The organism is Paractinoplanes hotanensis (assembly GCF_023717965.1).
Classification (GTDB): domain Bacteria; phylum Actinomycetota; class Actinomycetes; order Mycobacteriales; family Micromonosporaceae; genus Actinoplanes; species Actinoplanes polyasparticus.
In genome coordinates, this window is record NZ_JAMQOL010000002.1 from 1 (window position 1) to 55,097 (window position 55,097).

The following is a 55,097-nucleotide window of genomic DNA, read 5'->3' on the forward strand; positions in this document are numbered from 1 at the left end:
GCAAGCCGTACTACCGGACGCCATCCCGCATGGGTCACGAGCCGACATCGGCGCCGCGGAAGAACGAGCCCGCATCGGCGGCGCGGAAGAACGGGACGCGGCGTTGATGCCGGCACCGATGCCGGCCGCGGTCCGCCGGCGGTCCGAGGCGCCGATGATCGGCCGGGCCGGCGAGATGCGTGCCGTGCTCGGCCTGATAGACGAGGCCGTGTCCAGCCGGCGACCCCGGCTCATCACCATCACCGGCGTGGCGGGAATCGGCAAGACACGTCTCGTTCAGGAGGTCGTCGCGCACGTCGGGGCGTCGCCCCGGCCCGGCGGGCTGCGGGTGTTGCGCGGGCGGTGCCTGGCGGCCGGGGACGGCATCACGTTCTGGGCGCTCGGGGAGATTCTGCGCGAGGCCTGCGGCATTCCGCTGGGCGACCCGGATGCGCCGCAGCGGTTGCGGTCGCGGCTGGGGCGCGTACTCGGAGGGCAGCGACTCACACCGGCCGAGCTCGACACGACTGTCTTCGCGCTGGCCACCACCGCGGCGATTCGGGTGCCGGACAATCCGCTCGACCAGGCCGACCCGCGTGACGTGGCCGACGAGCTGGGCCGCGCCTGGCCCCGGCTGGCGTCCGCGTTCGCCGCCCGGGGCCCGCTGATGCTGGTCGTCGAGGATCTGCACTGGGCCGGCGGTCCGCTCGTCGGCATGTTGTCGCGCCTGGTCACCCGCTCGACCGGGCCGGTCGTGCTGCTCACCACGGCCCGCCCCGAGTTCCTCGAGGGCCGCCCGGATCTGCCCGGCGTCTCGATGGTGTCGCTGCAGCCGCTCACCGCCGACGACAGCCGTACGCTGCTGGCCACCCATCCCCACGCGCGCCGCCTGCCCCCGCACAGCCGGGTCCGGATCCTCGCCCGCGCCGAAGGCAACCCGTACTTCCTGGACCAGCTGGCCGCCCACGTCACCGAAACCGCGACCACAGGACTGCCCGATTCGTTGCACGCTCTCCTCGCGGCGCGCGTCGATGCGTTGCCCCCGGCCGAGAAGCGGCTTCTGCAGGCCGCCGCCGTGATGGGCCGGGTCTTCTGGGCCGCGCCGCTGCGCGAACGTCTCGGGGCCGACCAGCCCGATCTGCTGGCGGCGCTGGAGAACCGGGCGCTCATCCGGGCTCGCCCGGCGGCACTGGTCACCGGCCAGGACGAGTACGCGTTCCAGCACGCCCTGCTGCGGGACGTCGCGTACGCCAGCCTGCCCGTCGCGCAACGGGCGGCCGGCCACGCCGCGGTCGCCGCCTGGCTCGAGGAGGTCTCGCGCGAGCGCATCGGCGAGGTCATCGAACTGGTCGCCGTCCACTACGCGGCGGCCGCGGACGGGCCCGGCGCCGGCGAGTGGACGCGCGGCAAGGCGTTCCGGTCTCTGCTCACGGCCGGGATCGGGGCACGCCGCCGGTACGCCGTTCCGCGCGCCCTCGACCTGCACCGGGCGGCCCTGCGGTACGCGTCGAACCCGGCCGAGCGGGCCGGCGCGCTCGAGGCGATCGGGGACGACCACGAGACCGCGTACGACGGCGACGAGGCCGTCCGGGCCTGGCGCGAGGCCATCACGGCACTGCGCGACGCGCCCGGCCACGGCGACCGGCGGGCCGGGCTGTGCCTCAAGACCGCCCAGATGCTCATCGCCCGCTGGGGTGGTTTCCGCGTGCCCGCCGACCCGGAGCTCGCCGACCGCGTCGTCGACGAGGGTCTGGCCGCCGTCACCGACCCGCCCACGAAGGCGCAACTGCTCTCGCTGCGCGCGCTGTGCGGCGGGCGCTGGGCCTGGACGGGTCGCACCGACCCCGTACCGGTCACCGGCCGCCGGCGGGCCGCCACCGACGCCGCCGCCCTGGCCGACCGCCTCGGCTCGCCCACGCTGCGCGGCCAGGCCCTGCTGGGCAACGCCGCCGTCCACTTCCTCGAGGGCCGCTACGAGGACGCGGTGACCGCCGTGCTCGACGAGGTGGCCCTGGTCGAGCAGGAGGGCCGCGACCGCGACCGGGCGCTCGGCCACACCATCGCCAGCCTCGTCGTCGGCGCCGTCCGCGGCGACTACGAGCAGGCCCTGGAACACGCCCACCGCTCGTACGAGTGGGCTCGCGGCCTTTCTCCCCACGACCGCCTGCACGGCACCGCAGCCGTGCTCCTCTGCCTGGAACAGCTGGGCCGGGACGCCGACATCGACCCCTTCCTGGACGAGCATCTGCGTCTACGCCAGGGCCCGGTAGCCGCGATGGCCTGCCCCTACATCCGCAGCGGTCCGCTCGTCGGCGCGCTGGCCCTGGCCCGCCGGGGCGACCTCCACGAGTCGGGGAAGGCCGCCGCCACGGTGGAGCCCGACCTGGCCCACCCTGGCAACGCCGAAGTCCTTCGCGCCCGGCTCGCCCTGCACCGCGGCGACGTCACGACCGCCCGCGCGCTGGCCGAGCGCCTTGTCGCGATGGGCCGCCGCCCCGGTCCCGAGGAGGTCCCGCACGAATCCCTGTTGCTCGTGCAGACCCTCGAGGCCGCCGGCGACCACGACGCCCTGCGCCGCTTCCTGCCGCGAGCCCGGGCCGCCGCCGGCTACCTGGCGCTGCTCACCCCGGCCTGCGAGCGCGCCGAGGCCGCCCTGCAACGACCATGAACGGCATGCGACGTTTCGAGATCGACGGCGAAGTGTTCGAGGTGGTGGCCCGCCCCGGGCATCCCGGCGTGTACGACTACAACTGGACCTCCGGGCGCAACCCGCAGTACGGCTTCACCTCGGCCCGGTCCGACCGCAGTTCATCGACGACCGCCGAGCACGAGGAGGCGATTCGCGGATTCCTCGCCGAGATCGACCCCGAGACCGGCTACCTCGCCGACTGATCCGCCGGCCGGGTGGCCACGGGTCAGCCGGGGCGACGCTCGCCGCCCGCGTCGTTCAGGCCGTCGACGAGCATCTCCGCCTCGTCGGCCGGGATGGCCATCGTGGTGCTGAGCAGCTCGACCGCCTGCTTGCGCTGCCCGGCTTCGACCAGTGCCGCGATGCGGAGCCAGGCGAACGCGTCGGCCATCGCGTCGATCCCGCCGGGCGCCGCCGGCCATCCGTCCGGCGGAGCAGTGGCGTCCTGGGCCGGCCGGTCCTCCGCCGCCGCATCCGGAAATCTCGCGCCGAGTGACGCCGCATCCGCAGCCGACACATCAGAAGTCAGCGCGTCAGAGGGGCCGGGAGCACGGGACGCGGCATCGTGAACGCGGGCCTCGGCGATCTGGGTGGCCGCGTCCCGCCAGCGGGTGTCCGCGTCCGGTGACGCGGCAGCGGCGGCCCGCGCCTCCATCTCGCGTACCTGGGCGCCCAGCAGATCCTGACGGCCACTGCGGCGCCGCAGGACCATCGTGATCACCGCGATGAGAGAAGCCGCGGCGAAGAAACCCACCACCAGCGTAAGCAGGTTCGCGTCGGTGCCACCGGGGCTCACGAGATCAGGCGGCCGTTCACCGGGACCGTGAGCAGCCGGCGGGTGAGGTCGTTCCCGGCGGCCTCCCGTGGGCCCGGGCCGGCGACCACGGCGAGTCGCGTGGCGGCCGGCAACGCCACTGCCGCGATCACTCCGATCTCCCAGCGCATGGGGGCATGGTAATGCTCAAGCCTGCCGGAATCAGCTGCCCGGCCGAGCCGTATCCCCAGGCATCCGCGGTGAGACCTCAGGCCTGGATCCAGTCGAACGTGCGGGAGACGGCGCGCTGCCAGTTGCCGTACTCGGTTTCCCGCTTGGCGTCGTCCATCGTGGGGAGCCACTGCGCGGCCCGGTGCCAGTTCTGGCGCAGGCCCTCCAGGTCGGGCCAGTAGCCGACGGCCAGGCCGGCCCCGTACGCCGCGCCCAGCGAGACTGTCTCGGAGGCCAGCGGACGTACCACCGGCACGTCGAGCACGTCGGCGATGAACTGCATGAGCAGGTTGTCGGCGGTCATCCCGCCGTCGACCCGCAGCGTCTTCAGGGCCAGGCCGGAGTCGGCGTTCATCGCGTCGACGACCTCGCGGGTCTGCCAGGCGCTCGCCTCCAGCACCGCGCGCGCCAGATGGCCCTTCGTGATGTACGAGGTCAGGCCCACGATGACGCCGCGGGCCTCACTGCGCCAGTACGGGGCGTACAGGCCGGAGAACGCGGGCACGATGTAGCACCCGCCGTTGTCCGTGACCGTGCGCGCCAGCGTCTCGATCTCGGGGGCGCTGGTGATCAGTTCGAGCTGGTCGCGGAACCACTGCACCAGCGAGCCCGTGATGGCGATCGAGCCCTCCAGCGCGTACGCCGCGGGCTCGCCCTTGATCTGATAGGCCACCGTGCTGAGCAGGCCGTGCGTCGAGCGCACCAGCTCCGACCCCGTGTTCAACAGCAAGAAACTTCCGGTTCCGTACGTGCATTTGGCCTCGCCCGGGGCGAAGCAGGTCTGCCCGAAGAGGGCAGCCTGCTGATCGCCGAGCGCGGCCCCGATGCGTACGCCGGGAAAGGCCGCCGTGGCCGTGCCGAACACCCCGATCGACGGGCGCACCTCGGGCAACATCGCTCGCGGGATGCCGAAGAACGCCAGCGATTCGGCCGACCAGTCGAGGGTGTGCACGTCGAGCAGCAGCGTCCGGCTGGCGTTGGTGACATCGGTGACGTGCAGCCCGCCGGTCAGGTTCCAGATCAGCCAGGTCTCCATCGTGCCGAACAGCACCTCGCCCCGCTCGGCGCGCTGTTGCAACCCGGGGTGGTGGTCGAGCATCCACCGGATGCGCGGCCCCGAGAAGTACGTCGCCAACGGCAGGGCCGACCGATGGCGTACGCCCTCCGCGCCCGGTTCCGCGTCGAGCTCGGTGACCATCGTGTCGGTGCGGGTGTCCTGCCAGACCACGGCGTGCCCGATCGGGTGGCCGGTCACCCTGTCCCACAACACGGTGGTCTCCCGCTGATTGGCGATGCCGACCGCCGCCACCTGGTCGATCGTGGCTCCCGCGCGGCGCAGCGCCTCGGGACCGAGCCGTTCCACGTTGCGCCAGATCTCGGCCGCGTCGTGCTCGACCCATCCCGGTTTGGGGTAGTACTGCTTGTGCTCCTGCTGGGCGAGGGACACGAGCTGGCCGCGCCGGTCGAAGACGATGCACCTCGTCGAGGTGGTGCCCTGGTCGATGGCGACCACGTAGCGCTCGGTCATGTCATTCCTCTTATCGTCGGGCAGCTCCGAGGTCGCGCGACACCGCACGGGCGGCGTCGCGCACGGTGGCCACCAGCTGGGGCCGGGGGTGGTAGCGACTGTCGCAGATTCGTTCGACGTGGCCGGAGATGCCGATGGCGCCGACCACCAGACCCCCGTACGCCCGGATCGGCGCGGCGATGGACGCCTCACCCGGGGTCAGTTCCTCGATGTCGGAGCTCCACCCGCATTCCCGCACGACCCGCAGGGCCGCGGTGAGCTCGCGCTGGGTGCCGACCGTGCGGCTGGTGAACCGGTCGAGGGAGGCCGGCGGCGTGGCTCCGTACGCCAGCAGGGCCTTGCCCAGAGCGGTGGCGTGCATCGGCAGAAGGTTGCCGACGTCGAGGGTCTGAAACGTGTCGTCGGGCCGGAAGACGTGGTGGACGACCAGCACCTGTCCTTCCAGGACCGTGCCGATGCGCACCGCCTCGCCACTGCGCGACGCCAGCGGGTCGGCCCAGTTGATGGAGCGGGAGCGCAGCTCGTTGACGTCCAGGTAGCCCGTGCCCAGCCGCAGCATCGCCGCCCCGAGCTGGTAGTGCCCGGACGCCTTGTCCTGCTCGACGAAGCCCACCTTGCGCAGCGTCTGCAGGATGCCGTGGGTCGTTCCCTTGGCCAGGTCGAGCGAACGCGCGATCTCACCGAGCGACAGCTGGCCCGCGCCGCCCGCGAGCAGGCGCAGGACGGCCGCAGCCCGCTCGATGGACTGCACTGTTCCCGGCACGTTACGACACTATGACGACCAGTGGCACGGGATCGAGACCACCGTTCGACATTGTCGAATGGCGTTCATTGTTAGTGCCCGTGCGGCTACCTAGCGTCCCTGGCAGGTTAACTTCAGGAGGGGCAGATGGCCGCACGACTGAAGATCCCGGGAGGCATCGTCGCCGAGTTGGCGGCCGAGTTCGCCGGGACCATGATTCTCATCCTGTTCGGTGTCGGGGTGGTGGCCCAGGTGGCCGGCGCCGGCATCGGCGATCACGACAGCATCGCCTGGGCCTGGGGCCTGGGTGTGGTGCTCGGCGTCTACGTCGCCGGGCGCGTCAGCGGGGCGCACCTCAACCCCGCCGTCACCGTCGCGCTCGCGGTCTTCAAGGGCTTCGAGTGGCGCAAAGTCCTCCCGTACAGCCTCGCGCAGTTCCTGGGCGCCTTCGTCGCCGCGCTGATCGTGCGGTGGAACTACACCGAGGTGCTGCACGCCGCGGACCCCGGGCTCACCATCAAGACCCAGGGCGTCTTCTCCACCCTGCCCGGCAACGGGACCCTGCCGGTCGGCGAGTGGGGCGCGTTCCGCGACCAGATCATCGGCACCGCGATCCTGCTGTTCCTGATCCTCGCGGTCACCGACGCGCTGGGCACTCCTCCGCAGGCCAACCTGGCGCCGTTCATCATCGGCCTGATCGTGGTGGGCATCGGCATGGCCTGGGGCACCAACGCCGGCTACGCGATCAACCCGGCCCGCGACTTCGGTCCGCGACTCGCCAGCTTCCTGACGGGCTACGGCGGCGCATTCCGCGACCAGACCGGGTATCTCTATTTCTGGATCCCGATCGTGGCGCCCATCATCGGCGGTGTGCTCGGCGCCGGCCTCTACCAGGGGCTGGTCGGCCGGTTCCTGCCCGGGCTGGGCGCCGGCGGGCCCGAGGAGCCAGGACGGCTGCCCGAGCAGCCCACCCGAGACAACGTGGAGGCACGCAATGGCTGACTTCGTCGGCGCCGTTGACCAGGGCACGACCAGCACCCGATTCATGATCTTCGATCACGGCGGCAACGAGGTGGCCCGCCACCAGCTCGAACACGAACAGATCCTGCCCCAGGCGGGCTGGGTCGAGCACAACCCGGCCGAGATCTGGGAGCGTACGGTCACCGTCGTCCGCACCGCCATGCAGAAGGCCAACCTCGGCGCGAAGGACCTGGCCGCGCTGGGCATCACCAACCAGCGCGAGACCGCGGTGGTGTGGGACCGCCGCAGCGGGCGCCCTTACTACAACGCGATCGTCTGGCAGGACACCCGCACCGACCGCATCGCCTCGGCCCTCGACCGCGACGGCCGCGGCGACGTGATCCGCCGCAAGGCCGGGCTGCCCCCGGCCACGTACTTCAGCGGCGGCAAGATCCAGTGGATCCTGGAGAACGTCGACGGGGTGCGCGAGGCGGCCGAACGCGGCGACGCCATCTTCGGCAACACCGACAGCTGGGTGCTGTGGAACATGACCGGCGGCGTCGACGGGGGCAACCACCTCACCGACGTCACCAACGCCAGCCGCACGATGCTGATGAACCTCGAGACCCTCGACTGGGACGACGAGCTGCTCGGCTTCTTCAACATCCCGCGCCAGATGCTTCCCGAGATCCGGCCCTCGTCCGACCCGAACACGTACGGCGTAGCGCGGTGGCCCGGCACGCTCGGCGGCGAGGTGCCGCTCACCGGCGACCTCGGCGACCAGCAGGCGGCCACGGTCGGGCAGGTCTGCTTCGCCCCCGGCGAGGCCAAGAATACGTACGGCACCGGCAATTTCATGCTGCTCAACACCGGCACCGAGTTGGTCCGGTCGGAGAACGGCCTGCTCACGACGGTCTGCTACAAGTTCGGCGACGCCGCCCCGATCTACGCCCTGGAGGGGTCGATCGCGGTCACCGGCTCGGCCGTGCAGTGGCTGCGCGATCAGCTGCACATCATCAACGACGCCTCGGAGAGCGAGCGACTGGCGTCCGAGGTGCCGGACAGCGGCGGCGTCTACTTCGTGCCGGCGTTCTCCGGGCTGTTCGCGCCGTACTGGCGTTCCGACGCCCGCGGCGCCATCGTCGGGCTGTCCCGGTTCAACACGAGCGCGCACATCGCCCGGGCCACGCTCGAATCGATCTGCTACCAGAGCCGCGACGTGGTCGACGCGATGGCGCAGGACTCGGGCGTGACACTCGATGTCCTCAAGGTGGACGGCGGCATCACGGCGAACAACCTGGCCATGCAGATCCAGGCCGACGTGCTGGGCGTGCCGGTCAGCCAGCCGGTCGTCGCCGAGACCACGGCGCTGGGTGCGGCCTACGCGGCCGGGCTGGCCGTCGGTTTCTGGAAGAACACGGACGAGCTGCGCGAGAACTGGAACGAGGCGAAGCGCTGGCAGCCGCAGTGGTCCGAGGAGCAGCGCTCCCTCGGCTATGCGAAATGGAAGAAAGCAGTCGAGCGCACTCTCAACTGGGTGGACGTGGACTGAATCATGGCAACCGCACTCTCCCCGCAGTATCGGGACTCGGCGCTGGCCGCCCTGGCCGGCGCCGAGCTCGACGTCCTCGTTGTCGGCGGCGGAGTGGTGGGCGCGGGGGCGGCACTCGATGCCGTCACCCGCGGCCTGTCCACCGGCCTGGTCGAGGCGCGCGACCTCGCGTCCGGCACGTCCAGCCGATCCAGCAAGCTGCTGCACGGCGGCCTGCGCTACCTCGAGATGCTCGACTTCGCCCTGGTCAAGGAGGCGCTGCACGAACGCGACCTGATCGTCTCCCGCCTGGCCCCGCACCTCGCGCGGCCCTTGCGGTTCCTCTACCCGCTCAAACACCGCGCGTGGGAAAGGGCCTACGCCGGGGCGGGCGTCACGCTGTACGACACCATGGCGCTGGGCGGCGGCATGCCGCGTCACCGGCAACTGACCCGCACGGCGGCGCTGCGGGCCTGCCCCGCGCTGCGCAAGGACTCGCTGGTCGGCGCCATCCAGTACTACGACGCGCAGGTCGACGACGCCCGGCACACCATGTTCCTGGCCCGTACGGCCGCGTCTTACGGTGCGCACGTGGCGTCCCGCGCGGAAGTTGTCGGTTTCCTGCGCGAAGGTGAGCGAGTCACCGGCGTACGCGTGAAGGACCTGGAAACCGACCGCATCTTCGAGGTACGGGCCCAGCAGGTCATCAATGCGACCGGGGTGTGGACGGACGACACCCAGGCGTTGGTCGGCGAGCGCGGGCAGTTCCATGTGCGCTCCTCGAAGGGCATTCACCTGGTCGTTCCGCGCGACCGCATCCAGTCGACCACGGGGCTGATCCTGCGCACCGAGAAGAGCGTGCTGTTCGTCATCCCGTGGGGGCGGCATTGGATCGTCGGCACCACGGACACGGACTGGTCGTTGGACAAGGCGCACCCGGCGGCCTCCAGCACCGACATCGACTACCTGCTGGAGCACGTCAATACCGTGCTGGCCACGCCTCTTACCCGTACGGACGTACAGGGCGTTTATGCGGGGTTGCGGCCTCTGCTCTCGGGCGAGTCGGAGGCTACGTCGCAGTTGTCGCGCGAGCACATGGTCGGGAGTCCGGTGCCGGGGCTCGTGGTCGTTGCCGGCGGTAAATACACGACGTACCGGGTGATGGCACGCGATGCCGTCGACGCTTGTGTGCACGGTCTGGGTCGTTCTGTGCCCAAGTCGTGCACCGACCGCGTGCCGCTGGTGGGGGCCGAGGGTTACCCCGCCTTGTGGAATCAGCGCCGCATCCTGGCCCAGCAGTCCGGGCTGCACGTGGCCAGGGTCGAACACCTGCTGGGACGTTTCGGTTCCCTGGTCCGCGAAATCATCGACCTGGTGGCGGCTGACCCGGCCCTGGGGGCGCCGCTGGCCGGCGCCGAGGACTATCTGCGAGCCGAGATCGTCTACGCCGCGGCCGACGAGGGTGCTCGGCACTTGGAGGACGTGCTGACCCGCCGTACCCGCATCTCGATCGAGACGTTCGACCGTGGGGTCAACTGCGCTCAGGAGGCTGCGGAGCTTATGGCCGGCGTGCTGGGGTGGACGCCTGAGCAGACTGCTCGCGAAGTTGAGAACTACCGGATTCGTGTGGAGGCTGAGCGGGAGTCTCAGGAGCAGCCTGATGATGAGACCGCTGATGCGACCCGGTTGGGTGCTCCCGATGTCGTTCCTGTGAGCGCTACCGAGGGTGTCTGACTCGCCTGCGGTGGGACGGTTGGGGCCGAGGGTGACCACGCTGGGCTGAAAAGCAGCTACGTCCTGCATGGTCACCCTCGGCCCCAGCTTTGCATGGGAGGCTCGAGCGCCTGCGGCGCTTCGGCGGGCTGGGCTTTCCCGGCTCGTCGACATCGACCTGGGTGCCGCACCGACCCACAGCCTCCATCGGCGATGCTGACCTGTGGATGGTCGACGGCCATCCCGACTTCGTGGACCCGCGCGCGTCCGGCACCGGCGAGACAGCCGACCCAGAACTCGCTCTCCTGGTCGGCGATGGTCCCGCCGCGCTGACCAACCTGGCCGGCCCGATGCCGATGGTGAACCCGCGTCACGTGGCCCTGATCGGCCGCCTCGCTCGTCGCCCTGCTCGGACAGTTGGCGTGAACACGCGGCTTGGATGATGCTCTCCGGTGCATTCCGGGCACGTTCCCGAAGCCTTCACCACAGCTGCGCCCGTCCTCGCCTCAGCCCCACGCGAAGCGCTGTCGGACCGGCCGGTATCGCAACACGGGCGAGAGGCGAATCACCGCCGAACCGAGGAGCGTACCGATAAAGAGCTCGTGCACGAGCGTGCGGACCGAATTCGCCTGTGCGAGGGCTCCGTCAATGACGATCGGCGCCGCACCATGACCGGTATGGACGTACGCGGACGCATGGAGGGCCACCGCCGGGGTATTGAGGCTGCCATGCGCATCGGGAACACGGAAGTTCGTTTCTTCGGCGGCCCGGTCGGTTGCCTCGCGATGATCGTCCTTTCGGTGCTGGCGTCGGTGATATTGACCGTCCTGCTCAACGTGGTGCTGTAGAGCCCGCGTAGTGGTGTCGATGCTGCGCCTTCCGCCAGCCGGAAGCGGCTGTGACCGACGGCTGAGACACCCGCTGGGACCTCGCGGGCCCGGGCGACGCATTGCCCCCTGATTCGGGACGATCCTGCTCTTTGATGCATGAAGATTGTGTGACAGAGCATCTCGGGGCTTGCCGATAGCCCCGTCGCGGGTAACGTCAGTGTCACGGCCCCGGTGGAGGGGCCGCTGCCCCAGACCCGGCATATCGCACGCCATACAGAGGCGGGATCATGCCCATGAGTTCCGACGGCTTCCATCAAGACTCCGGCAATGGTCTGACGGTCACCATCCATTCCTGGCCCGGCGACGGCCGTGCACACGTGCGCCTGGCTGGTGAGATCGACATAGACGTGTCAGTTGTTCTGTCCCGAACCGTCGACTGGCTGGCCACGTCAGCGCCGGTCAGCGTGCTGGTCGACCTTGCCGAGCTCACGTTCGCCTGCGCGACACTCCCCAATTTCCTCGTGCACGTACGCCACGTTCTGCCCGACGGCGCCGAACTGATTCTATGGCGACCCCGACCGCTGACCGAGTGGGTGCTCCAGATCACCGGCATGGCGGCCATCGCGGTCATTCGCGACACGGCCACGGAGTCCTTGTCCATGCACGGCCACCTTGCTTCCTGACCGCCCGCGGCCTGCGCCCCCGGAGCGGTGCGACTGACGACCCTCTTCTGACAGCGCTATCTCGGCCGTGTCCGTGGCGGATGCGCGTGGCCCTCGAGCACGGCAAGGGTCAGGACCAACGCTGTGCTGACATCTGTCGATCGAACTGCATGAGGGGACAGGTCAGCGGTCGCCCAGCCCGGTCCGGCAGCGATGGTCGTGCCGGCGGGCCGGGCGTCGAGCAATGCGTCGATCTGGGCCGGGTCGGCGGTCGTTCTGGTCTGTGACCAGATGATCACCACGGCGGGGCGCAGGCGTCTGGCGGCTGTGGCCAAGGCGTCCGGCGGGACGCGTGCGCCCAGCACGCGACATGAGGCACCCGATTCCTCGAGGGCGGCGACCAGTGCCTCCAGCGGGAAAACCTGGAGTTCTTCGTCGGCGCAGGCCAGGAGTACGGACGGTGGGGACGGGCGGCGCGGCCGCGCCACGCCGGACAACGCCCTCATGGCGTACTGCACATAGAGGTATTCGGATGCGGTGTGCCGGGTGTCGTCGATGCGCGATCCGAGGTATCTCCAGACCGGTTGCACGAGCTGCTCCCAGGTCGACACCACGCCGATGTTGTGAACGGACGTCTGCACGATCTGCTCGATGAGGTCGGTGTCGAGCGCTGTCGCGGCGCGGGCCAGGCGGCGAGCATCCGGATCGAAAAGACTGACCTGACCAGGCTCGGTGCGGCGCGACCCGTGCTGTTCCACGGGCTCGGAGCGACTGGGCTCATCGGCTGGCACTACCACTGGTTGGTTCGAGGTCATGCTGGCTCCCGAGGCACATATGCGCAGAGTGATGTGTCGCCGGGGGCTGGGACGACTGAGTCAGTTGAGTGTAAGCGCCACCGTGGACAGCCGCTTGATCGGCTCGAGAACCGATCGGCCGGGCCGGTGGCTCTTACCCGTGCCGGGACGTGCAAGCTGCCGGAGCGTCCGGCGCCCTGGGGAACAGCAGCGACGTCAACGATCACGCGCCTGAGGACGGGCGATCCGCGGTCCTGCTGAATCGGGCGGCCAGGTGAGCGAACGCCTCGGTCAGGTCGGCCGGCCCGACGACCTCGATGTCGGCGTCGTAGCGGGCGATGGTGGCGGCAAGGCTGGGCCACGACCAGGAGCCGAGGGTGAGGCGGCAGCGGTTCGGGCCGGCCTCCTCGATGAGGCCGTCGCGCGTGTAGAGGGCCACGGTCGCAGCGGGCAGGTGGAGGATCACGGTTCCCTGGCAGGGCCAGTTACCGGATGTGTCGCCGGAGCCGCGGAACGTGCCGATCACGTACGCCACGACGTCGCCGCCCGGTAGGTCGCGTGGGGTGAAGCGGGGGCCGTTGGGGGTTCGTACGATGATGCGGTCGGCGCGGAAGGTGCGCCAGTCCTCGCGGTCGAGATCCCAGGCGATCAGGTACCAGCGGCCGTCCCAGGTGATGACGTGGTGGGGTTCGACCCGGCGTGGAGGCCGGTCGCCATGGTCGGCGCCGTAGTCGAAGCGCAGCACCTCGCGGGCCTGGACTGCGGCGCTGATCGTCAGGAGCATGTCGCCGTCGATGGGGGCTGCGGGGCGGGTGGCGGGGCGTTCGACGGCGGTTACCTGTAGGGCCGCGATGCGGTTGCGGAGGCGGGCCGGCATTACCTGGCGGATGGTGGTCAGCGCGCGGGCTGCTGCCTCGGCCAGGCCGTCGCCTGGGGTGGTGGCGGCCACCTGTAGCGCGACGGTCAGGGCTACGGCCTGTTCGTCGTCGAACAGGAGGGGCGGTAGGTCTGTGCCGGCGCTGAGACGGTAGCCGCCGTCGGGGCCCTTGACGGCGGCGATGGGATAACCGAGTTCGCGGAGGCGGTCGACGTCGCGGCGCACTGTTCGCAGGCTGATCTCGAGGCGGTCTGCCAGCAGGGTGCCGGGCCAGTCGCGGCGGGCCTGTAGCAGCGAGAGCAGCGCCAGCAGGCGAGCGGAGGTCTTCGGCATGAATTGATTCTGCCTGGAGTAGGTGTCACTACCTGGCACCTACTGCTGTGAATCTTGGGTCAGCGCTCAAGCGCACCGAGACCGAGGAGTCAGCACCATGGCGATCACCACCCACACACACCTGAACTTCCGTGGCGACGCCCGCGCGGCGCTGGAGTTCTACCAGTCCGTGTTCGGCGGTCACCTCACCGCCGTTGCCTACAGCGACTTCGGGATGCCGAAGGAGCTGCCGGACGCCGACAAGGTTGTCTTCGGGCAGGTCACCGCGGACAGCGGGTTCAGCATCCTGGCCTACGACATCCCCAGCCACGCCGTCGCCGGCGCCCCGCTGACCGCCACGACCCGCGAGAACGGGCTGACGCTGACCGGTGAGCGGTTCTTCGTCGCCGTCGATGGCGACACCGCTGAGGAGGTCAGCGCGCTGTGGGACAAGCTCTCCGACGGCGCTGAGATCGTCGAGAAGTTCGGGCCGTCGCCGTTCTCCCCCGGGTTCGGCATGCTCACCGACCGCTTCGGTGTCACCTGGATTCTTCAGGTCAACGCTGCCCACGCCGGCTGACCCGCATCGCTCGGGGCGGCCATCCCCGGCCGCCCCGGCACCTCATGAAGGAGAAGCATGCGTACGCAACCTCTGGGCCGCACCGGCATTCAGGTCAGCCCCTACTGCCTGGGCACCATGATGTTCGGGCCGTACGGCAATCCCGACCCTGACGACTGCGTCAGGATCATCCACAGGGCGCTGGACGGTGGCATCAACTTCATCGACACGGCCGACGTCTACGGCGGTGAGGGCGAAACCGAACGCATCGTCGGCCGGGCGTTGAAGGGGCGCCGCGACAACGTCGTGCTCGCCACCAAGTTCAACGGCCCCATGGGCTCCGACCCCAATCAGCGTGGCAGCTCCCGCCGGTACGTCGTCACCGCGTGCGAGAACTCATTGCGACGGCTCGGTGTCGACCACATCGACCTTTACCAGGTCCACCATCCCGACCCGGGCACCGACATCGAGGAGACCCTCGGCGCCCTCACCGACCTGATCCGGGCCGGCAAGGTACGCGCGATCGGCCACTCCAGCCTGCCCGCCGACGAGATCGTCGAAGCCCAGTGGGTCGCCGAGCGGCGTGGCCTGGCCCGGTTCCGCACCGAGCAACCGCCGTACTCGATCCTCAACCGCGGCATCGAACGCGACGTCCTGCCGGTCTGCGAACGCTACGGACTGGGCACCCTCGTGTGGAGTCCGCTGGCCATGGGTCTGCTCACCGGCCGCTACCGCAAGGGCAGCCCGGAACAACCGTCCGCTGCCCGCATGCACTACGTGCCTCTGCACATGACCGACGAGAGCAAGCTCGCCGCTGTCGAGCAGCTCGTGCCGATCGCCGAACGGGCCGGACTGTCACTGACCCATCTCGCCCTGGCCTTCGTCATCAGCCATCCCGCGGTCACCTCGGCCATCATCGGCCCGCGCACCATGGTCCATCTCGACGACCTGCTCGCCGGGGCCGGCACCGTCCTCAGCGACGACATCCTCGACGCGATCGACGGAGTCGTCCCGCCCGGAGTGGACCTGAGTCCCCTCGATGTCTCGTACGTGCCGCCCGCCCTGACGCAGCCCGAGCTGCGGCGCCGTGCGCCGGATGACCGCGCCGTGGCGGACTGACTATCGTGCCGGGCATGACGGACGCGCAGGACCTGATCGAGCGATTCAACGCTGCCTGGGCAGTCGGCGACCTGGCCGCGGTGGCCGAATTCCTTGCCGACGACGTGACGTACAGCCCGGACCCGTGGGACGGCCCGGCGCGCGCCATCCACGGCCGGACTGCGGTCACCGAAGCCTTCGCCGACCATCTGGGGCCCGGTCCGGTGCTCGGGCCGGCGTGGGCGGCCGGCGACCGGGTGGTCTGCGAGTGGCGGTGGGAACCGGCCGAGGACGGGTCGGTGCTTCACGGGTTGGACCTCTACCGGGTCCACAACGGCCGGATCGCCGCCAAGGACGTGTACGGCAAGATCACGACTGGTCCCGAAGAGGTCTGAGGGCGCGGGCACGGTTCTTCTCTACGACGCTGATGGCTGGGACGCACCGCAACGACCCGAGGATGGGGTCACCCACGTGACCCCGCCCCTGCCCGAGTGGCTGTGGACCTGGGCCGAGGGCGGAGACGTGTGGGACGAGGTCCTGAGTCGTCAGTAACCGCGTTCGCGCTCGACCAGGTCTCGGGTCGCGGGCGCGACCTCGGCGGCCAGGGTCTCGGCGAGTTTGTGGTCGTCGCCGCCGACGATGAAGCCGCTGATGCCGTGGGTGATGGCCAGGTCGGCGAACTGTTCGGCCCACTGGGTGGGGCCACCGTCGAGGCGCATGAAGTTGAGCAGGCGGCGGATGTCGGTGGGGGCACGGCCAGCTGCGAGTGCGGCCTCGTCGATGCGGGCGTTCATGTCGGGCAGTGAGTCGGCGCCCTTCGGCAGGTAGTCCATGGACGGCAGCCAGCCGTTGCCGAGGCGGCCGGTCAGGGCGAGCATCTTGGGCTTGTAGGCGCCGATCCAGATGCCGATGTCGTGGGCGGGGCTCGGGCCTCGCTTGGCGCCGGCCACGTTGTAGTACGTGCCCTGGTGGTTCACCCGGTCGCGGGTGGTGGTGTCCCACAGGTCGCGGATGATCGGAATCGCCTCGGCCAGGGCCTCGAGGCTCTGGCCGGGAGTCAGGCGGCGACCGCCCATGGCGGCCACGCCATCCGGGAAGGCGCCCGCGCCCAGGCCAAGCTCGATGCGGCCGCCGCTCAGGATGTCCAGGGACGCTGCGGCGCGGGCCAGGACGGCGGGTGGGCGCAGCGGCAGGTTCAGGACGTTGCCGGTGATGCGGATGCGGTCGGTTTTCGCGGCCACGTAGGCCATCAGGGTCCAGGTGTCCACGAAGGACGGCTGGTACGGGTGGTCCTGGAACGTGACCAGGTCGAGGCCGGCCCGGTCGGCGGTCACCGCCAGGGCGACCGCTTCGGGGCCGGTGGGGGTCACGAACGTACCGAACAGCAGGTCGTGCCCGTAGTCGGTCATTTCTGCACCTCGGGGTCGATGTTGAAGTTGTCGCGGAACAGGTTGGTCGCGTCGTACCGGCGCTTGAGGGTGCGTAGCCGGGCCAGCGTCGCCGGCGGGAAGGCGTCGTTCAGGCGTTCGGGGCGCAGGTCGGTCTCGAAGCTGAGGTAGAGGCCGTCGAAGTGGTGGGACAGGCGGTCCCACGCCCGGTCGAGCCCCTGCTGGGATTGGCCGAGCGCGGTCACCGAGAACTCCGGCGTGCGGTGGGCGAACGCCGTCGCGTCGGATGCGGTGTCGGCAATGGCCCCGCCCATGTGGCGCAGCTGGAAGAAGAAGACCTCACCAGAATCGAGCAGTTCCACCGCGTCGCGGGCGAAGGCGTCGGTCAGCACCGGCAGGAAGCCCGAGCGGGCGATCGGCTCGCCCCGGCCGTGGTGACCGCCGGGACCGACGTCGGCCGCCTGGGCCATCACGTCGGCGTAGCGGGTGACGACCACCTGCTGCTGGGCGAGCAGGCCGGTCTCGGCGAACGGTGTGAGCCGCTCGACGATCGTGTCGGCGTCGCCCGAGTCGACCAGGCCGTACAGCTGCACGACCGACTGGCCCTGCCGCGGCGGTCCGGTGAGGAAGAAGACCGTGGTGTCGCGGGGCGCGGTGCGGGCCACCTCGCCGTACTGCTTGAGCGACTGCTCGAGGTCGGGGCTGACCAGGGTGAGCTGGGCCCAGCCGACCTCACCCACGGGCGACGCCTCGAACTCGAAGGCGGTCGCCACGCCGAAGTTGGCGCCGGCCCCGCGTACGGCCCAGAAAAGGTCGTGATTCTCGTCGCCGCTCGCCCGCACCGGGGTGCCGTCGGCCAGCACCAGCTCGACCGCCCGCACGTTGTCGATGGTGAGGCCGTGCTCGCGGGAGAGAAGCCCGATGCCGCCCGCGGTGGCCAGGCCGCCGACGCCCACGCCGCCGTAGTCGCCCGAGCTGATCGCCCAGTCGTACTTGTCGAGGACGGCGTTGACCTGCTTCCACGTCGCGCCCGGCCCCACCCGGATCAGCCGTTTCGGCTCGTCGATCACCTGAACGTCGTTCATCGCGCCGACGTCGATGACCAGCCCGCCGTCATTGGTGGAGCGGCCGCTGATCCCATGGCCGCCACTGCGCACGCCGAACGGCAAGTGCCGGTGCCGGCCCGCGAAGGCCAGTGCGTCGGCCACCTCCGCCGCCGTGCGCGGTCGAAGCACCAAACCGGGCGAGCCGCCGCGCATGTAGGTCGACTTGCGCCCGCGATAGCGCGGGTCGCCCGGCGCGATCGCCACGTCGGCCAGCGAGGCCGGAATGCTGTCGTAGTCGATGCCCTCGCGCCGCTGGATCTGCGCGGCGAGCCGCGGACCAGCCAAGATCTCGAGGCTTTCGTACGCCTTCTCGCGCATCTCGGATGAGGCGGAGAGCACTGGCCCGGGCAGCCCGATGCGGACGCCCTCCGTGCGCCCGGCCAGCCACACCGCGGTCGTCCACGGGTCAAGACCACCGTCGTCGCTCTCGTGCAGAACCACTGTGCCGCCGGCCCGCTCGGCCAGCGCCGCGAACCCGTCGGGGTCGGCCTGCGCCGCCGCGAGGTCCAGCGCGATCCCCTCGGTCATGCGATCCTCCGCACTTTCCATCGTCGTCTGAAGAGATAGTATTCCGAAAAGACGATCTGACCAAAAGATAGGATGGCCGGGTGAGCGAGACGACAGCGAACCTCGGGGCGACAGCGGACCTCGGGGCGGCCCTGGGCACGCTGCTGCGGTCGTACACCGAGATGGTCGGTCCGAAGCTCGACGGCTTCCCGCACGGCGCCCGCGGCTACCAGACGCTGGCCGAGGTCGTCGAGGGCCGCCCGCCGAGCCAGGCCGTCCTGGCCGCCAAGCTCGGCATCGACCGCACGATGATGACCTACCTGATCGACGACCTGGTCGAGGCCGGCCTGGTGGAACGGCAGCCCAACCCCCACGACCGCCGCCAGCGGCAGATCGTCGCGACCGCCCGCGGCCTCGAGGCGATCGCCACCCTGTGCGGCCAGGTCGCGGAGGCCGAGGAGGCCGCGCTGAGCACGCTCGACCAACACGAGCGGTACGTCTTCCGCCGCCTGCTGAACAAGGCCGCCGGCAATGGCCCCCTGCACACCGCCGAGGCGTGCGCCATCGTCACCGAGGCCCTCGAAGTCTGACGGCTCGTCCGCGGCGCGCCGCGAGGGGAATTCGGCGGCCGTGAACCGATTGACAATTCATCGCGGCCCGCCCGGGGCTGGTGTCGGCGAGCGACAGGCGACGGAGGCTCAGCGCCCGGCTGGCCCCGCCATGGCCTTGGACAGCAGGTCGTACAGACGGAGGCTCAGCGCCCGGCTGGCCCCGCCATGGCCTTGCTCAGCAGGTCGTGCAGGGTGAGTTGCTCGTCGCGGGTCAGGCCGGCGATCGGGGTGCGGGTGGTCGCCGCCTCGACCAGCCGCCGCCGGGCGTCGCGGCCTGAGTCCGACAGCTCGAGCACCTTGGTGCGCCGGTCATGCGGCGCCGGAGCACGGGTCACGAACGACAGCTGCTCGAGCCGATCGGCCAGGAACGTCACGGTTGACGGGTCGCACCGCAGCCGGGCTGCCATCTCGCGCATGGTCGGCGGGGACGCGTCCGGATCGAGCTGCCACAACGCGTCGGCCAGGGCATGGGTGACGCCCAGCTCGGCCATCACATCGCGGATGCCGTCGTCGGTGGCGCCGTCCATGGCGTGCACCAGGCGTAGCAACCGGTAGGTCAGCGACTCGTCGTCCATCGGCTCACCATACTTGGACTCTCCAATACTTGACGAATCCAAGCTTCTCTCGGCACGATGTTGATGCTTGGACACTCCAAGCATTGATCGGACGGAGAATCGCATGACCGTGCGCGACCGGGCGCGCCGCCGGGTGCTGACGACGGCGCTCCGGCTCATCGACAACCGGGCGGCTCTGCGCCGCGCCGCGACGATCGGGCCGCACGAGACGAAGGCGAATCAGGGCCCGGGCCCGTACTACGTGCCCGGGTCGCCGCATCGCCGCGACGTGCGCGAGGACCGCGACGGCGCGCCGCTGACGCTGGCTGTCCGCACGGTGACGGCGGGCATGTTCACGCCCCTGACCGGCGCGCTGATCGAGATCTGGCACTGCGACGCGGACGGCGTCTACTCCGGGTATCAGCGCTACGGCGCCGACAAGTTCCCCGCCCTGGTGTCGCTGACCCTGCGCCGGTTCCGGCCGAGCGACGACGCCATGTTCCTGCGGGGCGCCCAGATCACCGACGACGACGGGTGCGTCGAGTTCCGCACGATCGTGCCGGGCTGGTACACCCCGCGCACGCTGCACATCCACGTCCGGGTCAGCCTCGGCGGCCGGACGCTGCTCACTACCGAGCTCTACTTCCCGGACGACTTCGCCGAGCTGATTCAGGGCCGGCCGCCGTACGCGGGCCGTGGCCGCAGCCCGTTCGTCAACACCAACGACATCGAGATCCGCCTGGCCCAGGGGTCCCCCGGCAGCTGGCTCACCGTCAGCTCCACGCCGGACGGCCACCGGGCCGAAATCACCCTGCAGGTCCGCCCGTGAGAACCGCTGTCGTCACCGGCGCGGCGGGCGGGCTCGGACGCGCCCTGGTGACCCAGCTGCTGGACGCCGGCTTCGAGGTCGTGGCCGTGACCCGCCGCGAAACCACGACCGACGGGGTCCACGCGCTGCACGCCGACCTGCTCGTGCGCGACGAGATCGACGCCCTGGCGGCCCGGGTGCGGGACACCGTTCCCCACGTCGACGTCCTCATCAACAACGCCGGGGCGGCTTTCCCGCACTATGCGGAGACGCCCGACGGTGTCGAGCGCACCCACGCGCTCAACCACCTGGCGCCTTTCCAGCTCACCCACCGGTTGCTGGCAAACGGTTCTCTGGCGCCCGGCGCGCGCATCGTCACGATCGCCAGCGACCTGGTCACCCGCGGGCGCCTCGACGCCGGGCGCCCCGACGTCACCGGCACCTCCTGGCGTACGAACTTCTCGCAGCTCACCGTGTACGGCACGGCGAAACTCACCGCCGTGCTCGCCACCTCGGCCCTGGCCGACCGGCTGCCGGAGGGGATGACCACCTACAGCGCGAACCCCGGCGTGATCAGAACCGGCTTCAACGCGAAGGCGGGCGGCCTCCTCCGGCTCGTCTCGGCGGTCACCAACCTGTTCGCCGCGGCACCGGAGAAGGCCGCCCGCACGCCCGTCCGGCTCGCCACGGCCGCGACGCCGTCCAGCCCCAGTGGCAGCCTCGTCAGCCACGGCAAGAGCGTGGATGTGGAGTTCGCCCCGGCGGACGAGGTGTACGAGCACACGGCTCGGGCGCTCGGCCTCACTCCGCTCGTTCGCTGACGTACGCGCCCCTCGACGATGAGGGACCCGATCCGGCTCCCACGGAGGAAGCATCACAAGCTTATAGATGTATTTAGATGTTTGGCCCATGTTGTGCGGGTCGGGGGTGCGATCGGATGGCTGTGGTAAACGGCCATATCCACAGAGGAGGTACCGTGCGCACCCCACCCCGTGCGTTGGCGGGAACCGCTGCCGGCTTCTTAGCCGCCGCGATCGTGTTGACCGCTTCATCCGGCGGTAACGCGGCGCCCGCGGCCCCGGCCCAGGCGCCGACCCAGAAGGTGCAGGGCGACGACCACCACGACCACGTCGTCGACAACAGGCAGGGGCGCGTCGCCCCGACAACCGGCCAGCGGGCGGCCGCGGTGGGCACCTCGGCCCGCTGGAACGCTCTCGGCACGCCCGCCACGCTCACCGCCACCGGCGCGGCGCTCGAGACCGGTTTGCCGGCCGAGCCGGTCGCGGCGGCCCGGGCGTACGTGGACAAGAACCTGGACGTTCTGGGGCTCACCGCCCGGGGCGCGCAGGCCCTGGAACACCTGACCACCTCGCCGATCGGGGAGGGCGCGGCGGTCATCTTCCGGCAGAAGTTCGGTGACCTCGTCGCCGGGCGCGACGGCCTGCTCTCGGTGGGCGTGCGCGACGGCAAGGTGTGGTTCGTGAGCTCGTCGCTGGCGCGCGACGCCGTGGCGCCCGAACCGGCCACCCTCACGGCCGAGCAGGCTGTGGCCAGCGCCGCCCGTGAGGCCGGCGTGGCCGACCCGACCGTCATCGCCAACAAGCTGGTAGCCGTGCCCACGCCCAGCGAGGGCGCTCGCGCGGCCTGGCAGGTCACGTTCGGCGCCGAGCTGAGCGGGGCCGAGCCGGTCGCGTACACCTCGTACGTCGACGCCCGCGACGGCGGCATCCTGGTCCGCGAGGACATCGTCGACCACGACAGCGACAACCCGTCGTGGGACGTCTTCCCGAACTCGCCGCCCACCGACTACTCGTCGCGCGACACCCGCAGGACGTGGTGCTGGGCGCCGCAGCGCGGCTGTGACGAGATCGTGGCGAGCAGCGCGTCCCCGCTGGCGTGGGACGTCGACCCGGCCACGAACGAGCCGACGTTCACGACCCGCGGCAACAACGCCATCGCGGTCGAGAACCTGAACTCGAACGACGCGTTCTCGGTCGGCACCGAGACCGCGACTCCGAAGCCGGACCGCGACTACAACTACCCCTGGACCAACCAGTGGTACCGGGAGCGCTGCTCACCGGACGTCTTCACCACGCCGCAGCGCAACGACCTCGACGCGGCCCGGGCCAACCTGTTCGGCATGCACAACCGCATGCACGAGTGGTCGTACCACCTGGGCTTCACCGAGGCGACCTGGAACATGCAGGACGACAACCTGCGGCCGGGCGGACTGGGCGACGACTACGAGCAGGGCAACGCGCAGGCCGGCGGCATCAGCGGCGGCCCGCCCGCGTTCGCGGCCCGCAACAACGCCAACCAGATCACCCCGCCCGACGGCGAGGCGCCGATCACCAACATGTATCTGTGGCAGCCGATCGCGGCCGCCTTCTACGGCGCGTGCGTCGACGGCGACTACGACATGTCGGTGATCGGGCACGAGTACGGCCACGCCATCACCGGCCGCATGATCGCCGGGCCGGACGCGGGTGTGAGCACGCCGCAGGGCATGAGCGAGAGCTGGTCCGACCAGCTGGCGGTGGAATACCTGGCCGAGCACGGCTACGCGCCGAAGGGCGAGCGCGGGTTCACCGTCGGCGAGTACGTCACGACCGACAAGGTCGCCGGCATCCGCAACTACAACATGAGCAACAGCCCGCTGAACTACTCGAGCGTCGACTACGACTTCGTCGGTCTGCAGGTGCACGCGTCCGGTGAGGTGTGGAGCGCGACCAACTACGACATCCGGCAGGCGTTCATCCGCAAGTACGGCGCCGGCACGCCGGCGCTGAACAAGTCGTGCGCCAACGGCAAGACGCCGGTCACCAAGTGCCCGGGCAACCGGCGCTGGGTCCAGCTCGTGTTCGACTCGTTCCTGCTGATGGCCAACAGCCAGAACAGCATGGTCGACGCGCGCGACGCGATGCTCGGAGCCGACCTGGTGCGTTTCAACGGGGCCAACCAGGGCCTGATGTGGAACGCGTTCGCCAAGCGCGGCCTCGGCGAGGGCGCGGTCAGCGTCGGGGCCGGCGACGCCAACCCGACGCCGAGCTTCGCCTCGCCGAACGCGACCGAGGGGACGTACAAGTTCCGCCCGGTCGACGAGAAGGGCAAGCCGGTCGCCGGGGCCAAGCTGTTCGTCGGCGACTACCAGGCCCGCGCGGTGCCGGTGGCCGACACCGACCCCGCCACGCCGCTGACCGACGAGGTCAAGCTGGTGCCGGGAGCGTACGGGTTCATCGCCCAGGCGCCCGGCCACGGTCACACCCGGGTCGGCAAGACCCTGGTGCTGCCCGGGCTGACCCTCCCGCTCTTCGTCCGGATGCCGGCCAACCTTGCCTCCACATCGGCGGGCGCGGTGGCCACGGGCGACGGCATCAACCTGGCCCGGATCACCGACGACGACGAGGCCACCAACTGGGCGTCGCTCGGCAGCGCGGTGGCCGGCAAGCAGGTCACCGTCGACCTGGCCGGTGGGGCTCAGACCGTACGCCGGGTGCAGGTCAGCGCCCAGCTGCGGCCGCCGGTGACCGGGGATCCCGACGCGGGCACCCAGAACAGGTACACGGCGCTGCGGCAGTTCAAGGTGCTCGCCTGCACCGCGACGGCCACGGTCACCTGTTCCGACGCGGCCGAGTTCAAGACGGTCTACACGAGCAAGCCGGACGCCTTCCCGTCGATCGCCCCGCGGCCGCGCGTGAAGGACCTGGTCGTGAAGTCGTTCGACATCCGGGACACCACGGCCACGCACCTGCGCCTCGAGGTCGTGACCAACCAGTGCACCGGCGCTCCCGACTACGCCGGTGAGCAGGACGCCGACCCGCGGGCGAACACGGACTGCGCCACGTCAAGTCCGCAGGCGCTCAACGTCCGGGTGGCGGAGTTCCAGGCGTACGCGAAATAGCCCCACCCCGTACGCGAAGTAGTTTCACCTGAAGTGGGGGGGGCCCCCCCCGGCGCCCCCCCCCCGGGGGGGGGCGGGGGGGGGCCCCGGGGGGGCCCCCCCCCCGCGGGGCCCCCCCGGGCCCACCCCCCCCCCGCCGGCCCCCCCGCCCCCCCCCCCCCCCCCCCCCCACTTCCGTAGTCTCCGGGATGATGGTGGCGCTCGACCTTTACGGTGGGGAACGGCGCGTGTGGATCTCGACAGCGGAGACTGGAACCTTGACGACCGAGGACAGCGATCGACAGGTCGCGCGCTGGAGCGGCGCCGGTCATCCGTTACCGGCGGTTGCGGGCGAACTCGACCCCTTTCGGGGGATGACCGACGATCTGAGCCATTTCATGCTGGTCTACAAGTTCGGGCTGGCCGAGATCGGCACCAAAATCAACATCCTGTCCGAGGAGCTGGCCCACCGCGGCCGGGGCAACCCGATCGAGCACGTGCTGCCCCGGCTGAAGACCCCGGCCAGCATCAGCGCCAAGGCCCGGCGCATCGGCTGTGCGCTGACCGTCGAGGACCTGCGGGCCCGGATCCGCGACATCGCCGGCATCCGCATCGTGTGCAGCTTCGTCTCCGACGTGTACACGGTCGCCGAGATGCTGACCCGGCAGCCCGACATCACCCTGCTCCAGACCAAGGACTACATCACCCAGCCCAAGGCGAACGGCTACCGCAGCCTGCACCTGATCGTCGAGATCCCGGTCTTCCTGTCCGAGCGCGTGGTGCAGGTGCCGGTCGAGATCCAGCTGCGCACCGCGGCCATGGACTTCTGGGCCAGCCTCGAACACAAGATCCATTACAAGTACGACCCCCGCGTGCCCGAGTCGCTGCGGGACGAACTGGCCGCGGCCGCGGAGGACGCCGCCCGCCTCGACAAGCGGATGGAGCGCCTGCACCGCGAGATCCACGGCCCCCGCCGTTAGCCCTCGTTGCGCCGCTCAGCGGGTCAGCGCAGCGGGCGGAACGCCGCGCGGATTTCCGCGGCGAACAGCTCCGGCTCCTCCCAGGCGGCGAAGTGGCCGCCGCGCTCGGCTTCGCCTTTCCCCCGAGTACGGGTGGTGAAGAACTAAGGCAGGATCGCGTCGACGTAGCCGCCGTCGACGCGGAGAGCGCCGCCCGTGGTGGCCGAGGCCAGCGGCGACGACAGGTAGACGACCATGTTGGCGATCTCCTCGGGCTCGATGAGCCGCTGGAGCAGCGACTGCGGCCGGTGCCGGCGCATGAACTCGCGCTGCGCCTCGTCCCACGGCAGGTCCTTGCCGACCAGCGAATGGACGAAGTCCTCGACGCCACCGGTGTGGGTCGGGCCGGCGATGACGCTGTTCACGGTCACGCCGGAGCCGGCCGCCTCCTTGGCGAAGCCGCGGGACACGGCGAGCAACGCCGTCTTCGACATCCCGTAGTGGATCATCTCGGCCGGAGTGACCACGGCCGAGTCGCTGGCGATGTAGAGCACCCGGCCCCAGCCCCGCTCCTGCTGGCCCGGCAGCACCGCGCGGGTGAGCCGAACCGCGGCCAGCACGTTGACCTCGAAGTACCGCCGCCAGTCGTCGTCGGTGATCTCCAGGGCGGGCTGCGCGCCGAAGATCCCCAGGTTGTTGACCAGGATGTCGACCGGCCCGATCGCCTCGAGCGCCGCCGCGGCCCCCTCGGCCGTCGTGACGTCGGCCGGGACCGGCACGTAGTCGCCCTCCCCCAGCTCGGCCCGGGCCCGGTCGACCGACTCCCGCGAGCGGCCGTTGATGCCGACCCGCGCTCCGGCCGACGCCAGCCCGGCCGCGATGGCCCGGCCGATGCCCTGGGTGGATCCGGTCACGAGAGCCGTCTTTCCCGCAAGATCAAGTCGCATGGGTACGAGCTTTCCCCACTCCGGCGCCGGTGACACTCCCGGGGCTCGTTGCGTACGTTCGTACGCAATGAACACCGCACACCGCCGCCTTGCCCTTTTCGTTCTCTTCTTCCTGCCCGGCCTGGGCATCTCCTCCTGGGTTACCCGCACACCGGACATCCGCGACCTGCTCGGAGCCTCGACCGCGCAGATGGGTCTGCTGCTGTTCGGCCTCTCGGCGGGGTCGATGCTGGGCATCCTCGGCTCCGGCCGCGTCGTGTCCCGCTTCGGCACCCGCCCGGGCGCTGGCCGAGGGCGCGGCGAACGACTGGCTGCCGCTCATCATGGTCGACGGCCACGGCCTCGACGCCGCCTGGGGCTCGGCCGTCTACACCGCGTTCGCCGCCGCCATGGCCATCGGCCGCTTCGGCGGCGGCTGGTTCCTCACCCGCTTCGGCCGAGCCACCGTCCTCGGTGCCAGCGCCGTGCTCGGCGGCATCGGCCTGCTGCTCATCATCGCCGTCGACAACCAGATCGTGGCCGGCGCCGCAGTCCTGTTGTGGGGCGTCGGCGCCGCGCTCGGCTTCCCGGTAGCCCTCTCAGCAGCCGGCGATTCCGGCCCCGACCCCACCGCGAGGGTCTCCCTGGTAGCCACCGCCGGCTACGTGGCGTTCCTGGTCGGGCCGCCCGCCCTGGGCTTCCTCGGCGAGCACTACGGCCTGCGCAACGCGATGATCGTCGTCCTCGCCCTGCTCGCCCTGGCCGCCGCCTGCGCCCCCGCCCTCAACCGCCGCCCGGCCCCGGAAAGAGAACCCGTCGCACCCTGACCCCCAGCCTTGCGCTTTCCGCCCCTTACCCAACGCCACTACCTCCGCACGAGCGCGCGGACCGACGCCGGTGTGGAGCGTCCGAGCTCAGGCCAGATACTCGCCGCCGCATGCTTCGGCCAATGACGGCCCGAACAAGGCCGCGGGGAAGTGGGCGCCCGGCTTGCCCTCGCCGGCCAGCAGGCGGCGGGCCACCTCGGCCGGGACGGCGCCGGTGAACGACTGGGCCTCGCCGACGCGCAGCCAGCCCTCGCGGACCTCGCCGTCGGCCCACCGCACCCATGCGTGTCCCCACGAGTGTTCGCGAGGCTGGGGGCGAGCCGGAAACTTGACCGCGGCGAGGCGACGGATCGCGAAATCCCGAAGCGGGCCGATGGCCAGCAGGGCGCCCGCGATCGGCAGCAGCACTCGGACCATCAGCGACGACGGCATCTCGCTCGACGCGGACAGCACGGACGGCGCTCCGCTGGCCCGCTGCGCGGCCAACAGCTCACCGAGGGGCATGCCCACGGTGGTGACCCCGGAGCCGTCGGGCAGGGTCAGTTCCTGCGCGTCGCCGGCGAGGCGGGCCGGGGCAAGCCGGCCGTCCCGGTAGCGCCGGCCGCCGTACCGCCGCCCGCCCTCGACGCCGGGCAGCCCCGCGAGCATGGTGCCCGCGAGCGCCGCGCCGACCTTGCCGGCCTCCATCGCCAGCGAGGGCATCATGTCAACCCGCACCTCGACGGGCGCGGGCCGGCCCTCGCACAGCTTCACGACGACACTTTCGGACGCGGTCACTCCGAAACCGGCGCCGGTCACGACAGTCCGCCCGGCGGTCGCTGCCGCATCGTCGAACGCCAGCACCTGGGACACCGCTGCGACGTCGTTGGCGAGGTCGACGTAGTGACTGCCCGGCAGACACGCTCGAATGATCGGCGCGGCGGTCGCTGTGAACGGACCCACCGTATTGATGACTACGGCCGGTCGCTGCCGCCGGATCTGCTCGGCAGCATCTTCCAACGACGCCGCAACGACCGTGCGCCGGGGTCGACCGGCGGTGCCGTTCGCAACCCGGTCGCCTACATGCCCGTCCGCAAGCCGACCGCCCGCATCGGCGTTCGCGATGCGGTCGCCCACAACGGCGTTCGCGATGCGGTTGCCGACAGTATCCACAGAATGGTCGCCCCCAGTCGACGCAACGCGGTCGTCGGCGGCCCGGGCGAGGCGACCCGCGTCCCGGCCCACAAGCACCGGGGTGATGCCCCGTCGTTCCAGCTCGGCAGCGATTGCGCGGCCGCTGCGGCCGGTGCCGCCCAGAATCCAGACCTCGTCTGTCATGATCCGCTCCCTCTGATGACATCGCGTGTCATCACCATAGCCGCGATGACACGCGATGTCATCACTAGGATGGCGGAGTGAGCAGATGGCAGCCGGATGCGCGGGAACGACTGGAACAGGCCGCCATCGAGCTTTTCGTCGAGCAGGGCTTCGCCGAGACGACCGTTCCGCAGATCACGGCACGCGCGGGGCTGACCACCCGCACGTTCTTCCGGCACTACGCCGACAAACGCGAGGTGCTCTTCGCCGGCGAGGAGATCCCCGAGATGGCCGCGCGCATGATGGCCGAGGCCCCCGAAGGCACCGACCCGATGACGCAGATCCTCGAGGGCCTGCGGACGGTCGCCGCCACCCGCTTCGACCCCCGCAAGGACGAGATCCGGATCCGCCGCGACATCGTCCGCTCCGACCCCGGCCTGGTCGAACGCGACCTGCGTAAGCGCGCAGCCCTCAGCGAGGTCATCCGCTCGGCGTTCGTCGCCCGGGGCATCTGGCCGCTACGGGCGGCCCTGCTGGCCGAAACCGCGATGACCCTGCTCTACGTGTCGTTCGACGAGTGGCTCGACAGCGACCACGACCTGTTCGACGTCATCGAGAAGACCCTGGCCGAACTCCGCGAGACGATCGCGTAGGTTCTGTTTCGTAGTCGGGGGTGGGAGCGAGGCGCGGTCCAGATTTCGTTTGGTGGTAGGCCCGTGGAAGCCCGGTTCCAACACCGGGAGCCCGGCTTTCGCGGGACGCCGCCAGACGAGATCTGGGCCTCGGCGCCGCCCCGCCTCAGCTACGAAACAGAACCTGGAACCGGGGCGTCAGCCGTGGCTCCAGTCCGGCTTGCCGCCGGCCGCGGTCGAGGTCACGTCGGGGCCGATCAGCAGGAAGTGCGCCTCGTCGCCCTCGACGCGGGGACAGTGCTCGACGCCCCGGGGGATGACCAGCAGGTCGCCGGGCGTGAGGCGGACGTCGCCGTCGCGGAGCTGGATCGTGAGCTCGCCCGACAGCACGAGGAAGGTCTCGTCCTGGTCGTCGTGGGCGTGCCAGGTCGTGGATCGTGTGCCCTTCGCCACCTTGAGCAGGTTGCCGTTGGCGGTGGCGAGCACGCGCTGGGACCAGAACTCGGTGAGTGCGGCCGCTTCGTCGGCCACCGCGAATTTCGTGAGCATGCGCCGATCCTGGTCCGTGATCGGGCGTGGCGGCACTGGTAGAAATGACCAGTGCCGCAAGGATCCTCACACCGGGTCGTCCTCGTCGTCGACGAGCAGTCCAATCCCTTCGAGGTGGGGTGCGCCTGCGAGATCTTCGGCGGCCCGCTCCGGCCCGACATCGGCTTCCCCCTTTACGACCTGCGGGTGGCCGCTCCGCGCCGGTCGACCCCCATGCGCGACGCCCTGTTCAGCATCGGCACGGTGGGGCGCCTCGACGAGATCGAGCACGCCCATACGGTGATCGTGCCCAACCGCCCGTACGTCGAGACCCCGTCCCGCCCGGCCCTGCTCGCCGCCCTGCGCCGCGCCCACGAGCGCGGCGCCCGCCTGGTGGGCCTCTGCACGGGCGCGTTCACGCTCGCCGAGGCCGGCCTGCTCGACGGGCGCCGGGCGACGGTCCACTGGAATCTGGCCGAGGAGTTCCGGCTGCGCTTTCCCGCGGTCGACCTGGAACCCGACGTGCTCTTCGTCGACGACGGCGACGTGTTGACCTCGGCCGGCAGCGCCGCCGCGCTCGATCTCGGACTGCACATCGTCCGGCGCGACTACGGCGCCGAGATCGCCAACCACGTGAGCCGCCGCCTCGTCTCGCCGCCTACCGCGACGGCGGCCAGCGCCAGTTCGTGGAGCGTCCGATGCCGGCCGCCACCGACGAGACTCTCGCCCCGATGGTGGCCTGGGCCCAGCAACGCCTGGACGAGCCGATCACCGTCGCCGACCTGGCCCGCCGGGCCGGGACGAGCACCGGCAACCTGCACCGCCGCTTCCGGGCCGAGCTCGGCACCACCCCGCTGGCCTGGCTGACCGTCGAGCGCGTCACGCTGGCCTGCCGCCTGATCGAGCAGGGCACCCCCGGCCTCGAATCCGTCGCGCGGCGCTCCGGCCTGGGCACCGGAGCGAACATGCGAGCACTCTTCCAGCGTCACCTCGGCGTCAGCCCGGCCGAATACCGGCGCCGCTTCGCCGACACCCGACGGGCAGCGACGATGTCACCGACCGACGCCAACACCCAGCGCAAGGCCAACACCCCGCGCAAGGCCAACACCCCGCGCAAGGCCAACAACTGACGCGAAGCCGCCGCCCGGGGCGAAGCCGCCGCCCAACGCGACGCCCACGACTGATGCGAGGCCGCCGCCCGAAGCCAAATCGCCACGCCGAGAGAAGCCGCACCCGGAGCGAACGCGCACCCCGAACAAGCGCGCACCCCGAACAAGCGCGCACCCCGAACAAGCGCGCACCCTGAGCAAACGCGCATCCTGAGCAAACGCGCATCCCGAGCAAACGCGCACCCCGAACAAACGCGCACCCGGAGGCGAGGCCGGCTCGGGGCCAACAGGAGGGGCCGGCGTCAGTCGACGGTGAGGACGAGCTTGCCCTTCACGTGGCCGTCGGCGATCAGGCGGTGGGCCTCGGCGGCCTCGGTGAACGGGAACTCGCGGGAGACGTTGACCCGCAGGCGGCCGTTGGCGGCCAGGGCGCCCAGCGTGCTGAGCTCGGCCCCGTCGGGGCGGACGAAGACGTACCGGCCGCCCTGCTCCTTGACCGCGGCGTCGACCACCGAGCAGTGGCGCACCGGGTGGCGCACCAGGGACGGGCTCTGGGTGAGCGCCTCGCCGCCGTGGAAGTCGGCGGCCGCGTCGACCCGGCCGTCGCCGCCGACCAGGTCGGCCAGGCGCTTGGGCAGATCGTCGCCGTACTCGATGGGCTCGGCGCCCAGGCTGCGGATGAAGTCGTGGTTGGCGGGGGACGCCGTGCCGATCACGCGGGCCGCGCCGACCGCGCGCGCGATCTGCACCGCCAGGTGGCCGACTCCCCCGGCCGCGGCGTGCACCAGCACCACGTCGCCGTGGCTGACGCCGATGGCCGACAGGGCCTGGAGCGCGGTCAGCCCGGCGAGCGGCAGGCCGCCCGCCTGCACCAGCGTCATCGAGGCGGGCACGTGGGCGACCGCCCGCTCGTTCACCGCGACCAGTTCGGCGTACGTGCCGGCTTGCACACTTTCTTTGCGGGCGTACGCCATCACCTCGTCGCCGGGCGCGAACCGGGTGACCGCCGGGCCGACCCGGTCGACGATGCCGGCCACGTCCCAGCCGGGGATGAGCGGGAAGTGGTGAGGGTAGGCGCCTTCGAGGTAGCCGGCCCGGATCACGTGGTCGACCGGGTTGACGCCGACCGCCTTCACCCGGATGCGGACCGTGTCGGGCCCGACGGGCGGGTCGGGAAGCTCCCGCAGGGTCATGACGTCGACGTCACCGAACTCGTCCAGCGCGATTGCCCTCATGAGGGGCATTTTGCCCTACGAGGCGGATAAAAAACGCCCGACGTCGCAAGGACGCCGGGCGTTGGTGAGAAGCGTTACTTCGCGAACTTCGCGTACTTGTTGCGGAACTTCTCGATGCGGCCCGCGGTGTCGAGGACCCGGGTGCGGCCCGTCCAGAACGGGTGGCTCGCCGCCGAGATCTGCACATCGATCACCGGGTAGGTGTTCCCGTCGCTCCACTCGACCGTCTTCTCGCTGGTCTCGGTGGACCGGGTGAGGAACGCGTAGTCGGCGTTCCGGTCGCGGTAGACGACGGTGTTGTAGGCGGGGTGGATGCCGTTCTTCATGTCTCTGTCCTCCTGGGGAGTGCGTCGGTCTCAACCACGCCGGCACCCCCGTTATTTCCGTGGTCGCGCCACACCCTGAGGTGCTGGTCACGGCCGCTTTCGGGCCGTGCGCTCCCGCCCCACGAAACCCTCCGGGACGGTTTGACCCCAGGAAGATCGGGCACGCACCGCAGCATGACGACGTTGCGTGCCCTGGTGCTGGGCTGCTCACTGAAATCAGGCTCCGAGGAGTCCAGCAGCGACCTGCTGGGCCGCCAGATCCTGGACGCCCTCGCCGACCACGACGTCGAGGGCGAGCTGATCCGGGTGGCCGACCGGAACATCAAGTTCGGCGTCTCCACGGACGAGGGCGACGGCGACGGCTGGCCCGCGGTACGCGAGAAGATCCTCGCCGCCCAGATCCTGGTGATCGCCACCCCCATCTGGCTGGGCCAGCCCTCCAGCGTCGCGAAAATGGTGCTGGAACGCCTGGACGCCGAGCTCTCCGAGACCGACGCCCGGGGCCGGCCCTCCATGTACGACAAGGTGGCCGTGGTCGGGGTGGTCGGCAACGAGGACGGCGCCCACCACGTGATCGCCGAGGTGTTCCAGGCTCTGAACGACGTCGGCTTCACGATCCCCGCCGCCGGTTCCGCCTATTGGGTGGGCGAGGCCCTGGGCAAGGTCGACTACAAGGACGCGGGGCCCAAGCCCGACACCACCGGCGCCTCCGTCAAGACCCTCGCCGCCACCGCCGCCCACCTGGCCCACGCCCTCGCGGCGACGCCCTACCCGGCCGAGTAGCCGCCTGTGCAGGCGTCGCGAAGCGTCGTAGTCTGCTCGCGTCGCGGCGATCATCACAGGGCGGAGTAGCTATGGGCATCCTGAACCAGCTCGTGGACGCGGTCCGGACCGGGGCGGTGGAGGTGGTGGACCTCACGGCTCCGTTGTCGAGCGAGACGCCGATTCTGCAGCTGCCGCCGCCGTTCGCCAACACGATCACGTTCGGGCTGGAGGAGATCAGCCGGTACGACGACCGGGGGCCCGCCTGGTACTGGAACAACATCCACACCGGGGAGCACACGGGCACGCATTTCGATGCTCCCGTGCACTGGGTCACCGCCCGGGACGGCAAGGACGTGTCGCAGGTTCCGCCGATGGAGCTGGTCGCTCCGGCGGCCGTCATCGACGTGTCGGCGCGGGTCGCCGACGATCACGACTTTCTGCTCGAGATCGCCGACGTGCGCGAGTGGGAGGGCACGCACGGGCCGCTTCCGGCCGGTGGGTGGCTTCTGGTGCGTACGGGGTGGGACGCTCGCTCCGCCAGCCAGTCCGGCTATCTCAACGCGAACGACACCGGCCCGCACACGCCGGGCATCTCGGTCGAGTGTGCGAAGTGGCTGGCCGACGAGGCCCCGGTGATCGGGGTGGGCGTCGAGACCGTCGGCACCGACGCGGGGCAGGCGTTCGCCTTCGACCCGGCGTTCCCCTGTCATTCGTACGTGCTGGGGGCCGGCAAGTACGGCCTCACCCAGCTGCAGAACCTGGCCGTGCTGCCGCCCACCGGCTCGGTCGTCATCGCCGCTCCCCTGCCCATCGTCGGCGGCTCGGGCAGCCCCACCCGGGTGCTGGCCCTGGTCGAGCGGTGACCACGGTCGCCGAGGTGGTCGGGGCCACCCTGGCCGGGCTGGGCGCGACGCACGTGTTCGGGGTGGTCGGCAGCGGCAACTTCCACGTGACCAACGCGCTGGTCGCGCACGGCGTCCGGTTCGTGGCAACCCGCCACGAGGGTGGGGCGGCCACGGCAGCCGACGCCTTCGCCCGGGTGTCGGGGCAGGTCGGCGTGGTCAGCGTGCACCAGGGATGTGGCCTGACGAACGCCATGACCGGTCTCGCCGAGGCGGCCAAGAGCCGCACGCCGCTGGTGGTGCTGGCCGCCGAGCCGGGCGCCTCGGCGTTGCGGTCGAACTTCCGGGTCGATCAGGACGCGCTGGCCGTGGCCGTGGGGGCGTCGAGCGAGCGGGTGCACAGCGCCGCCACCGCCGCCACCGACACCGTACGGGCCTGGCGCCTGGCCCAGGACCAGCGCCGCACCGTCGTCCTCAACCTGCCCCTGGACGTGCAGGCCGCGCCGGCCGAGCCTGCTGCGCTCCCGGCCGCCACCCGCATCACGCCGCCGCGCGCGTCGGACGAGGCCGTCACCGAGTTGGTCGCCCTGCTCGCGGGCGCGCAACGGCCGGTGTTCATCGCGGGCCGCGGCGCGCTCGATGCCAAGGAGACGCTGCAGGAGCTGGCCGCCCGGAGCGGGGCGCTGCTCGCCACCTCGGCCGTGGCGCGCGGGCTGTTCGCCGGTGACCCGTGGAGCCTCGACGTGTCGGGCGGGTTCGCGACGCCGCTGGCCGCCGAGCTGATCGCCGGGGCCGATGTCGTGGTGGCGTGGGGCGCGTCGCTGAATATGTGGACCACCCGCCACGGCGCCCTGCTGGCTGACTCCGCGACGATCGTGCAGGTCGACCTCGATCCGGCCGCGCTGGGCGCCCACCACCGCGTCGATCTCGGCATCACCGGGGACGCGGCCGCCACCGCCCGGGCTGTGCTGGACGTGCCGTCAGCCACCACGGAGGATTCGCGACTCCCCGTCGTGCCGGGTGAGAAGGCCGGTTACCGCACAGCGGACGTGCTGGAGCGGATCGTCGCCGCGGGCCGGTGGCGGGACGTGTCGTACGACGACGACGGCGACGCCACCCACATCGACCCGCGGACGCTCAGCATCGCCCTCGACGACCTGATCCCGCGCGAACGCGTCGTGGCCGTCGACTCCGGCAACTTCATGGGCTATCCGTCGACGTACCTGTCCGTTCCGGATCGCCGCGGGTTCTGCTTCACCCAGGCGTTCCAGTCGATCGGCCTGGGCCTGGCCTCCGCGCTCGGCGCCGCCCTGGCCGCGCCGGACAGGGTGCCGGTGGCGGCCTGCGGCGACGGCGGGTTCCTGATGAGCATCGCCGAGCTCGAGACCGTGCGGCGGCTCGGCCTGGGGCTGCTGATCGTGGTCTACAACGACGCGGCGTACGGGGCGGAGGTGCACCATTTCGGGCCACACGGCCACCCTCTCACGACGGTCGTGTTCCCCGAGACGGACCTGGCGGCGATCGCCCGCGGGTACGGCTGCGCGGCCGTGACCGTGCGGCACCCGGGCGACCTGGCCCCGGTCGCCGAGTGGCTGGCCGGCCCGCGTGCGGTGCCGATGCTGGTCGACGCGAAGGTCGCCGCGGGCCGCCCGTCCTGGTGGCTGGAGGAAGCTTTCCGCGGCCACTGATCGAGAACTGCCTATGCCATAGATCACACCAGGCCCCGGACGCCGTGCGGGACAGCGCGACCACCCCCGGCCGTGATACCTACACATTCACGGTTCTGGATCAGGGCCGTGCATCACGAACGGGGAGATCCATGAAACTTCCGCATGCCCGGCGACGGGCTGCGCTTCTCGGGGCGGCACTGCTGGGCGCCGCCTCGATTTCCGGCGCCGGCGCCGCGTACGCCGTCAACGGCCCGGTGGCCACCGATCCGGCGCTCGCCTTCTCGGTCCAGCTGTCCCTGGGCGACACGGCCAAGGGCTGCTCGGGCGTGCTGGTCAACCGCTGGTGGGTCGCCACCGCGAAGTCGTGCTTCGGCACCGTCACCGCGGGCGCTCCCCCGCTGGCCACCACGGCCACGATCGGGCGCCTCGACCTGACGACGAGCGGCGGCCACGTCCGTACGGTCGACAAGATCGTGCCCCACCCGGAGCGCGACCTCGTGCTGGCCCGGCTGGCCGACGCGGCGCTCGGCGCCACCACCGTGAAGATCGGCACGACGCCGCCCGCGACCGGCGACACACTGGTCGCCGCCGGGTACGGCCGCACCGCCGGCACGTGGGTTCCCGACGCGCTGCACACCGGCGACTTCACCGTCACCGCGGTCGGCGCGGCCACGCTCGACATCGCCGCCGTGGGTGAGTCGACCCTCTGCAAGGGCGACGCCGGGGGCCCGGTCCTGCGGCGTGCCGCGGCCGGTTACGAGCTGGTCGGCCTGCACCACGCGTCGTACCAGGGCGGCTGCCTGAAGGAGACGGAGACCCGCCGTGACGCGGTGGAGACCCGGGTCGACGACCTCGCCTCGTGGTTCGCGGCCAACGCGCCCATTCCGAACGCCCTGCAGGTGTCGGTCACGGACACCCGCATCGGCGTGCTCGCGGGCGACTACAGCACCCGGGTCAAGGAGGGTGGCCTGAGCGCGGGCTGGACCGTGCTGGAGCCCAACGCCAAGGAGATCGTGGTCGCGGCCGACCGCATCGGCGTGCTGACCCACGACGGCGTCGCCTGGGTCAAGGAGGGCGCCACCACCGCCAACTTCGTCCGCGCAGAGGTCAACGTCAAGCAGCTCGCGCTCAGCGGCAACCGCATCGGCGTGGTGACCAACGACGGCGTCGCCAAGGTCAAGGAGGGCGGCCTGTCCGCCGGCTGGATCAACGAGCACAGCAACGTCCAGCAGGTCGCCGTGACCGACAACCGGGTCGGCGTGCTCACCACGGCGGGCGTCGCGAAAGTCAAGGAGGGCGGCCTCAGCGCCGACTGGATCGACCAGCTGACCGGCGTCAGGCAGCTCGCGCTGTCCGGCACCCGGATCGGCGTGGTCACGACGGCCGGCGGCGCGCGGGTGAAGGACGGCGGTCTGAGTGCCCTCTGGACGCCCCAGGCGGCCGCGGGCGTCGCGTCGCTCGTGCTCAACGACGACCGTGTCGGCGTTCTCACCACAGCCAAGGTGGCGCAGGTCAAGGAGGGCGCACTGACCAACGACTTCGTCAACGAGGAGTGGAACGTCCGGCATCTGTCGGTCAGTGGCAGCCGCGTCGGTGTCGTGATGGTCGACGGCCCGGCCAAGGTCAAGCACGGCGGCCTCAGCGCCGCGTGGACGACCGTCTGGTAGCAGTCGTCCCGGGAGGCGCGTGGATCCCGCGCGCCTCCCCGTCAGCGTCGGATGACCGACCCCTCGGGCACGCCCGCCAGCGCCAGGCGGTAGGCGAGCTCGGGCCCCGGGTTGACCAGCAGGACGGCGACGGCGTGGTCCTCGCCGAGGAGGCAGGCCGCGATCAGCGTGCCCACGTTGATCGGGTCGAGGGTGACGACCTCGGTCAGGTCGACGATCAGGCGCGACGGCCGGACCCGCCGCACCGTGCGCACGACCAGCCGGCGGAGCTCGTCCGCGCACTCGGGGCCGAGGCCGCCCCGCAACAGGACGATCACGCTGCCGTCGTCGGCGGTGCGCGCCTCGACCACGCCGGAGGGCGCGGAACCGCCAGTCGTCACCGGCTGTTCACTCACGCGATCACCATAGGACGCTTCCGCGACTCGGGCATCCACCACCCAGCCGATGGCCGCGGCTGGCATCAATGGGGGATCAGAGTTTCCGCGACTCTCCGTAGCGTGACCGGCATGGATATCCACCGGGGATCGGCACTGCTGGCGGCGGTCGCCGTTCTCGCCACGGCGGGTTGCGCACGAGCCGCCACGGGCCACGACGCGGCGGGACTGGGGCCCGGGCGAGAAGTGCGAGTAGGCGTCACAGGGCCCAGCGGTCGATCAGCGTCTCGTGGGCCTCGAGGCGCTGCTGGGTGCGTTGCGGGTCGGTGCCGGCGATCGCGTCGAGCAGGCTGACCGCGAGCACCACGACGGCGGCGTGCGAGTCGAAGATGAGGCCGGTGCCGACCGGGGCCACCAGCAGCACGTCGGTCTCGTCGGCGAACGGCACGAGCGGGCTGTCGGCGACGACCACCGTGGCCAGTCCGAGTTGCCGGGCCAGACGGACGGCGGCGACGGTGGCGGCGGGGTACCGCGGCATGGCGAAGACGAGGATTGCGGTCGCACCCTGCTGGTGCAGTTGCAGAACGGCGTCGTCGAGGCTGCCCGCGTCGGTGTGCACGGACACCGCGGGCAGGGCCCGGCGCGCGAAGTAGCCGAAATACTCGGCGAGCGCCGCCGAGGCCCGCAGGCCGATCACCCCGAGCGGGGAGGTCGCGGCCAGCAGGCGTACGGCCGAGATCATCGCCTCTCCGCCGAGCTCCCGCCGCAGGCCGGTGACGTTGTCGATCTCCTGCCCGACCGAGTCGACGGCGCCGTGCCGCGGAGCGACCGGCGCCGACAGCACGACCTCGCGCAACGCGGCACGGAACTCGGGGTAGCCCGCGAAGCCGAGGGCGGTCGCGAGCCGCGTCACCGTCGGCTGGCTGACGCCGGCCTGCTCGGCGATCTCGATGGTCGACAGGAACGCCACGTCGGGAAACATGCCCAGCATCCGCTGCACGATCTGGCGCTGGCTGGGCGACAGGCGGTGGCGCTGCGCGAGGTCGAGCAACCAGTCCTCGGCGCGAAACGTCACCACACCCGCCTCGGGAGGAGAAGCTGAATACACTGAAACACCAAGGCTATATGGTGCATGACATGATTCAGCAGATCTGGCTCCGGTTTCTCAACGGCGCCGACATCGACGGCCTGAACCTCGGCGCCGCCGACGTGATCGGCGCGGTCGAGGACGTGGTCGCCGCGCACGGCCGGGGCGAGACCGTGTTCGAACCCCGTACCCACCTGATGCCGCGCAACGGCGGCGCCGGTCACTTCAACGTGTTGCGCGGTCACGTCGACACCCTGGGCGAGCGCGGTCTGAGCGGGGTCAAGGTGGTCGGCGACTTCGTGCCGAACTACCAGCAGGGCCTGCCCAGCGAGCTCGCGCTGATGACGGTGTTCGACCCGACCAACGGCGTGCCGCTGGCGATCATGGACGCCACCCTGATCACCGAGGTGCGCACCGGGGCGATGACCGCCGTCGGCGCCAGATACCTCGCCCGCCCGGACTCGAAGATCCTCGGGCACGTCGGCGCCCGGGGCACGGCGTTCGCCAACGTCACCATGCTCGACAGCCTGTTCCCGCTGGAGGAGATCCGGGTCACCAGCCGCCGGCCCGAGTCGCGCGAGGCCTTCGCGGCGCGGCTGAGCGAGGTGACGACGACGCCGGTGCGCGCGGTGGCGACGGCCGGCGAGGCGTTCGACGGGGCGGACATCCTGGTCGAGGCGTCGCGGCTGGAGAAGCCGGAACCCCTGCTGCGTACGGCGACTGTGAAGCCCGGCGCGTTCGTGGTGCCCTATGGCACGATCAGCGCGGTGGAACTCGACCTGCTCGACGTCATGGACAAGGTGGTCGTCGACGACTGGCGCGAATCCCGGTCGGGGCGGTTCGGCAGCCTGCGGGCGCACGTCGACACCGGGCGGCTGAGCGAACAGAGCCTGTACGCCCAGATCGGCGAGATCGTCAGCGGGCAGAAGCCGGGCCGCGAGCGCGACGACGAGCGCATCCTGTTCTGGCATCGCGGCCTGTCCGTCCTCGACGTGGCCCTGGCCCACCTGATCCTGACCCGCGCCGAGGCCGCCGACGTGGGCACGATGCTGCGCTACCGATGAACAAGGTCATCATCGGGCGGCCGGAAGACCTCGACCGTACGGTCATCGCCGCGGTCGCCCGCGGCGCCTGCCACCTCGAACTCGCCCCCGGCCTCGTCGGCGCCCTCACCCGGAGCCGCCGGTCCACGCTGGCCGCTCTCGAGGGCCGCGTCGTGTACGGCGTGAACACCGGCATGGGCGCGATGTCCGGCCTCCGCCTGGACGCCGAGGCCCAGCGCCGCCACCAGGACAACCTCATGATCGGCCGAGCGGTCGGCTCCGCCCCCTGGCTACGCCGCGACCAGGCTCGGGCCTTGCTCGCCGCCCGCCTCCGGACGTTCCTGGACCCGGCCGCGGGCGTCTCCCCCGAGCTGTGCCGCCGGCTGGCCGACCTGCTGAACGCCGACGTGGTTCCGGCCATCCCGGCCCGGGGCAGCGGCGCCGCCGGCGAGATCATTCCGCTCGCCCACGCAGGCGCGGCACTCCTCGGTGTCGGTCAAGTTCTTGACGCCGGCCCGATCGGAGCCGGCGGGGCGGTCGACGCGAGCAGCGCGTTTGCCGAGGCGGGCCTGGCCCCGAGGTCGTTCGGGCCCAAGGAGGGCATCGCCTTCCTGGAAGGTGTTCCCGGCCTGACCGGACTGGCCGTCCTGGGCAGCGCGGCCGCCCGCGTGCTGATCGACCAGGTCGTCGTGGGCGCGGCTGCCTCGCACACGGTGATCCGGGCCAGCCTCGATCCCCTGCAGCCCGCCCTGGCCGACAGCGACGAGCTCCGCGTCGTCCTGGAAAGCCTGCGTGACCTGCGCGGCAAGGCCGAGCCCGGCGCGCTTCAGGCGCCCGTGTCGTTCCGCGTCACCGCACCCGCCCTGGCCGTGGCGATGCGGGCCGTAGCCGGAGTGGAGGCGGCCGTCGACCGCGCTCTGAACGCGGTCACCGACTCCCCCGCCCACCTCGACGGCGAGTTCGTCGGCACGTTCGGATTCGCCGGCACCGACCTGACCGCCTCCCTCGGCGCGCTCACCACGGCCCTGGTCCATCTGGCCGAGCTGGGCGCGGCCCGCCTGCACCGCCTGCTCGACCCCCGGGTCACCGGCCTGGCGCCTCAGCTCTCCCACTCCCCCGGCCTGCACGCCGGCATGGCCGCCGTTCACAAGCGGGCCGCCGGCGTCACCCACCGCCTGCGACGGTTCGCGGTCCCGGCGCTGACCGGCGCGATCGAGACGTCGCTGGGTCAGGAGGACGTGCAGAGCTTCGGCTTCGAGGCCGCCGAGTGTCTGGACGAGGTGCTCACCGGCCTGCGCGACGTGCTCGCCTGCGAACTGCTGGCCGTGGTCCAGGCGCAGCGCCTCGGCGCCCCGTCGAGTTCTACGCTCGACGACATCGACGCCGCGCTGCCTCCCGGAACCGCCGACCGCCCCTTCGGCCGCGACCTCGACCGGATCGTCTCGCTGCTCTCAGCGGGGACTGCCCGTGGAGCCGCGGACGACCAGTTCGGGACGGAACAGGGGCGCCCCGCCGGGTGAGTCGAGCTGCTCGACCGCGGCCGCCACGATCGCGTCCTCGTCCCAGGCCATCGTGGTCAGGCCGGGCTCGACCAGGACGGCGAGCTGGTGGTCGTCGTAGCCGACGACCGACAGGTCGTCCGGGATGCGCAGGCCGGCGTCGCGGGCGGCCCGGTAGACGGCGAACGCCAGCGAGTCGCTGAGGCAGAACACGCCGGTCGGCCTGTCGCGGGCGGCCAGCAGCGACGCCACCACGTCGACGGCGTCCGTGGTGGCGGCGGGCGCGGCGATGGCGATCAGCTCGATGCCGAGCGTCTCGGCGATGGCGGACGACAGCAGCTGCGCCGGCCGGCCGGGGGTCGAGGGCAGCGCGGGCGCGAGCAGGCCGACCCGCCGGTGGCCCAGCTCGGCCAGGTGGGCGAAGGCTGTCCGTACGCCGTACTCGTTGTCGAAGAGCACGCTGCTGGAGCCCGGACGCCCGAGCAGCGCGTCGCCGATAGACACGACGGCGACGGACGGGTCGAGCAGGCGCCAGTAGTCGGCCGTGGGGTCGACCGGCGAGACGAGCGCGCCCTCGACCCGCTGGGCCGCGAACTGCTCGACGATGCGGCGCTCGAGTTCCGGGTCGGCATCGGCGTCGGCGATCGTCGCGAACCGCCCCTCGCGGCGCAGGGCCCGGGTGAGCAGCACCGACAAGTCCTGCTGCCAGAGGTCCCGCAGCGAGCCGGAGACCCCGACCCATCCCGTACGGCCCGAGGCCAGCGCCCGCGCGATCGGGTCGACCGTGTAGCCCAGTTCGTCGGCCAGTTCCCGGACCCGCTGGATCGTCGCCGGCGAGCCGCGCAACCCCCGCAACGCGTACGAGGTGGCCGCCAGCGACAGGCCTGCCGCGGTGGCCAGGTCTTGAAGCGTCCGCCGACCGGGGTGCCTCGACACCGGCCGACAGTAACACCGGCCGGCTCCCTCCTACGCCCCCTGGCCGGCCCACCCCGCCCGGGGACACCGCCCACGTCAGCTCTGGCGACCGGCACGCCGCCGAGTTGTCCACAGGCGGCTCGTCCCGGTGCCCGGGAACACCTTGCCATCAGGGGAGGGAAGCGCTTCACTTGTGGCCGGCGAGTGAAGCGCTTCCCTATACCGCGAGGAGGGCCAACGGTGATCGACTGCCACCAGCATCTGTGGCCCCCGCGGCTGATCGAGGCGCTTCGTCGTCGCGAAGCCCTCCCCTGCCTGCGCGGCTGGACGTTGCATCTGCCCGGCGAAGACCCGTACGAGTGCGATCCCGGACACCACGACGTCGAGCGCCGCCGCCATCAGGAACTGCGGGACGGCCGGTCGCGGGTGCTGGTGTCGCTGTCGAGCCCGCTCGGCATCGAGCACCTGCCCGCCCACGACGGCGCCGAGCTGATCGACCTCTGGCACGAGAGCGCGCTCGAGCTCGGCGAGCCGTTCCACGTCTGGGCGGCCGCGCCGGTCACCGAGCTCGACCCGGACGGCCTGGCCAAGGTGCTGCGGGCGGAGCGGGTGGCCGGGTTGCAGCTGCCGGCCACCGCGCTGGCCGACCCGGCCGGCATCGAGCACGTCGGGCCGCTGCTCACCGAGGCCGAACGCGCCGGCAAACCCGTGCTCGTCCATCCCGGTCCCGCGCCCGCCTGTGATCCCGGCCTGCCCGCCTGGTGGCCGGCCCTGGTCCCGTACGTGTCGCAACTGCACCAGTCCTGGCTGGCCTGGCACGTCGCCGGCCGCCGGCAGCATCCGGGCCTGCGCATCGGCTTCGTGGCGCTGGCCGGCCTGGCGCCGCTGCACCACGAACGACTCGCCGCGCGCGGGGGCGCGCTCGGGGCGCTCGACCCCAACGTCTTCTACGAGACCTCGTCGTACGGCACCCGGGCGATCGACGCCATGACCCGCGTCGTCGGGGTCGACCCGCTCGTGTCGGGCTCCGACCGCCCGTACGCCGAAGCCGTCGACCCCGGTCTGGGCGCGGCCTTCACCCATGCCCTGTTCCACGCCAACCCGCACCGCTTTCTCACCGGAGGGCTCCCATGACCGTGTTGCCGGCACCGCCCGGTCGCGTGCTCGACACGCAGGAACTGAAGCGCTGGGTGAGCGATTTCGCCGCCCGCCCCGAGATGTGGGAACACCTGGTGCGGCACGACACGGGCGGGCGGCACTACGCCTCGGTCTACCGCGACAGCGACATCGACGTGTGGGTGCTGTGCTGGAACGTCGCCGACGACACCGGCTGGCACGACCACGACACGTCCTCGGGCGCGGTCGCCGTCACCCGCGGCGCGGTCACCGAGGCGACCCCGCGCATGGGCGGCGAGCCGGTCACCCGGGTCGTCGGGGCCGGGCGGACGTTCGCCTTCGGGCCCGATCACATCCACCGCATGGGCGGCTCGGTCGACGGCTCGGTGTCGATCCACGCGTACTCGCCGCCGCTGTGGCGCATGGGCCAGTATTCGATCAGCCGCTCGGGCGTGCTGCGCCGCCGGGCGGTCAGCTACGCCGACGAGCTCAGGCCCATCGACGAATAGTCGAGCACCGCGCCGAGCCGGGGCAGCAGGTCGGCCGCGCGTTCCAGGTCGGCGCCCAGCGGCCGGTCCTCCTCCGACTCATCGATCGCCTCGGAGGCCAGCTCGAAGGCGTCCCGCAACGGCCCCGCGGTCAGCCGGCCCGGGGCCATCCGGAGCGCGCGCACCGCCGCCATCAACTCCGCGGCCAGCAGGGTCGGCGCGAGCTGCGTCATCGTGCGGAGCGAGCGGGCGCCCTGGGTGGCGAAGCTGGCGTGCTCCTCCAGGCCGAGCGAGATGCTGAGCGTGCCGGCCGCGGTCGGGGTCATGCCGACCCGGATCTCGGTGAGCAGGTCCTGGACGACGTACTCGCTGATCATCAGACCGGAGCTGCCGGGCGGCCCGGCGGCCAGGAACGCCCGCAGGCCGGTCAGGTCGGGCCGCATGAGCAGGCCCAGCCGTGCCGTCGAGAGCGACAGCACCGGCAGGAAGGCCCCGCGGGCCGCGTCCAGCTGGGACGCCAGCGTCGCCGTGTGGAACTGCCCGTGATGGCGTACGCCGTCCGGGGTGACCAGGGGATTCTCCACGGCCGCGTTGATCTCGGCGGTGATGGCGTCGTCCAGCGTCCGGGCGGCGTGGATGGCGGGTGCGGTCACCTGCGGCAGCACCCGCAGGCCGAACGGGTCCTGGATGCGCACCGGGGCCACCCCGCCGGCCACCAGACGGCTGAGCAATCGCGCCACCTCGACCTGACCGGGATGCGGGCGGTTGCGGTGCACCGTCACGTCGTACGCCTCGGGGTTGCCCCGCAGGGCGAGGAAGCTGAGCGCCGCCACCACCACGGACGCGCGCAACTGGCTCTGCACCCGGTCGAGGGCCAGTGCCGCCGTCGCCACCGTGAGGGCGCTGGAACTGATCATCGGGAGCGCATCGGTGGCCCCGAACGTCGTGACCGGTCCCTTGCCATCGCGCCACGGCCGCTCGCCGGCCAGGGTCAGGCTCAGCTCGGCCAGCGCGGCGAGGTCACCGGTGCCGATGGCGCCCCAGGAGTGGATCACCGGCGCCGCGCCGTCGTGCAGCGCCGCGGCCAGCGCCTCCGCGACCTGCCGGGACACGCCGGAGCCGCCGGCCAGGATCTGGTTGAGCCGGACGGCCATCATCGCCCGAGCGGTGATGTCGTCCTCCAACGGCCCGACGGCCGCGCAATGGCTGCGCAGCAGCCGCAGACCGCGCTCCTCGTCGTCGGCCGTGCGTTCGTGCCGATTGGCGCCGACGCCGGTATTGGCCCCATAGACTGCGCCATGCGCGCGCGCTTGCTGCAGACGCGCGTGCCGTCCCTCGACCCGGCGCAGCGCGGCCGGATCGGCCTCGACCCCGCACCGGCCGGAGGCGATGGCCAGCAGCGCGGCCACTGTCAGGCTGCGGCCGTCGAGTCGTTCTACCTGCATAACACGCCCCACCATCACCGTGTTTCGGACCCGTAACGGGCTCTCCCGGGCCGTTGACATCCTATTCACTACCCCTGAAGTATGAATAGTGGTATTCAATCGCTAGCCTGGAGCGCCATGATCACATTCGATGACGTCGTGAAGGTCTATCCCGGCGGCGGCACCGCAGTCGATCACGTCTCGCTCGAAGTCCCCACCGGTAAAACTACGGTGTTCGTCGGGCCGTCAGGCTGCGGAAAGACCACCTCCCTCCGCATGATCAACCGAATGATCAGTCCGACCTCGGGTCGCGTGCTCATCGACGGCGAAGATGTCGCCGGCCAGGACGAGGCCCTGCTGCGGCGCGGCATCGGCTACGTGATTCAGCACGCGGGCCTCTTCCCGCACCGAACGGTCCTCGACAACGTCGCCACCGTGCCGGTGCTGCTGGGCAAGACCCGGCGCGAGGCCCGCGCCGCCGCCCTCGGACTGCTCGAGCGCGTCGGCCTGGCGTCCGAGTTCGCCCAGCGCTACCCGGCCCAGCTCTCCGGCGGGCAGCAGCAGCGCGTCGGCGTGGCCCGCGCGCTCGCCGCCGACCCGCCGATCATGCTGATGGACGAGCCGTTCAGCGCGGTCGACCCGGTCGTCCGCGAGGGCCTGCACCGCGAGTTCCTGCGCCTGCAGAAAGACCTGGGCAAGACGATCGCCATGGTCACGCACGACATCGACGAGGCGATCAAGCTCGGCGACCTGGTCGTGATCTTCCGGCAGGGTGGCATCGTGGCCCAGATCGGCACGCCGCGGGAGCTGCTGTCCGATCCGGCCGACGATTTCGTCGCCGAGTTCGTGGGCCGCGACCGCGGGTTGCGCAGCCTCTCCTTCGACACCGCGGCCGAGCTGCCGGTGAAGCCCGTACCGGCCGAACTGGTCGTCGACGAGGCCGGCCGGCCGCTGGGCTGGCGGACGGGCGCCGACGACGTACGCCCGACCGGCGGCACGTTCACCAGCGCCGACACCCTGCGGCTGGTGGCCGACCTGGCCATCCTGTCGCCGGTCGGCATCGCCGTGCGGGTCGACGCCGACGGGAAGGCCGACGGCATCACGCCCCACCACGACCTGGCCGACTACCTGGCGGCGCGGCGCGGCTGATGATCACTTACCTGTCCAACAACTCCGAGACCGTGCTGGCCGCGCTCCGCCAGCACATCTGGCTCGCGCTGCTCCCGGTGCTGCTCGGCTTCATCATCGCGCTGCCGATCGGCTATCTGGGCGTCCGCTTTCCCTGGTTCTACCACCCGCTCGTCAACGTGGCCGGGGTGCTCTACTCCATCCCGTCGCTGGCGTTGTTCGTGTTCCTGCCGGTCGTGCTGGGCACGAAGATCCTGTCGCCGCTCAACATCGTCGTGGCGCTCACCATCTACACCGTCGCCCTGCTGGCCCGTACGGTGGCCGACGGCCTGCGCTCGGTCGACCGCCTGATCACCGAGTCGGCCACCGCGATGGGGTACCGCCGGTTCCGCCGCCTGATCGACGTCGAGCTGCCGGTGGCCCTGCCGGTGATCCTGGCCGGCCTGCGGGTCGCCACGGTGGCCAACATCAGCCTGGTCAGCGTGGGCGCGCTGATCGGCGTAGGCGGTCTCGGGCAGCTCTTCACCCGCGGCTTCCAGCTCTTCTACCTCGAGCCGATCCTGGTCGGCGTGATCCTCTCGGTGCTGCTCGCGGGCATCGCCGACCTGGCCATCGTGCTGATCCAGCGAGCGGTCACGCCGTGGACCCGCTTCCAAGGAGGCCGGGCGTGAACCTCTCCTACCTGTTCGACGCGGCGCACTGGGACTTCGGCGCCTCGGGCAGCATCCCGCAGCTGCTTCTCTCCCACCTCTGGTACGTGATTCTGGCGCTCGCGATCGGCACGGTGATCGCGTTGCCGGTCGGCCTCTACATCGGGCACACCGGCCGCGGCTCGTTCATCGCCATCAACGCGGGCAACGCCGGCCGCTCGCTGCCGACACTCGGCCTGCTGATGCTGATGGTGACCCTGCTCGGGCTGGGCCTGCTGCCGGTGCTGATCGCCCTCACCGTCCTGGTCATCCCGCCCATCCTGACCTCGGCGTACGCCGGGCTGCGCTCCCTCGACCACCAGGTGGTCGACGCCGCCCGCGGGGTCGGCATGCGGCCCTGGCAGGTGCTCACCCGCGTCGAGCTGCCGATGGCGCTGCCGGTGCTGATGAGCGGCTTCCGCAGCGCCACCCTGCAGGTCGTCGCCACGGCGACCGTGGCCGCCGCGGTAGGCCTGGGCGGCCTCGGCCGCCTGCTGATCGACGGCCTGGCCGTCAACGACTACTCCCGTGTGCTGGCCGGCGCCATCGTCGTCGCGGTGCTGGCCGTTCTGCTCGATCTGGTTCTGGCGTTCGCGCAGCGCTGGATCGTCTCGCCCGGTCTCCGGGTATCCCGATGAAAGGTTCTTTGATGAAGCGTTTCGGCCGATTCACAGCGGTGACCGCCGCCCTGGCTCTCACCGTTGCCCTCACCGCCTGCGGCGCCGACGAAGACCCGCTGGCCAACGACAGCGGCGGCGGCAGCGCCGCGCCCGGCACCATCACCATCGGCTCGGCGAACTTCGCCGAGAGCGAGCTGCTCGCCGAGATCTACTCGCAGGCCCTCGAGGCCAAGGGCGTGCAGGTCAAGCGGCAGTTCAACATCGGCGCCCGCGAGCTCTACCTCAAGGCGCTGCAGGACGGCTCGATCGACCTGCTCCCCGAGTACAACGGCGCCCTGCTCTCGGCGCTGACGCCGGGCGGCGCGCCCGAGGGCGTGAGCAAGCCCGAGGACGTGCTGGGCGCGCTCAAGAAGGTGCTGCCGTCGGGCACCGAGGTGCTCGAGCAGTCCCCCGCCGAGGACAAGGACACCCTGACCGTCACCCAGGAGACGGCCACCAAGTACAGCCTCAAGACGATCGACGACCTGAAGCCGGTCGCCGGCCAGCTCACGATCGGCGCGGGCCCGGAGTGGCAGGAGCGCTTCCAGGGCCTCAAGGGCCTCGAGCAGGTCTACGGGGTCAAGTTCAAGGAGTTCAAGCCGCTCGACGCCGGTGGCCCGCTGACGGTCAACGCGCTGAAGAACGGTCAGATCCAGGTCGGCAACATCTTCTCCACCGACTCGTCGATCGCCACCAACAAGTTCGTCGTGCTGGAGGACCCGAAGAACCTCTACCTGGCCGAGAACATCATCCCGCTGATCCGTACGACGGCCAACAACCCGACCGTGACCGGCGCGCTCAACGCCGTCTCGGCCAAGCTGACGACCGAGAACCTGACCACGACGCTGGCCAAGGTCCAGGTCGACAAGCAGGACACGGCCGCCGTGGCCAAGGGCTGGCTCACCGAGAACGGCCTGGTCTGACCGTTGTGGGGGTGCCGCCGCGGCGGCACCCTCATACGGCGGTCCTTCCCGCCGAATAAGAAGGGGACGCCCGCTCGCGACCCCGAGGACCGCCCGCATGATGGCAACCGGCCTACGCCGCTGGATCGGCATCGCCGTGGTCCTGGCCGTGCTGGTGGGCGGGTCGGTCGGTTCGGTGCTGACGATGGCCGCAGTGAGCCGGGTGCAGCAACAGCACGCGTCGCTGCTGATGGACCACAACGCCGACGCCATCCAGCGCGCGGTCGCCAACGAGGCCGCCCGCTACACCGAGACGCTGACCGACATGGCTCTCGCCGTCGGTTCGCAGACTCAGTTCAGCGCGTCCGATTTCGAAGCCATCACCTCGCGCCTGACCCGTTCCCGGCTGCCCGGGGCGAGCACGATCGGCTTCGTGGTGCCGGCTCGGGCCGACGAGACCGCCGCGGTGCAGCGCTACTGGCGTGGCCACGGCGCCGTGAATTTGCGACTGGACACCGTCGGCGCCGCCGACGAGCACCAGTTCCTCATCTTCAACCGGTCCCTCGACCAGGTCCCGTTCCGGGCCGGCCGGGACATCAGCCCCACGAGCGAGCCGGCCGACGCGATGCGGTTCGCCCGGGCCAGCGGCCAGGTCACCTCCAGCCACCCGTACACCCTGTTGAAGGACCGCGACCTGCCGCTCGCCCAGCGGCAGCAGTCGTTCCTGCTCGCCGCGCCGGTTACCGGCACCGCCGGCACTCCCGCCGCGGGCGAGTTCCTGGGCTGGCTGACTCTCTCGATGCGCGGCGGCGACTTCGTCGAGGAGTCCCTTCAGACGTACGCCGGTGAGCTGGTCACGGTGGCCCTGAGCGACCTGGGCGGAACGTCCCCGACCGCCGTGGCGTCGACGCGCTCGTCCGCCGCCACGCTGCGCGACCCGAGCCTGCACCGGGTCCGGACGGTCATCGTCGGCGAGCGCGAATGGCAACTCGACGTGCAGCCGACCCAGCGCCTGATCAGCGACACCGACCGCCGGCTGCCGCTCGCCACCCTGGGTATCGGCCTGCTGGTCACCCTGCTGACCGGGGTGCTGGCCGACTCGCGCCGGCGCGCCCTCAAGAGGGTGGCCACCGCCACCGCCCTGCTGCGTCACGACATCGAGCGGCGCAAAACCGTCGAGGCCCGGCTGCTCGACCGCGAGGACGAACTACGCCGCCTGGCGATGCACGACGCGCTCACCGCCCTGCCCAACCGCGCCCTCTTCCGGGAGCGCCTCGACGAGGCCGACCCGGACCAGCCGCGCGCGGTCTTCTTCATCGACCTGGACGGCTTCAAGGCGGTCAATGACGGCCTCGGCCACAGCGCCGGCGACCGGCTGCTCGTCGAGGTGGCGCGGCGCCTGACGCAGTGCGCGCGGGCCGGTGACACGGTGGCCCGCCTGGGCGGCGACGAGTTCGCGATCCTGGCCGCCACGTCCGCCGCCGCACCCTTCGCGGAACGGATCGTGACCAGCCTGCGCGCCCCGTTCGACATCGACGGGCAGCCGGTGACGATCAGTTGCAGCGTCGGGGTCGCGGTCACGGACGCCGGGCCGACCGACGCGGAACGCCTGATTCACGCGGCCGACGAGGCCATGTACGTGGCCAAGGCGGCCGGCAAGAACCGCTACACGGTGGCCGTCACGTCCTCGGCCGCCGCCTTCGTCGACGGCCCGAACTGACGCCTGCTCGTTTGCGGCGCGAACGACAGCCTGACTGACTGGCCGCCAGCGCGACATCGCGATCTCGACGCCGGTAGACAGGCTGGCCGACTGATGACCGTTACCCGTCGCGGGACGCCGGCCTCGGACGCCCATGGACAGGCCCGCTGACGTTTTTCGCCGACGACACAGCCGTCCCACGCCGATCGACAGGCTCGCTGTCGACTCATCGTTGGCGCGACCCAATCCTCCGTATTCCGGTCGACAGGCCGGCTGACGAATGGTCGTTACGGTCGCGGCGGGCGAGACCGGATCTCCGGCTGATTGTCGACTCAAACAGTCCTCCGGATGCCGATCGACAGGCTGACTGACCGAATCGCCGTTACCGCCTCGAGCCGGGCGAGTCCGCCAGTCGACAGGCAGGCTGTCGACTCATCGGCGCCGCCGTCTGGTGGGGCGCGGCGTTCGTTGGCAAGCAGGGCTGAGGGCGACCACTACGGCGGTGCCGACCAGCCAGCAGACCGCGATCACCAGGGCGAGGCGTTCCACGAAAGCGCCGAAGTCGCTGCGGCCGATGAAGAGCATGGTCAGGCCGAGCGCCGCGCCGACGGGCACGATCAGCACGACACCGGCCGCGGCGAGCCGGGTCAGGGCCGGGCGCGGGTTCGCGAACCAGACGGCGGCCATTGCGACGGCCAGCACGATCATGCCGATGACGCTGGCCGTCGCGTGCACTATGTCGGCCGCGGTGGCGGGCTCGTAGGGCGGCAGCGGACAGGTGTCGCTGCATGCGACCAGGCCCGAGGTGGCCGCCAGCACCGCCGACACCAGCAGACTTCCGCCGACGAGGCGCAGGTCCCGCAGCGCCCAGCCGACGAAGGCGACACCGGCGGCGAGCACGACCAGACCGGTCCGGTACGGCATCGCGTACGGCTGCCCGGCCGTGCCGGCCTCACTGACATAGCCATCCCACCAACTGCCGGGCGGGGCCACCAGAGCGACCAGCATGACGACGGCCCCCACGGTCACCGCCAGCGCCCCGGCGATCGCCGCAAGTCTCGTCACGCCTCCCATCATGATCGATAGGCTCGACTCCCGTCCCGCGCCGTCGTCGTGAGCCGCGCCAGCCCGGGGCCCGGCACCGCCACGGCTCCCGATCATGATCGGTAGGGTCGGACCCATGCCCCGCACCGTGACCGGCGCCGTCCCGGGCCACCCATCGTGACCGGAAGGGTCGGACCCATCCCCCGCACCATGACCGGCGCCGTCCCCGGCCACCCATCGTGACCGGAAGGGTCGGACCCATCCCCCGCACCGTGACCGGCGCCATCCCCGGCCACCCATCGTGACCGGAAGGGTCGGGTCCGTGCCCCGCACCGTGGTCGTGACCGGCGCCAGCTCTGGCATCGGGCGGGCTGCCGCTGTGGCCCTGGCCCGGGGCGGCGACCAGGTGATTCTGCTGGGCCGGGACCCGCAGCGCCTTGCTTCGGCGGCTGCCGAGGTGCGCGAGGCGGGCGGGCGCACGCCTCCCACTTATCGGGCGGACTTCGCCGTACTCGATGAAGTGCGCGCCACTGGTGCGCGCCTGGCCGCCGAGCACGAGCAGATCCATGTGCTGGCCAACAACGCCGGTCTGCTGGCGCCCGTCCGCCCTCTGACGACTGACGGCCTCGATCCGACCGTGCAGATCAACCACCTGGCGGGCTTCCTGCTCACCCATCTGCTGCTCGACCGCCTGCGGGCTGCCGCAACGCCGACGTCGCCGGCCCGGATCATCACGACATCGTCGGCGGCCGAGGCGTGGGGCACGCTGGACGCGGATCGACCCGGCCGCCGGCAGCGCCTGCGCTGGCTGGCGTACGGCGCCAGCAAGCAGGCCAACATCCTGTTCACCGTCGAGGCGGCCCGCCGCTGGGCCTCGTACGGCATCGTTCCGACCTGCTACTTCCCGGGGCTGATCCGCAGCGGGTTCGGCACCACCAGCCCTGCCTTCAGCGTGGCCCGCCTTCTCTTCCCCGGTCCCGCCGAGGGCGCCGACACCCTGACCTGGCTGGCCACTGACCCGGCCGCCCTCGTCCCCGGCGGCTATTTCGCCTGGCGTGCTCCCTTCCGGGCCACCCCGCGCTCGACCAACTCCACCCGGGCCGCAAGCCTCTGGCAGTCAAGCCTCGCCGCGGTCCGGCTGACCGGCTGAAGAATGACGCCACTCCGTGTCATCGAGCCGCGGCCCGCCTCAGCCCGTGGCTACTTCCGCTGCGGGAGGTGGCGCTGGAAGAAGCGAAGCGCACTGTCGGCCTCGAACCGGGGCAGCTCGGCGTGCCGGCCGGGGTTGGCGTGCAGGGTCTTCTCGGTGGAGGCGAAGGCCTCGAAGAGCGCCAGCGCCGACGCCCGCGGCACGAACTCGTCGTTCCACTGCAGGGCGAACTCGACCGGGACGGTGATGGTCGCCGCGAGGTCGTGACGAGCACCGGTCAGACCCAGCACCCCGGCCGCGATCCGGTTGTCGGCCGCCATCAGCTCGAGGCCGACGACGGCGCCCATCGAGACGCCCCAGAAGCCGGCCGGGCCGCTCGGGGCCAGCCGATCGAGAGCAGCACGCCACTCGGGGACGGCCCGGGTGGCAACTTCGGCGTTGATCCGGGCGACGCGTTCCGCCAACCCCTCGGCCGTCCCCCGCATCGGCGAGGCGACCGGATCGGGTCGGTCGCCGTGCCCGGGCGCATCGAGCGCGGCGACCCGGAACCCGGACGCGACCAGCATCCGGGCCCGCCCGGTCACCGATGGAGCGCCCCGATGCTGGCCGCCACCGTGCGCGATGAGAATGAGCGGCCCGTCGCCGCCGGGCGGCTCCCACAGTGTGCCCGGAACCGTGTCGTCCAGCAGAAAGTGCTCTTCGGGAAAAGTCATGACGTGCCCTTCGGAATGCCACAGTGGCCCTTCCGGGGCGCCGGCTCAGAGAAGCGGCAGAGACCCGGGAAGCGCCCGACCATCGACTGCGTTGATCGGTCTCACCTCCTCGGGTAGCGGTTGCCGGCGAACCGTATTAGACCTCGATCGCGCCCGGCACGCACTGTCTCGGCGCGCCGGGTCCCGAGTGCGCCGGGTCAGGGGCGGATGCGGGCCAGCGCGTCGCCGAAAGCCGCGCGGGTCATCGGGAGCAACGGGGTCGACGCCATCAACTTCAGGTCCTCGGCCGGCGTCGTGGTGCCGTCGAGGAAGCGCAGCACGCGTTCGGCCGGGTTACGCGCGAACAGGCGGTCGAAGAACGCGACGCCGTCGACCAGGCCGCGGTCGAGGGCGCGCAGTTGCACGGCGTCCATCCAGAGGTGCCGGGCCGGATAGGGCGGGGCAGGCAGCGGCGGGCGGCCGGCGGCGAGCGCGCGGGCGATGTCGTCGGCCTGGCGGGCCATCGCCGAGAACGTGAAGCCGGTCGACGGCCGGGTCGCGCCGCCCGCAGTGCCCAGGCGCACCACCCGTGGGGACGGGTGCGGGTCGAACGGGCCGTCGGTCATCGGGATGACGCCGTCCTCGACCTCGCGGACCCGGAGCGCGGCGAGATCGAGGCCGAGCAGGGCCGCGTAGCCGCGCAGCGCCGCGTCGTACTCGTCGCCGGACAGCACGGCCGGCGAGAACTCGGTGTACTCGACCAGGGCGAACCGGTCGCTGACGGGCAGCACGTAGCCGAACGACACGCCGCGGGCCGGTTGCGGCGTCCGGAAATCCATCAGCACGGCGCGGCCGGGGTCGAACACCGGCTCGTCCGCCTCGAGCCACCAGCCGCGGAAGTGCTGAAGCCAGTTGGTGCGCCCGGGACGCCGGGGCGGACGCGGCCGCGAGTCGAGGGCCCACGCTGCCCGGACCAGGGGCGTGCCGTCGGGTGCCGAGATCAGCACCCGCTCGCCGTCGTCGGCGACCTGCTCGGCGCGCTCGGTGATCCGTACGGCGGAAAGCTCCTTCTCGGCCTGTGCGGCCAGGTCGTAGAGGGGCGCCGAGCGCAGCATCGCGTACCGCAGCGGGCGCAACGGCAGCGCGCGGCGGCCGGTCGGGGTCACCACGTCGGCCTCGTCCCAGCTCGCGCTGAGCAGCGGGTCGAGGAAGGTGCCGGGGGTGCCCCAGAACGCCCACGTACGGTCCTGGCCGCGCTTGTGCACGGGGTCGACGATCGCCACCCGGGCGCCGGGACCTCGGCGCCCCAGCGCGGCCAGCACGAGCGAGGCCGCGCCGCCCCCGCCGATCAGGGCCAGGTCCACGTCCACGGGTTCACTCACCGGCTCAGCCTGTCATGCCGGTCCGGAGCGGTAGCGGGGGACTTTCGACTCTGCCGGCGGCGACCTGCCCGGGGCATGCTGGACGGGTGCGAGCCAAGGACGTCATGAGCAGGCCGGTGCACACTGTCGAGCCCGGTGCGCCGGTGGAGGACGCGGCGGCGGCGATGGCCGCGCGGGCGGTCACGGCGCTGCCGGTGGTGGACGGGGCGGGCAGCCTGGTCGGCATCGTCAGCGAGGGCGACCTGTTGTGGCAGCGGGTGCCCGTCGATCCGACGGCACAGCTCAACCGCTCACCCGCGGCGCCGGCCATCCGCCCCGGCCGGGTCGCCGACGTGATGTCGCGGTCGCCGGTCACCACCCGGCCGGACGTCGACCTGGCCGAGGTCGCCGAGACGATGCTGATGTACGACGTCCGCAGCATGCCCGTCCTCGACGGCGACACCCTGGTCGGCATCGTCAGCCGTCGCGACATCCTGCGTGCGATGGTCCGCACCGACGAGACACTCGTGCGGGAGGTGCAGCACCGGCTCGACGAGTACGCCCCGGGCCGCTGGACCGCTTCCGTCCACAAGGGAGTCGCGACCGTCGTGGGCGCGTTCGCCGACTCGACGGAACGCGAGATCGCGGCCGTCCTGGCCCGGACGGTCCCCGGCGTGGCCGACGTGCGGATCGAGCCGCCGCGGTGAGCATGGCGCGCCCCTGGACTGCGAGATGATTGCGCGAATGTGGCGGGGCTGGGTGCGAACCGGGAAGGCGGACGACTACGTCGCCTACATCGAACGGACCGGCCTGGCCGGCTACCGCGAGACGCCGGGCAACCGGGGCGCTGAGATGTGGGTTCGCGACCTCGGTGACGGCCGCTCCGAAGTGACGACGCTCAGCTGGTGGGACTCCCTCGACGACATCCGCGG

57 protein-coding genes and 1 pseudogene (1 of these 58 running past the window's edge) are annotated in these 55,097 nt (G+C 71.4%); 37 read left to right on the forward strand and 21 right to left on the reverse strand.

Annotation, left to right across the window (positions count from 1 at the left end; genetic code table 11):
- Positions 1 to 2,647: ATP-binding protein (locus LXN57_RS01295; protein ID WP_251796107.1), on the forward strand; the 2,647-nt coding region annotated here is incomplete at its 5' end.
- 5 nt (positions 2,648 to 2,652) lie between these two features.
- Positions 2,653 to 2,871, forward strand: coding sequence for a hypothetical protein (locus tag LXN57_RS01300; RefSeq protein ID WP_251796108.1), 219 nt, complete (start codon positions 2,653 to 2,655; stop codon positions 2,869 to 2,871).
- A 23-nt stretch (positions 2,872 to 2,894) separates the two neighbouring features.
- On the opposite strand, the gene LXN57_RS01305 is transcribed toward LXN57_RS01300, so the two are convergent.
- The 4 genes from LXN57_RS01305 to LXN57_RS01320 form a co-directional block, all read right to left on the reverse strand.
- The gene (locus LXN57_RS01305; RefSeq protein ID WP_251796109.1) at positions 2,895 to 3,464 is read right to left on the reverse strand and encodes a hypothetical protein; all 570 of its coding nucleotides are present in this window, start codon (positions 3,462 to 3,464) and stop codon (positions 2,895 to 2,897) included.
- Entirely contained in the window at positions 3,461 to 3,613 is a 153-nt protein-coding gene (locus tag LXN57_RS01310; RefSeq protein ID WP_251796110.1) for a hypothetical protein, read from the reverse strand. Before LXN57_RS01310 ends, LXN57_RS01305 begins: the two co-directional genes overlap by 4 nt.
- Positions 3,614 to 3,690: 77 nt before the next feature.
- Positions 3,691 to 5,181: a glycerol kinase GlpK gene (glpK, locus tag LXN57_RS01315; RefSeq protein ID WP_251796111.1), complete on the reverse strand. Its 1,491-nt coding sequence runs from the start codon at positions 5,179 to 5,181 to the stop codon at positions 3,691 to 3,693.
- Between the two features lie 10 nt (positions 5,182 to 5,191).
- Positions 5,192 to 5,944, reverse strand: coding sequence for an IclR family transcriptional regulator (locus tag LXN57_RS01320; protein ID WP_251796112.1), 753 nt, complete (start codon positions 5,942 to 5,944; stop codon positions 5,192 to 5,194).
- 126 nt (positions 5,945 to 6,070) lie between these two features.
- Between LXN57_RS01320 and LXN57_RS01325 the strand changes: the two genes are divergently transcribed.
- From LXN57_RS01325 to LXN57_RS01350, 6 genes are all read left to right on the forward strand, one after another.
- A complete protein-coding gene (locus LXN57_RS01325) occupies positions 6,071 to 6,925 on the forward strand; it encodes an MIP/aquaporin family protein (RefSeq protein WP_251796113.1) in 855 nt (284 codons plus the stop codon).
- Positions 6,918 to 8,435 (forward strand): glycerol kinase GlpK, encoded by a 1,518-nt coding sequence (gene glpK, locus LXN57_RS01330; RefSeq protein ID WP_251796114.1) that lies wholly within the window; start codon positions 6,918 to 6,920, stop codon positions 8,433 to 8,435. Before LXN57_RS01325 ends, glpK (LXN57_RS01330) begins: the two co-directional genes overlap by 8 nt.
- 3 nt (positions 8,436 to 8,438) lie before the next feature.
- Positions 8,439 to 10,148 carry a glycerol-3-phosphate dehydrogenase/oxidase gene (locus LXN57_RS01335; protein ID WP_251796115.1) on the forward strand — a complete coding sequence of 570 codons (1,710 nt, stop codon included), beginning with the start codon at positions 8,439 to 8,441 and terminating at the stop codon, positions 10,146 to 10,148.
- Positions 10,149 to 10,354: 206 nt separating this feature from the next.
- Positions 10,355 to 10,570, forward strand: a complete 216-nt coding sequence (locus tag LXN57_RS01340) for a hypothetical protein (protein ID WP_251796116.1) — start codon at positions 10,355 to 10,357, stop codon at positions 10,568 to 10,570.
- A 9-nt stretch (positions 10,571 to 10,579) separates the two neighbouring features.
- Positions 10,580 to 10,975, forward strand: a complete 396-nt coding sequence (locus LXN57_RS01345; RefSeq protein WP_251796117.1) for a hypothetical protein — start codon at positions 10,580 to 10,582, stop codon at positions 10,973 to 10,975.
- 275 nt (positions 10,976 to 11,250) lie between these two features.
- Positions 11,251 to 11,640 (forward strand): STAS domain-containing protein, encoded by a 390-nt coding sequence (locus LXN57_RS01350; protein ID WP_251796118.1) that lies wholly within the window; start codon positions 11,251 to 11,253, stop codon positions 11,638 to 11,640.
- Positions 11,641 to 11,696: 56 nt separating this feature from the next.
- On the opposite strand, the gene LXN57_RS01355 is transcribed toward LXN57_RS01350, so the two are convergent.
- Positions 11,697 to 12,377 (reverse strand): cobalamin B12-binding domain-containing protein, encoded by a 681-nt coding sequence (locus tag LXN57_RS01355; protein ID WP_251796119.1) that lies wholly within the window; start codon positions 12,375 to 12,377, stop codon positions 11,697 to 11,699.
- A gap of 259 nt (positions 12,378 to 12,636) precedes the next feature.
- A complete protein-coding gene (locus LXN57_RS01360; RefSeq protein ID WP_251796120.1) occupies positions 12,637 to 13,623 on the reverse strand; it encodes a helix-turn-helix transcriptional regulator in 987 nt (328 codons plus the stop codon).
- Positions 13,624 to 13,720: 97 nt separating this feature from the next.
- Here LXN57_RS01360 and LXN57_RS01365 point away from each other — a divergent pair, with 97 nt between their 5' ends.
- The 3 genes from LXN57_RS01365 to LXN57_RS01375 are packed head-to-tail and all read left to right on the forward strand — an operon-like array spanning position 13,721 to position 15,654.
- Complete coding sequence (locus tag LXN57_RS01365; RefSeq protein ID WP_251796121.1) at positions 13,721 to 14,182, forward strand: VOC family protein; 462 nt, start codon at positions 13,721 to 13,723, stop codon at positions 14,180 to 14,182.
- A 57-nt stretch (positions 14,183 to 14,239) separates the two neighbouring features.
- The gene (locus LXN57_RS01370) at positions 14,240 to 15,280 is read left to right on the forward strand and encodes an aldo/keto reductase (RefSeq protein WP_251796122.1); all 1,041 of its coding nucleotides are present in this window, start codon (positions 14,240 to 14,242) and stop codon (positions 15,278 to 15,280) included.
- Positions 15,281 to 15,294: 14 nt separating this feature from the next.
- On the forward strand, positions 15,295 to 15,654 hold the full coding sequence (locus tag LXN57_RS01375; RefSeq protein WP_251796123.1) for a nuclear transport factor 2 family protein: 360 nt from the start codon (positions 15,295 to 15,297) through the stop codon (positions 15,652 to 15,654).
- A gap of 150 nt (positions 15,655 to 15,804) precedes the next feature.
- Here the strand turns inward: LXN57_RS01375 and LXN57_RS01380 are convergent, their stop codons facing one another.
- Entirely contained in the window at positions 15,805 to 16,668 is an 864-nt protein-coding gene (locus LXN57_RS01380; RefSeq protein ID WP_251796124.1) for an LLM class flavin-dependent oxidoreductase, read from the reverse strand.
- A complete protein-coding gene (locus LXN57_RS01385; protein WP_251796125.1) occupies positions 16,665 to 18,281 on the reverse strand; it encodes an FAD-binding oxidoreductase in 1,617 nt (538 codons plus the stop codon). Before LXN57_RS01385 ends, LXN57_RS01380 begins: the two co-directional genes overlap by 4 nt.
- A gap of 80 nt (positions 18,282 to 18,361) precedes the next feature.
- On the opposite strand from LXN57_RS01385, the gene LXN57_RS01390 reads away from it, so the two are divergent.
- Positions 18,362 to 18,850, forward strand: a complete 489-nt coding sequence (locus LXN57_RS01390; RefSeq protein ID WP_251796126.1) for a MarR family winged helix-turn-helix transcriptional regulator — start codon at positions 18,362 to 18,364, stop codon at positions 18,848 to 18,850.
- A gap of 164 nt (positions 18,851 to 19,014) precedes the next feature.
- Here LXN57_RS01390 and LXN57_RS01395 read toward each other — a convergent pair whose 3' ends face one another.
- On the reverse strand, positions 19,015 to 19,446 hold the full coding sequence (locus LXN57_RS01395; RefSeq protein ID WP_251796127.1) for a MarR family winged helix-turn-helix transcriptional regulator: 432 nt from the start codon (positions 19,444 to 19,446) through the stop codon (positions 19,015 to 19,017).
- Between the two features lie 103 nt (positions 19,447 to 19,549).
- Here LXN57_RS01395 and LXN57_RS01400 point away from each other — a divergent pair, with 103 nt between their 5' ends.
- The 4 genes from LXN57_RS01400 to LXN57_RS01415 all read left to right on the forward strand — a co-directional run bounded on the left by LXN57_RS01400 (position 19,550) and on the right by LXN57_RS01415 (position 25,093).
- Positions 19,550 to 20,254, forward strand: coding sequence for a dioxygenase family protein (locus tag LXN57_RS01400; RefSeq protein ID WP_251796128.1), 705 nt, complete (start codon positions 19,550 to 19,552; stop codon positions 20,252 to 20,254).
- Positions 20,251 to 21,054 (forward strand): SDR family NAD(P)-dependent oxidoreductase, encoded by an 804-nt coding sequence (locus LXN57_RS01405; RefSeq protein WP_251796129.1) that lies wholly within the window; start codon positions 20,251 to 20,253, stop codon positions 21,052 to 21,054. The genes LXN57_RS01400 and LXN57_RS01405 overlap by 4 nt, the downstream gene beginning before the upstream one ends.
- A gap of 155 nt (positions 21,055 to 21,209) precedes the next feature.
- Positions 21,210 to 24,134 carry a M36 family metallopeptidase gene (locus LXN57_RS01410; RefSeq protein WP_251796130.1) on the forward strand — a complete coding sequence of 975 codons (2,925 nt, stop codon included), beginning with the start codon at positions 21,210 to 21,212 and terminating at the stop codon, positions 24,132 to 24,134.
- Positions 24,135 to 24,487: 353 nt separating this feature from the next.
- Complete coding sequence (locus LXN57_RS01415; protein ID WP_221374045.1) at positions 24,488 to 25,093, forward strand: GTP pyrophosphokinase; 606 nt, start codon at positions 24,488 to 24,490, stop codon at positions 25,091 to 25,093.
- Positions 25,094 to 25,236: 143 nt separating this feature from the next.
- On the opposite strand, the gene LXN57_RS01420 is transcribed toward LXN57_RS01415, so the two are convergent.
- Positions 25,237 to 26,019 (reverse strand): SDR family NAD(P)-dependent oxidoreductase, encoded by a 783-nt coding sequence (locus tag LXN57_RS01420; protein ID WP_251796131.1) that lies wholly within the window; start codon positions 26,017 to 26,019, stop codon positions 25,237 to 25,239.
- A 323-nt stretch (positions 26,020 to 26,342) separates the two neighbouring features.
- On the opposite strand from LXN57_RS01420, the gene LXN57_RS01425 reads away from it, so the two are divergent.
- Positions 26,343 to 26,825 carry an MFS transporter gene (locus tag LXN57_RS01425; RefSeq protein ID WP_251796132.1) on the forward strand — a complete coding sequence of 161 codons (483 nt, stop codon included), beginning with the start codon at positions 26,343 to 26,345 and terminating at the stop codon, positions 26,823 to 26,825.
- An 87-nt stretch (positions 26,826 to 26,912) separates the two neighbouring features.
- Here the strand turns inward: LXN57_RS01425 and LXN57_RS01430 are convergent, their stop codons facing one another.
- Positions 26,913 to 27,677, reverse strand: a complete 765-nt coding sequence (locus LXN57_RS01430) for a hypothetical protein (RefSeq protein WP_251796133.1) — start codon at positions 27,675 to 27,677, stop codon at positions 26,913 to 26,915.
- Between the two features lie 30 nt (positions 27,678 to 27,707).
- On the opposite strand from LXN57_RS01430, the gene LXN57_RS01435 reads away from it, so the two are divergent.
- Entirely contained in the window at positions 27,708 to 28,223 is a 516-nt protein-coding gene (locus LXN57_RS01435) for a hypothetical protein (RefSeq protein WP_251796134.1), read from the forward strand.
- The gene (locus LXN57_RS01440; RefSeq protein WP_251796135.1) at positions 28,220 to 28,774 is read left to right on the forward strand and encodes a TetR/AcrR family transcriptional regulator; all 555 of its coding nucleotides are present in this window, start codon (positions 28,220 to 28,222) and stop codon (positions 28,772 to 28,774) included. The genes LXN57_RS01435 and LXN57_RS01440 overlap by 4 nt, the downstream gene beginning before the upstream one ends.
- Before the next feature lie 177 nt (positions 28,775 to 28,951).
- Here the strand turns inward: LXN57_RS01440 and LXN57_RS01445 are convergent, their stop codons facing one another.
- A complete protein-coding gene (locus tag LXN57_RS01445) occupies positions 28,952 to 29,302 on the reverse strand; it encodes a cupin domain-containing protein (RefSeq protein WP_251796136.1) in 351 nt (116 codons plus the stop codon).
- A gap of 213 nt (positions 29,303 to 29,515) precedes the next feature.
- Here LXN57_RS01445 and LXN57_RS47805 point away from each other — a divergent pair.
- Positions 29,516 to 29,824, forward strand: a pseudogene (locus tag LXN57_RS47805) (DJ-1/PfpI family protein); the annotation flags it as partial.
- A gap of 155 nt (positions 29,825 to 29,979) precedes the next feature.
- The gene (locus LXN57_RS47810; protein ID WP_285904581.1) at positions 29,980 to 30,411 is read left to right on the forward strand and encodes a helix-turn-helix domain-containing protein; all 432 of its coding nucleotides are present in this window, start codon (positions 29,980 to 29,982) and stop codon (positions 30,409 to 30,411) included.
- 281 nt (positions 30,412 to 30,692) lie between these two features.
- On the opposite strand, the gene LXN57_RS01465 is transcribed toward LXN57_RS47810, so the two are convergent.
- Together LXN57_RS01465 and LXN57_RS01470 are read right to left on the reverse strand one after the other, a co-directional pair.
- On the reverse strand, positions 30,693 to 31,625 hold the full coding sequence (locus LXN57_RS01465) for an NADP-dependent oxidoreductase (protein WP_251796137.1): 933 nt from the start codon (positions 31,623 to 31,625) through the stop codon (positions 30,693 to 30,695).
- A 74-nt stretch (positions 31,626 to 31,699) separates the two neighbouring features.
- Entirely contained in the window at positions 31,700 to 31,951 is a 252-nt protein-coding gene (locus tag LXN57_RS01470) for a type B 50S ribosomal protein L31 (RefSeq protein ID WP_221374054.1), read from the reverse strand.
- 174 nt (positions 31,952 to 32,125) lie between these two features.
- On the opposite strand from LXN57_RS01470, the gene LXN57_RS01475 reads away from it, so the two are divergent.
- From LXN57_RS01475 to LXN57_RS01490, 4 genes are all read left to right on the forward strand, one after another.
- A complete protein-coding gene (locus tag LXN57_RS01475; RefSeq protein WP_251796138.1) occupies positions 32,126 to 32,734 on the forward strand; it encodes a flavodoxin family protein in 609 nt (202 codons plus the stop codon).
- A gap of 71 nt (positions 32,735 to 32,805) precedes the next feature.
- The gene (locus LXN57_RS01480) at positions 32,806 to 33,579 is read left to right on the forward strand and encodes a cyclase family protein (RefSeq protein ID WP_251796139.1); all 774 of its coding nucleotides are present in this window, start codon (positions 32,806 to 32,808) and stop codon (positions 33,577 to 33,579) included.
- Positions 33,576 to 35,246, forward strand: coding sequence for a thiamine pyrophosphate-binding protein (locus LXN57_RS01485; protein ID WP_251796140.1), 1,671 nt, complete (start codon positions 33,576 to 33,578; stop codon positions 35,244 to 35,246). The genes LXN57_RS01480 and LXN57_RS01485 overlap by 4 nt, the downstream gene beginning before the upstream one ends.
- A 131-nt stretch (positions 35,247 to 35,377) precedes the next feature.
- Positions 35,378 to 36,895 (forward strand): S1 family peptidase, encoded by a 1,518-nt coding sequence (locus LXN57_RS01490; RefSeq protein ID WP_251796141.1) that lies wholly within the window; start codon positions 35,378 to 35,380, stop codon positions 36,893 to 36,895.
- 41 nt (positions 36,896 to 36,936) lie between these two features.
- Here the strand turns inward: LXN57_RS01490 and LXN57_RS01495 are convergent, their stop codons facing one another.
- Both LXN57_RS01495 and LXN57_RS01500 read right to left on the reverse strand, forming a co-directional pair.
- Positions 36,937 to 37,290 carry an STAS domain-containing protein gene (locus tag LXN57_RS01495; RefSeq protein WP_251796142.1) on the reverse strand — a complete coding sequence of 118 codons (354 nt, stop codon included), beginning with the start codon at positions 37,288 to 37,290 and terminating at the stop codon, positions 36,937 to 36,939.
- 238 nt (positions 37,291 to 37,528) lie between these two features.
- Positions 37,529 to 38,344 (reverse strand): MurR/RpiR family transcriptional regulator, encoded by an 816-nt coding sequence (locus LXN57_RS01500; RefSeq protein WP_251796143.1) that lies wholly within the window; start codon positions 38,342 to 38,344, stop codon positions 37,529 to 37,531.
- A 62-nt stretch (positions 38,345 to 38,406) separates the two neighbouring features.
- Here LXN57_RS01500 and LXN57_RS01505 point away from each other — a divergent pair, with 62 nt between their 5' ends.
- Both LXN57_RS01505 and LXN57_RS01510 read left to right on the forward strand, forming a co-directional pair.
- Complete coding sequence (locus tag LXN57_RS01505; RefSeq protein WP_251796144.1) at positions 38,407 to 39,420, forward strand: ornithine cyclodeaminase family protein; 1,014 nt, start codon at positions 38,407 to 38,409, stop codon at positions 39,418 to 39,420.
- Positions 39,417 to 40,919 carry an aromatic amino acid lyase gene (locus LXN57_RS01510; RefSeq protein WP_251796145.1) on the forward strand — a complete coding sequence of 501 codons (1,503 nt, stop codon included), beginning with the start codon at positions 39,417 to 39,419 and terminating at the stop codon, positions 40,917 to 40,919. The genes LXN57_RS01505 and LXN57_RS01510 overlap by 4 nt, the downstream gene beginning before the upstream one ends.
- On the opposite strand, the gene LXN57_RS01515 is transcribed toward LXN57_RS01510, so the two are convergent.
- Positions 40,851 to 41,834 carry a LacI family DNA-binding transcriptional regulator gene (locus tag LXN57_RS01515; RefSeq protein ID WP_251796146.1) on the reverse strand — a complete coding sequence of 328 codons (984 nt, stop codon included), beginning with the start codon at positions 41,832 to 41,834 and terminating at the stop codon, positions 40,851 to 40,853. The genes LXN57_RS01510 and LXN57_RS01515 overlap by 69 nt on opposite strands.
- A 219-nt stretch (positions 41,835 to 42,053) precedes the next feature.
- Here LXN57_RS01515 and LXN57_RS01520 point away from each other — a divergent pair, with 219 nt between their 5' ends.
- Both LXN57_RS01520 and LXN57_RS01525 read left to right on the forward strand, forming a co-directional pair.
- Positions 42,054 to 42,947: an amidohydrolase family protein gene (locus LXN57_RS01520; protein WP_251796147.1), complete on the forward strand. Its 894-nt coding sequence runs from the start codon at positions 42,054 to 42,056 to the stop codon at positions 42,945 to 42,947.
- A complete protein-coding gene (locus tag LXN57_RS01525) occupies positions 42,944 to 43,438 on the forward strand; it encodes a cysteine dioxygenase (protein WP_251796148.1) in 495 nt (164 codons plus the stop codon). Before LXN57_RS01520 ends, LXN57_RS01525 begins: the two co-directional genes overlap by 4 nt.
- Here LXN57_RS01525 and LXN57_RS01530 read toward each other — a convergent pair.
- Positions 43,405 to 44,862 carry an aromatic amino acid ammonia-lyase gene (locus tag LXN57_RS01530; RefSeq protein ID WP_251796149.1) on the reverse strand — a complete coding sequence of 486 codons (1,458 nt, stop codon included), beginning with the start codon at positions 44,860 to 44,862 and terminating at the stop codon, positions 43,405 to 43,407. The two genes, LXN57_RS01525 and LXN57_RS01530, sit on opposite strands and share 34 nt — an antisense overlap.
- 117 nt (positions 44,863 to 44,979) lie before the next feature.
- On the opposite strand from LXN57_RS01530, the gene LXN57_RS01535 reads away from it, so the two are divergent.
- From LXN57_RS01535 to LXN57_RS01555, 5 genes are all read left to right on the forward strand, one after another.
- Positions 44,980 to 45,990, forward strand: coding sequence for an ABC transporter ATP-binding protein (locus LXN57_RS01535; protein ID WP_251796150.1), 1,011 nt, complete (start codon positions 44,980 to 44,982; stop codon positions 45,988 to 45,990).
- The gene (locus tag LXN57_RS01540; protein WP_251796151.1) at positions 45,990 to 46,640 is read left to right on the forward strand and encodes an ABC transporter permease; all 651 of its coding nucleotides are present in this window, start codon (positions 45,990 to 45,992) and stop codon (positions 46,638 to 46,640) included. Before LXN57_RS01535 ends, LXN57_RS01540 begins: the two co-directional genes overlap by 1 nt.
- The gene (locus LXN57_RS01545) at positions 46,637 to 47,296 is read left to right on the forward strand and encodes an ABC transporter permease (protein WP_251796152.1); all 660 of its coding nucleotides are present in this window, start codon (positions 46,637 to 46,639) and stop codon (positions 47,294 to 47,296) included. The genes LXN57_RS01540 and LXN57_RS01545 overlap by 4 nt, the downstream gene beginning before the upstream one ends.
- 11 nt (positions 47,297 to 47,307) lie before the next feature.
- Positions 47,308 to 48,240 (forward strand): ABC transporter substrate-binding protein, encoded by a 933-nt coding sequence (locus tag LXN57_RS01550; protein ID WP_251796153.1) that lies wholly within the window; start codon positions 47,308 to 47,310, stop codon positions 48,238 to 48,240.
- A gap of 97 nt (positions 48,241 to 48,337) precedes the next feature.
- Positions 48,338 to 49,939, forward strand: a complete 1,602-nt coding sequence (locus LXN57_RS01555; protein WP_251796154.1) for a diguanylate cyclase domain-containing protein — start codon at positions 48,338 to 48,340, stop codon at positions 49,937 to 49,939.
- Between the two features lie 411 nt (positions 49,940 to 50,350).
- Here LXN57_RS01555 and LXN57_RS01560 read toward each other — a convergent pair whose 3' ends face one another.
- Complete coding sequence (locus LXN57_RS01560) at positions 50,351 to 50,983, reverse strand: DUF998 domain-containing protein (protein ID WP_251796155.1); 633 nt, start codon at positions 50,981 to 50,983, stop codon at positions 50,351 to 50,353.
- 313 nt (positions 50,984 to 51,296) lie between these two features.
- Here LXN57_RS01560 and LXN57_RS01565 point away from each other — a divergent pair, with 313 nt between their 5' ends.
- Positions 51,297 to 52,112, forward strand: coding sequence for an SDR family NAD(P)-dependent oxidoreductase (locus LXN57_RS01565; RefSeq protein WP_251796212.1), 816 nt, complete (start codon positions 51,297 to 51,299; stop codon positions 52,110 to 52,112).
- A 50-nt stretch (positions 52,113 to 52,162) separates the two neighbouring features.
- Here the strand turns inward: LXN57_RS01565 and LXN57_RS01570 are convergent, their stop codons facing one another.
- Positions 52,163 to 52,825, reverse strand: coding sequence for an alpha/beta hydrolase (locus LXN57_RS01570; RefSeq protein ID WP_251796156.1), 663 nt, complete (start codon positions 52,823 to 52,825; stop codon positions 52,163 to 52,165).
- A 197-nt stretch (positions 52,826 to 53,022) separates the two neighbouring features.
- A complete protein-coding gene (locus LXN57_RS01575) occupies positions 53,023 to 54,186 on the reverse strand; it encodes a lycopene cyclase family protein (RefSeq protein ID WP_251796157.1) in 1,164 nt (387 codons plus the stop codon).
- An 86-nt stretch (positions 54,187 to 54,272) separates the two neighbouring features.
- Here LXN57_RS01575 and LXN57_RS01580 point away from each other — a divergent pair, with 86 nt between their 5' ends.
- A complete protein-coding gene (locus LXN57_RS01580; protein WP_251796158.1) occupies positions 54,273 to 54,872 on the forward strand; it encodes a CBS domain-containing protein in 600 nt (199 codons plus the stop codon).
- A 52-nt stretch (positions 54,873 to 54,924) separates the two neighbouring features.
- Positions 54,925 to 55,097, forward strand: the 5' portion of a protein-coding gene (locus LXN57_RS01585) for a hypothetical protein (RefSeq protein ID WP_251796159.1). 112 nt of this gene lie beyond the right edge of the window; the window shows 173 of its 285 coding nt (coding positions 1-173); the start codon lies at positions 54,925 to 54,927; its stop codon lies off the right edge, out of view.

Bases quoted from the DNA above. Each gene is read 5' to 3' on its own strand.
- LXN57_RS01300 (WP_251796108.1), top strand. From the start codon at position 2,653: ATGCGACGTTTCGAGATCGACGGCGAAGTGTTCGAGGTGGTGGCCCGC.
- LXN57_RS01310 (WP_251796110.1), bottom strand. From the start codon at position 3,613: ATGCGCTGGGAGATCGGAGTGATCGCGGCAGTGGCGTTGCCGGCCGCC.
- glpK (WP_251796111.1), bottom strand. From the start codon at position 5,181: ATGACCGAGCGCTACGTGGTCGCCATCGACCAGGGCACCACCTCGACG.
- LXN57_RS01325 (WP_251796113.1), top strand. From the start codon at position 6,071: ATGGCCGCACGACTGAAGATCCCGGGAGGCATCGTCGCCGAGTTGGCG.
- glpK (WP_251796114.1), top strand. From the start codon at position 6,918: ATGGCTGACTTCGTCGGCGCCGTTGACCAGGGCACGACCAGCACCCGA.
- LXN57_RS01335 (WP_251796115.1), top strand. From the start codon at position 8,439: ATGGCAACCGCACTCTCCCCGCAGTATCGGGACTCGGCGCTGGCCGCC.
- LXN57_RS01340 (WP_251796116.1), top strand. From the start codon at position 10,355: ATGGTCGACGGCCATCCCGACTTCGTGGACCCGCGCGCGTCCGGCACC.
- LXN57_RS01350 (WP_251796118.1), top strand. From the start codon at position 11,251: ATGAGTTCCGACGGCTTCCATCAAGACTCCGGCAATGGTCTGACGGTC.
- LXN57_RS01360 (WP_251796120.1), bottom strand. From the start codon at position 13,623: ATGCCGAAGACCTCCGCTCGCCTGCTGGCGCTGCTCTCGCTGCTACAG.
- LXN57_RS01365 (WP_251796121.1), top strand. From the start codon at position 13,721: ATGGCGATCACCACCCACACACACCTGAACTTCCGTGGCGACGCCCGC.
- LXN57_RS01370 (WP_251796122.1), top strand. From the start codon at position 14,240: ATGCGTACGCAACCTCTGGGCCGCACCGGCATTCAGGTCAGCCCCTAC.
- LXN57_RS01375 (WP_251796123.1), top strand. From the start codon at position 15,295: ATGACGGACGCGCAGGACCTGATCGAGCGATTCAACGCTGCCTGGGCA.
- LXN57_RS01380 (WP_251796124.1), bottom strand. From the start codon at position 16,668: ATGACCGACTACGGGCACGACCTGCTGTTCGGTACGTTCGTGACCCCC.
- LXN57_RS01385 (WP_251796125.1), bottom strand. From the start codon at position 18,281: ATGACCGAGGGGATCGCGCTGGACCTCGCGGCGGCGCAGGCCGACCCC.
- LXN57_RS01395 (WP_251796127.1), bottom strand. From the start codon at position 19,446: ATGGACGACGAGTCGCTGACCTACCGGTTGCTACGCCTGGTGCACGCC.
- LXN57_RS01400 (WP_251796128.1), top strand. From the start codon at position 19,550: ATGACCGTGCGCGACCGGGCGCGCCGCCGGGTGCTGACGACGGCGCTC.
- LXN57_RS01415 (WP_221374045.1), top strand. From the start codon at position 24,488: ATGACCGACGATCTGAGCCATTTCATGCTGGTCTACAAGTTCGGGCTG.
- LXN57_RS01420 (WP_251796131.1), bottom strand. From the start codon at position 26,019: ATGCGACTTGATCTTGCGGGAAAGACGGCTCTCGTGACCGGATCCACC.
- LXN57_RS01425 (WP_251796132.1), top strand. From the start codon at position 26,343: ATGGTCGACGGCCACGGCCTCGACGCCGCCTGGGGCTCGGCCGTCTAC.
- LXN57_RS01445 (WP_251796136.1), bottom strand. From the start codon at position 29,302: ATGCTCACGAAATTCGCGGTGGCCGACGAAGCGGCCGCACTCACCGAG.
- LXN57_RS47810 (WP_285904581.1), top strand. From the start codon at position 29,980: ATGCCGGCCGCCACCGACGAGACTCTCGCCCCGATGGTGGCCTGGGCC.
- LXN57_RS01465 (WP_251796137.1), bottom strand. From the start codon at position 31,625: ATGAGGGCAATCGCGCTGGACGAGTTCGGTGACGTCGACGTCATGACC.
- LXN57_RS01470 (WP_221374054.1), bottom strand. From the start codon at position 31,951: ATGAAGAACGGCATCCACCCCGCCTACAACACCGTCGTCTACCGCGAC.
- LXN57_RS01475 (WP_251796138.1), top strand. From the start codon at position 32,126: ATGACGACGTTGCGTGCCCTGGTGCTGGGCTGCTCACTGAAATCAGGC.
- LXN57_RS01480 (WP_251796139.1), top strand. From the start codon at position 32,806: ATGGGCATCCTGAACCAGCTCGTGGACGCGGTCCGGACCGGGGCGGTG.
- LXN57_RS01490 (WP_251796141.1), top strand. From the start codon at position 35,378: ATGAAACTTCCGCATGCCCGGCGACGGGCTGCGCTTCTCGGGGCGGCA.
- LXN57_RS01505 (WP_251796144.1), top strand. From the start codon at position 38,407: ATGATTCAGCAGATCTGGCTCCGGTTTCTCAACGGCGCCGACATCGAC.
- LXN57_RS01510 (WP_251796145.1), top strand. From the start codon at position 39,417: ATGAACAAGGTCATCATCGGGCGGCCGGAAGACCTCGACCGTACGGTC.
- LXN57_RS01525 (WP_251796148.1), top strand. From the start codon at position 42,944: ATGACCGTGTTGCCGGCACCGCCCGGTCGCGTGCTCGACACGCAGGAA.
- LXN57_RS01530 (WP_251796149.1), bottom strand. From the start codon at position 44,862: ATGCAGGTAGAACGACTCGACGGCCGCAGCCTGACAGTGGCCGCGCTG.
- LXN57_RS01535 (WP_251796150.1), top strand. From the start codon at position 44,980: ATGATCACATTCGATGACGTCGTGAAGGTCTATCCCGGCGGCGGCACC.
- LXN57_RS01540 (WP_251796151.1), top strand. From the start codon at position 45,990: ATGATCACTTACCTGTCCAACAACTCCGAGACCGTGCTGGCCGCGCTC.
- LXN57_RS01550 (WP_251796153.1), top strand. From the start codon at position 47,308: ATGAAGCGTTTCGGCCGATTCACAGCGGTGACCGCCGCCCTGGCTCTC.
- LXN57_RS01555 (WP_251796154.1), top strand. From the start codon at position 48,338: ATGATGGCAACCGGCCTACGCCGCTGGATCGGCATCGCCGTGGTCCTG.
- LXN57_RS01570 (WP_251796156.1), bottom strand. From the start codon at position 52,825: ATGACTTTTCCCGAAGAGCACTTTCTGCTGGACGACACGGTTCCGGGC.